Annotated in this window: 47 protein-coding genes (1 of these 47 only partly in view); 26 read left to right on the top strand and 21 right to left on the bottom strand. The window is 64.4% G+C overall.

Annotation, left to right across the window (positions count from 1 at the left end):
• Positions 1 to 295: IS1 family transposase (locus ASR47_RS11695; RefSeq protein WP_150127766.1), on the bottom strand; the 295-nt coding region annotated here is incomplete at its 3' end.
• A 226-nt stretch (positions 296 to 521) separates the two neighbouring features.
• Here ASR47_RS11695 and ccoN point away from each other — a divergent pair.
• From ccoN to ASR47_RS11665, 6 genes are read left to right on the top strand one after another with little or no spacing between them, the layout of a single operon-like run.
• On the top strand, positions 522 to 1,949 hold the full coding sequence (gene ccoN, locus ASR47_RS11690; RefSeq protein WP_065307944.1) for a cytochrome-c oxidase, cbb3-type subunit I: 1,428 nt from the start codon (positions 522 to 524) through the stop codon (positions 1,947 to 1,949).
• 15 nt (positions 1,950 to 1,964) lie between these two features.
• Positions 1,965 to 2,579: a cytochrome-c oxidase, cbb3-type subunit II gene (gene ccoO, locus ASR47_RS11685; RefSeq protein WP_065307943.1), complete on the top strand. Its 615-nt coding sequence runs from the start codon at positions 1,965 to 1,967 to the stop codon at positions 2,577 to 2,579.
• A gap of 1 nt (position 2,580) precedes the next feature.
• On the top strand, positions 2,581 to 2,781 hold the full coding sequence (locus ASR47_RS11680) for a cbb3-type cytochrome oxidase subunit 3 (protein ID WP_065307942.1): 201 nt from the start codon (positions 2,581 to 2,583) through the stop codon (positions 2,779 to 2,781).
• Positions 2,774 to 3,700, top strand: a complete 927-nt coding sequence (gene ccoP / locus ASR47_RS11675) for a cytochrome-c oxidase, cbb3-type subunit III (RefSeq protein ID WP_065307941.1) — start codon at positions 2,774 to 2,776, stop codon at positions 3,698 to 3,700. Before ASR47_RS11680 ends, ccoP begins: the two co-directional genes overlap by 8 nt.
• A gap of 4 nt (positions 3,701 to 3,704) precedes the next feature.
• Positions 3,705 to 5,096, top strand: a complete 1,392-nt coding sequence (gene ccoG, locus ASR47_RS11670) for a cytochrome c oxidase accessory protein CcoG (protein WP_150127765.1) — start codon at positions 3,705 to 3,707, stop codon at positions 5,094 to 5,096.
• Positions 5,097 to 5,112: 16 nt separating this feature from the next.
• Positions 5,113 to 5,637 carry a FixH family protein gene (locus tag ASR47_RS11665; protein WP_065307940.1) on the top strand — a complete coding sequence of 175 codons (525 nt, stop codon included), beginning with the start codon at positions 5,113 to 5,115 and terminating at the stop codon, positions 5,635 to 5,637.
• Here ASR47_RS11665 and fnr read toward each other — a convergent pair whose 3' ends face one another.
• Positions 5,638 to 6,396, bottom strand: a complete 759-nt coding sequence (gene fnr, locus ASR47_RS11660; protein WP_065307939.1) for a fumarate/nitrate reduction transcriptional regulator Fnr — start codon at positions 6,394 to 6,396, stop codon at positions 5,638 to 5,640.
• Between the two features lie 213 nt (positions 6,397 to 6,609).
• Here fnr and ASR47_RS11655 point away from each other — a divergent pair, with 213 nt between their 5' ends.
• Positions 6,610 to 9,678, top strand: coding sequence for a HAMP domain-containing sensor histidine kinase (locus ASR47_RS11655; RefSeq protein ID WP_065307962.1), 3,069 nt, complete (start codon positions 6,610 to 6,612; stop codon positions 9,676 to 9,678).
• A gap of 4 nt (positions 9,679 to 9,682) precedes the next feature.
• Here the strand turns inward: ASR47_RS11655 and ASR47_RS11650 are convergent, their stop codons facing one another.
• Genes ASR47_RS11650 through modA form a run of 4 tightly spaced genes read right to left on the bottom strand, consistent with a single transcriptional unit; the run spans position 9,683 to position 12,626 of the window.
• The gene (locus ASR47_RS11650; RefSeq protein ID WP_065307961.1) at positions 9,683 to 10,450 is read right to left on the bottom strand and encodes a TOBE domain-containing protein; all 768 of its coding nucleotides are present in this window, start codon (positions 10,448 to 10,450) and stop codon (positions 9,683 to 9,685) included.
• A gap of 31 nt (positions 10,451 to 10,481) precedes the next feature.
• Positions 10,482 to 11,180, bottom strand: coding sequence for a sulfate/molybdate ABC transporter ATP-binding protein (locus tag ASR47_RS11645; RefSeq protein ID WP_065307938.1), 699 nt, complete (start codon positions 11,178 to 11,180; stop codon positions 10,482 to 10,484).
• Positions 11,181 to 11,183: 3 nt separating this feature from the next.
• Entirely contained in the window at positions 11,184 to 11,855 is a 672-nt protein-coding gene (modB, locus tag ASR47_RS11640; protein ID WP_065307937.1) for a molybdate ABC transporter permease subunit, read from the bottom strand.
• Between the two features lie 12 nt (positions 11,856 to 11,867).
• Entirely contained in the window at positions 11,868 to 12,626 is a 759-nt protein-coding gene (gene modA, locus ASR47_RS11635) for a molybdate ABC transporter substrate-binding protein (protein WP_065307936.1), read from the bottom strand.
• Between the two features lie 139 nt (positions 12,627 to 12,765).
• Here modA and ASR47_RS11630 point away from each other — a divergent pair, with 139 nt between their 5' ends.
• The 3 genes from ASR47_RS11630 (at position 12,766) to ASR47_RS11620 (ending at position 16,865) form a co-directional block, all read left to right on the top strand.
• Entirely contained in the window at positions 12,766 to 13,998 is a 1,233-nt protein-coding gene (locus tag ASR47_RS11630) for a putative DNA modification/repair radical SAM protein (protein WP_065307935.1), read from the top strand.
• Entirely contained in the window at positions 13,995 to 15,458 is a 1,464-nt protein-coding gene (locus ASR47_RS11625) for a UdgX family uracil-DNA binding protein (RefSeq protein WP_065307934.1), read from the top strand. The genes ASR47_RS11630 and ASR47_RS11625 overlap by 4 nt, the downstream gene beginning before the upstream one ends.
• Positions 15,459 to 15,578: 120 nt before the next feature.
• On the top strand, positions 15,579 to 16,865 hold the full coding sequence (locus tag ASR47_RS11620; RefSeq protein WP_065307933.1) for an ATP-binding protein: 1,287 nt from the start codon (positions 15,579 to 15,581) through the stop codon (positions 16,863 to 16,865).
• A gap of 30 nt (positions 16,866 to 16,895) precedes the next feature.
• On the opposite strand, the gene ASR47_RS11615 is transcribed toward ASR47_RS11620, so the two are convergent.
• The 3 genes from ASR47_RS11615 to ASR47_RS11605 form a co-directional block, all read right to left on the bottom strand.
• A complete protein-coding gene (locus ASR47_RS11615) occupies positions 16,896 to 17,909 on the bottom strand; it encodes a bile acid:sodium symporter family protein (protein ID WP_065307932.1) in 1,014 nt (337 codons plus the stop codon).
• 100 nt (positions 17,910 to 18,009) lie between these two features.
• Positions 18,010 to 19,305 carry an L-rhamnose catabolism isomerase gene (rhaI, locus tag ASR47_RS11610; protein ID WP_065307931.1) on the bottom strand — a complete coding sequence of 432 codons (1,296 nt, stop codon included), beginning with the start codon at positions 19,303 to 19,305 and terminating at the stop codon, positions 18,010 to 18,012.
• 69 nt (positions 19,306 to 19,374) lie between these two features.
• Entirely contained in the window at positions 19,375 to 21,483 is a 2,109-nt protein-coding gene (locus tag ASR47_RS11605) for a bifunctional rhamnulose-1-phosphate aldolase/short-chain dehydrogenase (RefSeq protein WP_082988875.1), read from the bottom strand.
• Positions 21,484 to 21,814: 331 nt separating this feature from the next.
• Here ASR47_RS11605 and ASR47_RS11600 point away from each other — a divergent pair, with 331 nt between their 5' ends.
• The 7 genes from ASR47_RS11600 (at position 21,815) to ASR47_RS11570 (ending at position 29,073) form a co-directional block, all read left to right on the top strand.
• On the top strand, positions 21,815 to 22,645 hold the full coding sequence (locus tag ASR47_RS11600; protein WP_065307930.1) for a DeoR/GlpR family DNA-binding transcription regulator: 831 nt from the start codon (positions 21,815 to 21,817) through the stop codon (positions 22,643 to 22,645).
• An 87-nt stretch (positions 22,646 to 22,732) separates the two neighbouring features.
• Positions 22,733 to 23,719, top strand: a complete 987-nt coding sequence (rhaS, locus tag ASR47_RS11595) for a rhamnose ABC transporter substrate-binding protein (RefSeq protein WP_425402731.1) — start codon at positions 22,733 to 22,735, stop codon at positions 23,717 to 23,719.
• A 119-nt stretch (positions 23,720 to 23,838) separates the two neighbouring features.
• Positions 23,839 to 25,389, top strand: coding sequence for a sugar ABC transporter ATP-binding protein (locus ASR47_RS11590; protein WP_245714333.1), 1,551 nt, complete (start codon positions 23,839 to 23,841; stop codon positions 25,387 to 25,389).
• Entirely contained in the window at positions 25,377 to 26,372 is a 996-nt protein-coding gene (locus tag ASR47_RS11585) for an ABC transporter permease (RefSeq protein ID WP_065307928.1), read from the top strand. Before ASR47_RS11590 ends, ASR47_RS11585 begins: the two co-directional genes overlap by 13 nt.
• Positions 26,369 to 27,394 carry an ABC transporter permease gene (locus ASR47_RS11580; RefSeq protein WP_150127763.1) on the top strand — a complete coding sequence of 342 codons (1,026 nt, stop codon included), beginning with the start codon at positions 26,369 to 26,371 and terminating at the stop codon, positions 27,392 to 27,394. The genes ASR47_RS11585 and ASR47_RS11580 overlap by 4 nt, the downstream gene beginning before the upstream one ends.
• Before the next feature lies 1 nt (position 27,395).
• The gene (gene rhaM / locus ASR47_RS11575) at positions 27,396 to 27,710 is read left to right on the top strand and encodes an L-rhamnose mutarotase (protein WP_065307927.1); all 315 of its coding nucleotides are present in this window, start codon (positions 27,396 to 27,398) and stop codon (positions 27,708 to 27,710) included.
• Positions 27,703 to 29,073 carry an FGGY-family carbohydrate kinase gene (locus ASR47_RS11570; protein WP_245714332.1) on the top strand — a complete coding sequence of 457 codons (1,371 nt, stop codon included), beginning with the start codon at positions 27,703 to 27,705 and terminating at the stop codon, positions 29,071 to 29,073. The genes rhaM and ASR47_RS11570 overlap by 8 nt, the downstream gene beginning before the upstream one ends.
• A gap of 81 nt (positions 29,074 to 29,154) precedes the next feature.
• On the opposite strand, the gene ASR47_RS11565 is transcribed toward ASR47_RS11570, so the two are convergent.
• The 4 genes from ASR47_RS11565 to ASR47_RS11550 all read right to left on the bottom strand — a co-directional run bounded on the left by ASR47_RS11565 (position 29,155) and on the right by ASR47_RS11550 (position 33,036).
• Positions 29,155 to 29,517: a BON domain-containing protein gene (locus ASR47_RS11565; RefSeq protein WP_065307926.1), complete on the bottom strand. Its 363-nt coding sequence runs from the start codon at positions 29,515 to 29,517 to the stop codon at positions 29,155 to 29,157.
• A 257-nt stretch (positions 29,518 to 29,774) separates the two neighbouring features.
• Positions 29,775 to 31,148, bottom strand: coding sequence for a sigma 54-interacting transcriptional regulator (locus ASR47_RS11560; protein WP_065307925.1), 1,374 nt, complete (start codon positions 31,146 to 31,148; stop codon positions 29,775 to 29,777).
• Entirely contained in the window at positions 31,145 to 31,687 is a 543-nt protein-coding gene (locus ASR47_RS11555; RefSeq protein WP_065307924.1) for a hypothetical protein, read from the bottom strand. The genes ASR47_RS11560 and ASR47_RS11555 overlap by 4 nt, the downstream gene beginning before the upstream one ends.
• The gene (locus ASR47_RS11550) at positions 31,684 to 33,036 is read right to left on the bottom strand and encodes an ATP-binding protein (protein ID WP_245714331.1); all 1,353 of its coding nucleotides are present in this window, start codon (positions 33,034 to 33,036) and stop codon (positions 31,684 to 31,686) included. The genes ASR47_RS11555 and ASR47_RS11550 overlap by 4 nt, the downstream gene beginning before the upstream one ends.
• Positions 33,037 to 33,342: 306 nt before the next feature.
• On the opposite strand from ASR47_RS11550, the gene ASR47_RS11545 reads away from it, so the two are divergent.
• A complete protein-coding gene (locus ASR47_RS11545; protein ID WP_065307922.1) occupies positions 33,343 to 36,234 on the top strand; it encodes an insulinase family protein in 2,892 nt (963 codons plus the stop codon).
• A gap of 259 nt (positions 36,235 to 36,493) precedes the next feature.
• Here ASR47_RS11545 and ASR47_RS11540 read toward each other — a convergent pair whose 3' ends face one another.
• Complete coding sequence (locus ASR47_RS11540) at positions 36,494 to 37,396, bottom strand: LysR substrate-binding domain-containing protein (protein WP_065307921.1); 903 nt, start codon at positions 37,394 to 37,396, stop codon at positions 36,494 to 36,496.
• Between the two features lie 100 nt (positions 37,397 to 37,496).
• Here ASR47_RS11540 and ASR47_RS11535 point away from each other — a divergent pair, with 100 nt between their 5' ends.
• The gene (locus tag ASR47_RS11535; protein ID WP_065307920.1) at positions 37,497 to 38,759 is read left to right on the top strand and encodes an MFS transporter; all 1,263 of its coding nucleotides are present in this window, start codon (positions 37,497 to 37,499) and stop codon (positions 38,757 to 38,759) included.
• Here ASR47_RS11535 and ASR47_RS11530 read toward each other — a convergent pair.
• Positions 38,756 to 39,424, bottom strand: coding sequence for a helix-turn-helix transcriptional regulator (locus tag ASR47_RS11530; RefSeq protein WP_065307919.1), 669 nt, complete (start codon positions 39,422 to 39,424; stop codon positions 38,756 to 38,758). The two genes, ASR47_RS11535 and ASR47_RS11530, sit on opposite strands and share 4 nt — an antisense overlap.
• 111 nt (positions 39,425 to 39,535) lie before the next feature.
• On the opposite strand from ASR47_RS11530, the gene ASR47_RS11525 reads away from it, so the two are divergent.
• Genes ASR47_RS11525 through ASR47_RS11505 form a run of 5 tightly spaced genes read left to right on the top strand, consistent with a single transcriptional unit; the run spans position 39,536 to position 46,216 of the window.
• Positions 39,536 to 40,018 carry a DUF2165 family protein gene (locus tag ASR47_RS11525; protein ID WP_065307918.1) on the top strand — a complete coding sequence of 161 codons (483 nt, stop codon included), beginning with the start codon at positions 39,536 to 39,538 and terminating at the stop codon, positions 40,016 to 40,018.
• A gap of 30 nt (positions 40,019 to 40,048) precedes the next feature.
• Positions 40,049 to 41,134, top strand: a complete 1,086-nt coding sequence (locus ASR47_RS11520; protein ID WP_065307917.1) for an efflux RND transporter periplasmic adaptor subunit — start codon at positions 40,049 to 40,051, stop codon at positions 41,132 to 41,134.
• Positions 41,131 to 44,226 carry a MexW/MexI family multidrug efflux RND transporter permease subunit gene (locus ASR47_RS11515; protein ID WP_065307916.1) on the top strand — a complete coding sequence of 1,032 codons (3,096 nt, stop codon included), beginning with the start codon at positions 41,131 to 41,133 and terminating at the stop codon, positions 44,224 to 44,226. Before ASR47_RS11520 ends, ASR47_RS11515 begins: the two co-directional genes overlap by 4 nt.
• On the top strand, positions 44,223 to 45,623 hold the full coding sequence (locus ASR47_RS11510; protein WP_065307915.1) for an efflux transporter outer membrane subunit: 1,401 nt from the start codon (positions 44,223 to 44,225) through the stop codon (positions 45,621 to 45,623). The genes ASR47_RS11515 and ASR47_RS11510 overlap by 4 nt, the downstream gene beginning before the upstream one ends.
• A gap of 17 nt (positions 45,624 to 45,640) precedes the next feature.
• Complete coding sequence (locus tag ASR47_RS11505) at positions 45,641 to 46,216, top strand: DUF1349 domain-containing protein (protein WP_065307914.1); 576 nt, start codon at positions 45,641 to 45,643, stop codon at positions 46,214 to 46,216.
• Between the two features lie 9 nt (positions 46,217 to 46,225).
• Here ASR47_RS11505 and ASR47_RS11500 read toward each other — a convergent pair whose 3' ends face one another.
• From ASR47_RS11500 to ASR47_RS11480, 5 genes are all read right to left on the bottom strand, one after another.
• Complete coding sequence (locus ASR47_RS11500; RefSeq protein ID WP_065307913.1) at positions 46,226 to 47,248, bottom strand: threonine ammonia-lyase; 1,023 nt, start codon at positions 47,246 to 47,248, stop codon at positions 46,226 to 46,228.
• A 264-nt stretch (positions 47,249 to 47,512) separates the two neighbouring features.
• Entirely contained in the window at positions 47,513 to 48,421 is a 909-nt protein-coding gene (locus ASR47_RS11495; RefSeq protein ID WP_217270556.1) for a ZIP family metal transporter, read from the bottom strand.
• A 21-nt stretch (positions 48,422 to 48,442) separates the two neighbouring features.
• Positions 48,443 to 49,351, bottom strand: a complete 909-nt coding sequence (locus ASR47_RS11490) for a manganese catalase family protein (protein ID WP_065307912.1) — start codon at positions 49,349 to 49,351, stop codon at positions 48,443 to 48,445.
• 29 nt (positions 49,352 to 49,380) lie between these two features.
• Positions 49,381 to 49,737, bottom strand: a complete 357-nt coding sequence (locus tag ASR47_RS11485) for a hypothetical protein (RefSeq protein ID WP_065307911.1) — start codon at positions 49,735 to 49,737, stop codon at positions 49,381 to 49,383.
• A 105-nt stretch (positions 49,738 to 49,842) separates the two neighbouring features.
• Positions 49,843 to 50,310 carry a hypothetical protein gene (locus tag ASR47_RS11480; protein WP_065307910.1) on the bottom strand — a complete coding sequence of 156 codons (468 nt, stop codon included), beginning with the start codon at positions 50,308 to 50,310 and terminating at the stop codon, positions 49,843 to 49,845.
• 88 nt (positions 50,311 to 50,398) lie between these two features.
• Between ASR47_RS11480 and ASR47_RS11475 the strand changes: the two genes are divergently transcribed.
• Together ASR47_RS11475 and ASR47_RS11470 are read left to right on the top strand one after the other, a co-directional pair.
• A complete protein-coding gene (locus tag ASR47_RS11475; protein ID WP_065307909.1) occupies positions 50,399 to 51,697 on the top strand; it encodes an SDR family oxidoreductase in 1,299 nt (432 codons plus the stop codon).
• Positions 51,685 to 52,149 carry a DUF2269 family protein gene (locus tag ASR47_RS11470; protein ID WP_065307908.1) on the top strand — a complete coding sequence of 155 codons (465 nt, stop codon included), beginning with the start codon at positions 51,685 to 51,687 and terminating at the stop codon, positions 52,147 to 52,149. Before ASR47_RS11475 ends, ASR47_RS11470 begins: the two co-directional genes overlap by 13 nt.
• Positions 52,150 to 52,159: 10 nt before the next feature.
• Here ASR47_RS11470 and ASR47_RS11465 read toward each other — a convergent pair whose 3' ends face one another.
• A protein-coding gene (locus tag ASR47_RS11465; RefSeq protein ID WP_150127762.1) for a hypothetical protein crosses the window boundary here: on the bottom strand, positions 52,160 to 52,161 show a 2-nt sliver of it. Its footprint extends 184 nt past the window's final position; a 2-nt sliver of its 186-nt coding sequence is all that appears in the window; its start codon lies off the right edge, out of view; its stop codon straddles the right edge of the window (only 2 of its three bases are visible, at positions 52,160 to 52,161).

Genomic DNA, 52,161 nt, shown 5'->3' with positions numbered 1-52,161 from the left:
CCAGCCAGCGTTCCTTGTGGTGCAGGTGCGCCAGCGGCGTGCCGCTCAAGGCGTTGAAGGTTTTGCGGCAGGGCACGCAGCGATAGCGCTGCAGGCCATGGACCTGGCCATGCCGGTGGAAATGTGTCGATAGACATGCCGGACAATGCAGTTGCGCCTGCGCTGTCTGCTCGATCAGGGTGACGGCCGCAACCTGTGGCGCGATGGTGCGCAATAAATCGCTGCTGGCAAGGCGCTGACGGTGCGACAGTTGCGGGAATTGCCTGGCGAAGGCCTGCCACTGGGCTGTATCCATGATCGGCTCCTTGAAAGGCAATACCTGACCAGTTAGACCGCAGAAATTTCACGGCGTTCCCACCGTTTTCGCTGACATAGCCTTTTTCACCCAGGTCAGCATTTGTTTTGCTGCCGCTGTGCTCGCCATCTTTCATCTGGGGAATTTTGATCCACATCAAAGTTTTTTAGACTCCAAACACTTAACCTCTGGCCACCATCATAAATAGACATTCCAGGGAGTCTTTGTGGATCAATCGCTGAACTATAACTACAAGATCGTGAAGCAATTCGCGGTCGCTACTGTGGTATGGGGCGTCATCGGCATGCTGGTCGGCGTGATTATCGCCGCCCAGCTGGCCTGGCCTGCCCTGAACCTCGACATACCGTGGCTCACCTACGGCCGTTTGCGTCCGCTGCACACGAATGCGGTCATTTTTGCGTTCGGCATCTGCGGCCTGTTCGCCACCTCGTACTACGTGGTGCAACGCACCTGCCAGGTACGCCTGTTTTCCGACAAGCTGGCCGCCTTTACCTTCTGGGGCTGGCAGGCGGTGATCCTGTGCGCGGTCGTCTCGCTGCCGATGGGCCTGACGCGCGGCAAGGAATACGCCGAACTCGAATGGCCAATCTCGATTTTGATCGCAGTGGTCTGGATCGCCTACGCCATCGTGTTTTTCGGCACGCTCATCAAGCGCAAGGTCAAGCATATCTACGTGGCCAACTGGTTCTTCGGCGCCTACATCCTGGCCGTGACCATTTTGCACGTCGTCAATGGCGCCGTCATGCCGGCCTCGTTCACCAAATCCTACTCGGCCTATGCCGGCGTGCAGGACGCCATGATTCAATGGTGGTACGGCCATAACGCGGTGGGCTTCATCCTGACCGCCGGCTACCTGGGCATGGTGTATTACTTCATCCCGAAACAGGCCGAGCGCCCCGTCTACTCGTACCGCCTGTCGATCGTCCACTTCTGGGCGCTGATCTTCACCTACATGTGGGCCGGCCCGCACCACCTGCACTACACGGCCCTGCCGGACTGGACGCAATCGATCGGCATGGTGTTCTCGCTGGTGCTGCTGGCGCCAAGCTGGGGCGGCATGATCAACGGCATCATGACCCTGTCGGGCGCCTGGCACAAGCTGCGCACCGACCCGATCCTGAAATTCATGATCGTCTCGCTGTCGTTCTACGGCATCGCCACCTTCGAAGGCCCGATGATGTCGATCAAGACCATCAACTCGCTGTCGCACTACACCGACTGGACCGTGGCCCACGTGCATGCGGGCGCCCTGGGCTGGGTCGGCTTCATCACCATGGGCTCGATCTACTACCTGCTGCCGCGCGTGGCTGGCCAGACCAAGATGTACAGCACGCGCCTGGTCGACCTGCATTTCTGGGTCGCCACCATCGGCATCGTGCTGTATATCGCCGCGATGTGGATTGCCGGCGTGATGCAGGGCCTGATGTGGCGCGCGGTCAACCCGGACGGTACCCTGACCTACACCTTTGTCGAAGGCGTCAAGGCGACCTATCCGTACTACGTGGTGCGCGTCGGCGGCGGCCTGCTGTACCTGGCTGGCATGTGCGTGATGGGCTACAACACCTACATGACCTTGCGCGGCACCAAGGTGCCGGTCGCACGCATCCCGGAACTGAACGCGGCGCACGCCTGATAGGAGCGAAAGCAAATGAAATTCTCACATGCATGGATTGAAAAAAACCCCTGGCTGCTGATCGGCCTGGTCACCCTGGTGATCAGCGTCGGCGGCGCCGTTGAAATCGTGCCGCTGTTCTTCCAGAAGAGCACCACCGAGCCGATCGCCGGCCTGAAGCCGTATTCGCCGCTGCGCCTGGCCGGCCGCGACATCTATGTGCGCGAAGGCTGCTACAACTGCCACTCGCAGATGGTGCGTCCGCTGCGCGCGGAAACCGAGCGCTATGGCCATTATTCGGTGGCCGGCGAGTTCGTCTACGACCGTCCGTTCCAGTGGGGTTCCAAACGTACCGGCCCCGACCTGGCAAGGGTCGGCGCGCGCTACAGCGACGAATGGCACCGCACCCACCTGAACAATCCGCGCGACGTGGTGCCCGAGTCGAACATGCCGTCCTACCCATGGCTGGCCAAGACCAGGCTGGTGCCCGACGAGATCGTGCCGAAGATGCGCGCTCTCAAACGCCTGGGCCAGCCGTACAGCGAAGAAGAAATCAAGGCCGGTCCGGCGCAGCTGCAGGACAAGACGGAAGAAGACGCCCTGGTGGCCTACCTGCAAGGCCTGGGCACATTAATCAAAACGAGGAATTAGCATGGCAATCGAGAATCTGTTCGACAGCGCCAGCAGCGTCATGACGGTGGTTTCCTTTACGACGTTCGTGGGCATCCTGTGGTGGACTTTCAGCCGCAGCAACAAGGACTTCGACGCGGCGGCCAATTTGCCGTTCGCCGACGAAGCGCTGGACTATCCGGCCGACGCCGGAGTGGCAAAAGAGGAGCGCAGCCATGTCTGACTTTACCAGTGGTTTCTGGAATATTTATATTGTCGTGCTGTCGCTGTTGGGCATCATCGGCTGCGGCGTGCTGCTGTACTCGCAGTCGAAGGTGACGGTACTGCCGGGCGCGCCGGCCGACGGCACCACCGGCCACGTGTGGGACGAAGACCTGAAGGAACTCAATACGCCGATGCCGCGCTGGTGGATGTGGCTGTTCTACATCACCATCGTGTTCGCGCTGGCGTATCTGTTCCTGTATCCGGGCCTGGGTACCTATGCGGGCAAGCTGGGCTGGAAATCGTCGGGCCAGTACGAGCAGGAGCTGAAAAAAGCGGAAGCCGACTACGGCCCCCTGTTCGACAAGTACCTGAAGCAGGACCTGAAAACCGTGGCCGCCGATCCGCAAGCGAACGCCATCGGCCAGCGCCTGTTCCTGACCTACTGCGCGCAGTGCCATGGTTCGGATGCACGCGGCAACAAGGGCTTTCCCAACCTGACCGACAAGGACTGGCTGTATGGCGGCGACCCCGACATCATCAAGACCACCATCATGCACGGCCGTAACGGCATCATGATCCCGATGGGCGCGGCCCTGGGTTCGGAACAGGATATCGAGAACGTGGCCCATTACGTGCTGAGCCTGTCGGGCTCGACCTCGGACCCGGTCAAATCGGTGCTGGGCAAATCGAAATTCGGCGCCTGCATGGCCTGCCATGGCGCCGACGCCAAGGGCAACGCGCAGCTCGGCGCGCCTAACCTGACCGACAAGATCTGGCTGTATGGCGGCAGCGCCGACACCATCATGGAAACCATCCGCAAGGGCCGCAACAACACCATGCCGGCCTTCGGCGACTTCCTTGGCGAGTCGAAAGTGCATGTGCTGTCGGCCTATATCTGGAGCCTGTCGAACCCCCAGCCAACGGTCCCTGTGAAGTAATGTAATGGAACCCCAAGTCATCAAGATGTATGCGGCCCGCGAGCAGATCTACCCTCGCGAGGCCAAAGGACGCTATGCGACATGGCGCTGGGTGTGCGTGTGGCTCACCCAGCTGGCGTTCTACGGCTTGCCGTGGCTCAACTGGAACGGCAGGCAAGCCCTGCTGTTCGACTTGACCACGCGCAAGTTCTACATTTTCGGCGTGGTGCTGTGGCCGCAGGATTTCATTTATCTGGCGGCTCTGCTGATCATCGCGGCATATCTGCTGTTCCTCGTCACCGCCATTGCCGGGCGGGTCTGGTGCGGCTTTTCCTGTCCGCAAACGGTGTATACCGAAATCTTCCTGTGGGTCGAACGCAAGATCGAAGGCACGCGCAGCGCGCGCATGGCGCTCGACCGCCAGGGTCCTTCCGTGCGCAAGACCGGCAAGAAAGTCGCCAAGCACCTGGCCTGGGGTGCGATCGCCCTGTGGACGGGCTTTACCTTTGTCGGCTACTTCACGCCGATCCAGGACCTGGTGCACGAAGTGCGGACCTTCAATTTCGGTCCGTGGGAGTGGTTCTGGATTCTGTTCTACAGCCTGGCCACCTACGGCAACGCGGGCTGGCTGCGCGAACAGGTGTGCAAATACATGTGCCCGTATGCGCGCTTCCAGAGCGCCATGTTCGACCAGGACACCCTGATCATCACCTACGATGACAAACGCGGCGAACCACGCGGCGCGCTGAACAAGAAAGCCGCCAAAGACGGCACGCAGGCCAGGCTGGGCGACTGCATCGACTGCACCCTGTGCGTGCAGGTGTGCCCGACCGGCATCGATATCCGCAATGGCCTGCAATACGAATGCATCGGCTGCGCCGCCTGCGTCGACGCCTGCAACAGCGTGATGGACAAGGTCGAGCGGCCGCGCGGGCTGATCCGCTACAGCACCGACCATGCGATGGAAAACAACTTCAATTCGCAGCAGATCCGCCGCCGCGCCATGCGCCCGCGCGTGCTGATCTACACGTCCATCCTGGCGCTGATCATCGTCGCCGTCTGTACCTCGCTGTTCCTGCGCACGCCATTGAAAATGGACGTGATCCGCGACCGCGGCTCGATGGGCCGCGAAGTGGAAGACGGCATGATTGAAAACGTGTACCGCCTGCAGATCATGAACACCTCGGAACAGTCGCAGCGTTTCAGGATCGCGGTGTCGGGCCTGCCCGGCCTGGCCTTGATCACGCGCGACGAAGTGACCCTGCAGCCGACCGAAACGCTGGGCTGGCCGGTACGTTTGCGCGTGCCGCACGGGGTGGGAGAAAAAGGCTCGAACAAGATCCAGATCGAGCTGCAGTCGCTTGACGATCCGTCATTGCATGTGCGCGAAAGCGCGGTATTTATCGTGCCGCGTTAAACAGGAAGGAGAAAAAGTGTCCAAATCAGCCAAATTGCAAGTCCCCGTCGCCCCCTGGTACAAGCACCGCTGGCCGTGGCTGCTGATGATCGGCCCCGGCCTGTCGGTAGTGGTCGGCAGCTTCATGGGCTATATCGCATTTACGCAGCCCGACGCGCTGGTGGTCGGCGACTATTACAAGCAAGGCAAGGCCATCAACCAGGACTTGCGCCGCGACACGGTGGCCAGCAACCTGGCGATGGATGCCAGCGTGGCGTATGACGTGGCGCAGTCGCGCATCACCGGTTCCGTGCACAGCTTCGGCAAGGCCTGGCAGCAGCCCTTGCAGCTGCACCTGGCGCATGCGACCCTGCCGGAAAAAGATATCCGCCTGATGGTGCAGCCCGATGCGCAAGGCAATTTTTCGGTCTCGCTGCCGATGCTCGAGCGCAGCCGCTGGCAGGTACTGGTGGAAGACGGCAAGCGCGAATGGCGCTTGTCGGGCATCTGGACCTGGCCGGCCCAGCGCAGCATCACGCTGCGCGCCGACAGCGAGCTGTGATTACTTGCAGATGTCGGTGCCGGCCGTAATGGCTTTCAATTTGGCAGGCTGCAGGATCTCGATCTCGCGGTTCGACACGCGCAGCCAGCCTTCCTTCTTGAATTTCGACAGCAAGCGGCTGATGCTCTCGATGGTCAGGCCCAGGTAGTTGCCGATTTCCTCGCGCGACATGCGCAGCTGGAAATTGCTGCCCGAATAGCCGCGCGCCTCATAGCGCGACGCCAGGTTGACGATAAAGGCGGCAAAGCGCTGGGTTGCCTGCATATTGCCCAGCAACAGCATCACGCTTTGCTCGCGCGTGATTTCCTGGCTCATCATGCGGTGGAAATGGCGCAGCAGGGTCGGCATATTGCCCAGCAATTGTTCCAGGCTGGAAAATGGAATTTCACACACTTCGCTGTCTTCCAGCGCCACCGCATTGCAATGATGGCGGTCAGCGCTGATGGCGTCCATGCCCAGCAGTTCGCCGGCCATCTGGAAGCCCGTCACCTGCTCCTCGCCACCAGGATTGATCTGGTAAGTCTTGAAGTGGCCCAGGCGGATCGCGTACAGGTTCTGGAAGGCGTCGCCGATACGGAACAGCGAGACGCCGCGCGCAATCTTGCGGCGGCGGCCGATGATCTGGTCAAGGCGATCCATATCGCCCATGTCGAGTCCCATGGGCAGGCACAACTGGTGCATGCTGCAGGTCGCGCAACGCGCACGCAACACTTCCACGTTCACGGTGGGCAGGGTTGGAGACAATAGCTCTGGTGTCATGTGCATTACCTTTTATAAAATACAACACCAAGTCTACTGTATCTGCGAGGGCAATGTACCAATTTCGGCGAAATACACCGAATAAACCACGTTCGGCCTTTATTTTCATGGCAGCGCCGCCACAAGCCCATGCTTGCCAAGTTAACGTATTGATAGGAGAATTCCTCACAGCATGGTTTGCCGCTTGTGCCGCATGCTAAGGATAAGGAAATGATGAAGCCTCTTGGCATTAAAGCAAAAGTTGCGCTGGCCACCAGCCTGACCTCGATCGCCATGATTGCCCTGGTCACCCTGGTGCAGGTGCAGCGCATGCGCGACGATTTCACCAAGGTTCTGTTGAGCCAGCAAACGGCGATGATCGAACGCACGGCCGATGAACTCGATGGCAAGCTCGGCATGCTGCTCGACGTGATCAGCGAAACGGCGCGCCGCCAGCCGGCGGCGCTGATGACGCAGCCGGACCAGTTGCGCCAGTACCATGAGCAGCGCGCCATGCTGTCTCTGTTCGACGACGTGCTGGTGCTCGATGCGAACGGCACGGTCGTCAGCGATGTGCCCGAAGTGCCGGGGCGCAGCGGCGTCGAGGTGGCCGACCGCGACTACTTTCAGACCGTCATGCGCACGCGCCAGCCGATGATCACCGAACCGATGCTGGGCAAGAAAAGCGGCATGCCCATCGTGCAGATGGTGGCGCCCGTGCTGGACGCCAATGGCGAGGTGACGGGCATCGTGATCGGCGTGCTGCGCCTGTACAAGGACAACCTGCTGGGCGACCTGCGCACGGCCAAGGTCGGCAAGAATGGTTTTTACTTCATCCTCACGCAAGGCAAGGTGCCGCTGTATGTGCTGCATCCCGATCCGGCCAAACTGCTGCAGCCGCGCGCCGATAATGCCAACCCCGCCACCACCGCGCTGATTGCGCGTGGCGGCGAAGGCAGCATGGTCAGCACCAACAGCCGCGGCATCAAGGCCGTCAACAGCTTCAAGCACCTGAAATCGGTGGACTGGCTGCTGGCCGCCTCGCTGCCGATCGACGACGCATTCGAGCCTTTCGACGGCGTGCTGTACCGGCTGATCCTGTGGAGCGCCTGCGCTTCGCTGCTGGCGGCGCTGGTGCTGGGCTGGGTCACGGTGCGCCTGCTGTCGCCGCTGGTGCGCCTGCGCGACACTCTGCTGGCCCTGCGCAGCAGCGGCCAGCGCTTCACGCCGCTGCCGGTCGAGCAGCGCGATGAAATCGGCGAACTGACGGCGGCCTTCAACAGCCTGATGAGCGAACGCGACCGGTTACAGCAGGAAGTGGAAGTGCGCGCCAGCGAACTCGAAGACGAACGCGACCGCGCCGAAGCGGCCAACCGCGCGAAAAGCGATTTTGTCGCCAACATGAGCCATGAAATCCGCACCCCGCTGAACGCCGTATTGGGCATGGTGTATTTGCTGGGCAACACCAAACTCAATACCGAGCAGCGCAAATACCTGACCATGGTGAGGGTGGCCGGCCAGTCGCTGCTGGGCATCCTCAACGACGTGCTCGATTTTTCCAAGATCGAGGCGAGGCGCATGGACCTGTCGCCGGTCGAATTCGACCTCGACGAGGTGATGAACACGCTGGCCACCACCATGACCATGAACGCCGGCGAAAAGGAGCTGGAACTGGCCATCGCGGTGGAACCGGACGTGCCGCGCCGCCTGGTGGGCGACGCCCAGCGGCTGCAGCAAGTCCTGGTCAATCTGGCCGGCAACGCCATCAAGTTTACCGAAAGCGGCGAAGTGGTGGTGGCCGTCAGCGTGGCCGAGCAGGCGCCGGGCCAGGCCTGGCTGCGCTTCGAAGTGCGCGATACCGGCATCGGCATGACGCCGCAGCAGCAGGAACAGCTTTTCACCGCCTTTTCGCAGGGTGACCAGAGCATCACGCGGCGCTTTGGCGGCACCGGCCTGGGCCTGGCCATCAGCAAGCACCTGATCCACATGATGGGCGGCGACATCGCCGTGGCCAGCAGCGAAGGCAGGGGCAGCCGCTTCTGGTTCAGCGTGCCATTCGAAGCGCTGGCGCAGGCGAACGAAGAACGCCGCAAGCCGGCCCTGGGCCAGTTGCGCCTGCTGGTGGCCGACGACAACCGCACCACGCGCGAACTGATCGTCAAACTGATCGAAGCGTGGGGCTGGGCCGCCGATGAAGTGGACTCCGGCTTTGCCGCCATCGAGCTGTACCGCGAACGCCTGGACAGCCAGCAGCCGTACGACGTGGTGCTGGCCGACTGGCATATGCCGGTGATGGATGGCCTGGCCACGGCCAAGGCGATACGCCAGGCGGCCAGCGGACAGCGCCAGCCCATCGTGGTGATGGTCAACGCGTTTGCCCGCAACCACCTGGAAGAAATCTCCAGCGCGGCCGAAGCGGACGTGGTGCTGATGAAGCCGATCACGGGATCGAGCCTGTTCGACGCGCTGCACCAGGCCTTGAGCGCCAAGCAGGATGGCGAACAGCACATCGCGCTGCAGCAGAGCGGCAACGAGCTGGCCGGCGTGCACTTCCTGCTGGTCGAAGACAACCACCTGAACCAGGCCGTGGCGCGCGGCATCCTCGAACACATGGGCGCCACCCTGGACGTGGTCGGCGACGGCCTGCAGGCGGTCGAGCGCCTGCGCATGGAATCCTTGCGCTACGACATCGTGCTGATGGATATGCAGATGCCGGTGATGGACGGCTTCAGCGCCACCCACATCATCCGCACCGAACTGCGCCTGCAGCTGCCCGTGATCGCCATGACGGCCGGCGTGCTGGCCTCCGAACGCGAGCGCTGCATGACGGCCGGCATCACCGACTTTATCGCCAAGCCGGTGGTGGTCGAAGAGATGATGGCCGTGATCAGCCGCCACCTGCCGAAACGCACACCGGTGCAGGCGCAAGCCGCCGCGCCGCTCGACGACGAGGTGTTTTCCATGGCCGCGCTGATGCGCGTGATGGGCAAGGACGCCAAGGGCAGGGGCGTGTTGCGGCGCATGGTGGAAGACGCGCTGAACAAGGGCATGACGCCCTTGCGCGAGGCCGAAGCGGCGCTGCAGGCGGGCCACCACAGCACCGTCGCGCGCATCCTGCACGGCCTGCGCGGCTCGGTGGGGACGCTGGGCACCAAGCGCCTGATACGCGCCTCATTCGCCACCGAGCAGGCGATCGACGAAGGCCGCTACGAAGAAGTGCCGGCGCTGCTGGCGCGGACGGTGCGCGAACTCGAGCAGGTGCTGGTGGCGGCGGCGCACTGGCTGTCGCGGCTGGAGGATTGATTGTTTATGCCGGCACGCCCAAAATCACGCTCGACGCCTTGAACATCGCCGTCACACGGCTTCCGACGGCGATTGCCATCTCGCTGGCGCTCTGATTGGTGATGATGGCGGCAATCGTGCCGCCACCGGGCAACGCCAGCACCACCTCCGTATTGACGGTGCCCGTCTGCACCCGCGTGACGGCGCCGGCCAGCTGGTTGCGCGCCGAGAAGCGCGCGCCGTCACTGTCCGCCACCAAAATGATCGACGAGGCCTTGATCAGGGCGAACGCCTCCACACCGGGCCCCAGGCCCAGGCTGTCGCTGCTGCCCTGCGTGACGATGGCGACGATCCGCTGGCCACCGGGCAGCATCAACGTCACTTCGTCGTTGACCGCGCCCGCCTTGAGCTCGGCCACCTTGCCGAGGAATTGATTGCGTGCCGTGGTTTTCATGGCCATTCTCCGTATCAGTAAAAGGTCGTCGGCGATGCCTTCGGCCTGGCTGCCCAGCTGACGCAGGTAGCGCGCGTGCTCGACTTCGATGATGCGAAAGTTGTCGACCAGCTGGCGCCCGCGCTGCGTCAGCCGCGTGCCGCCGCCGCCCTTGCCGCCGGCCAGCCGCTCCACCAGCGGCTCGCCGGCCAGATTGTTCATCGCGTCGATCGCATCCCAGGCCGCCTTGTAGCTCATTTTGACCGCCTTGGCCGCCTGCGTGATCGAGCCGCATGCGGCGATCGCGGCCAGCAATTCCACCCTGCCGGCGCCGCCTAACTGCTCGCCGCCGACCGTCATCCAGACCGAGCCTTGCAGGCCAATTGCCACCTTATCCAATGTTCACCTCGCGTAGTGTGGATTGCCGCGCATCGATGCGCCCGTCGCGCAGGGTCAGCACATGGTCGCCGAGAATGCGCGCGTCTTCCGGGTCGTGCGTGATCAAGATCATCGGCACGCCCAGGCGCTCTTGCCATTGGCGCAGTTCCTCGCGCATGGTGACCCGCAAGGCCGGGTCAAGCGCGGCGAACGGTTCGTCCAGCAGCAGCGCGGACGGTTCGGCCACCAGCGCCCTTGCCAGCGCCACGCGTTGGCGCTGGCCTCCGGACAACTGGTCGGGATATTGATGCGCCAGTTCCTGCAGGCCAAACGCATCGAGCCAATGCTCGACTTTGGCCAGTTTTTCGCGCGCGCGCGGATTGAACCAGCCGCGCGCCAGGCCAAAGCCCACGTTCTGGCGCACCGTCAGGTGCGGGAACAGCGCATAGTCCTGGAACAGATAGGCCACATTGCGCTGCTGCGGCGCCAGATTGATGCCGGCGGCGGCGTCGAACAAGGTGCGCCCATTGATGCGGATATGGCCGGCGTCCGGTGTCAGCAGGCCGGCGATGGCCTTCAAGGTCATGCTCTTGCCGGCGCCGGACGGCCCGTACAGGGCGATGCGCTCGCTGCCGGAGGTGCATTGCACCTGCAAGTCAAAGCGGCGTTTGCCGGAGCGCAAGGTGGCGCGGATGTCGAGGTCGAGTTGCATGGTTTATTTGTGCGCGATGCGGCCGGGCGCCAGCTTGCCGGCAGCCAGCAGCACCACGATGCAGACAAACGACGTGATCAGCACCAGGGTGTTGGCGGTGTCGTCCTGGCCCGCCTGCACCGCCTCGTACACGGCCACCGACAGGGTCTGGGTCTTGCCGGGGATGCTGCCGGCCACCATCAGGGTGGCGCCGAACTCGCCGAGCGCGCGCACAAACCCCAGCAGCACGCCGGCCAAAATACCGCGCCAGGCCAGCGGCAGGGTGACGCGAAAAAAGATGGCGACTTCGGCGATGCCGAGCACCCGCGCCGCCTGTTCCAGCTGGCCGTCGACCGCCTCGAACGCCGCGCGCGCCGGCTTGAACACCAGCGGAAAGGCGACGATGGTGGCGGCGATCACGGCGCCCTGCCAGGTAAAAATCAGGTTGATGCCGAAGTGTTCCTGCAGCCAGACACCGAGGGTGCCGCGCCTGCCCAGCAGCACCAGCAGATAGTAGCCCAGCACCGTGGGCGGCATCACCATCGGCAGGGTCAACAGGGCATCGAGCAGCTCGCGCCCGGGAAAGCGCGTGCGCGCCAGCAGATAGCCGGTGCCGATGCCGAGCAACAAATTGAGCGCCGTGGCCCATGCCGCCACTTTCAGCGACAGGGCCAGCGCGGTCCAGGCGATATCCATGCGCGTGCCGGGTTATGGTTTCTTGAATCCGTACTTGGCCAGGATCGCCTGCGCCGGCTTTGTTCGCAAATAGCCGACAAATCGCTTCGCTTCAAGCGCGTTGGCGCTGTCCTTGATGGTGGCGATCGGGTACAGCACCGGCGCGTCCAGTGGCACCTCGAACACCACCTTGACCTTGTCTTGCATGATGGCCGCGTCGGTGGCATAGACAAAGCCCGCATCGACTTCGCCGCGCGCCACGTAGTCGAGCGACTGGCGCACATTCTGCGTGCCGATGGCTTTCGCCTGCACGCCGTCCCACAGCTTCGCCTTTTTCAGGGCGCCTTGCGCATAGCGGCCGACCGGCACGCTGGCCGGGTTGGCGAGCGCCACGCGGGTGACGCTTTTGCGCGTCAGGTCATGCAAGTTTTTGATCGCCAGCTTGCTGTCCGACGGCACGATCAGCACCAGGCTGTTGCTGACGAAATCGTGGCGCTCGGCTGGCAGGACCAGGCCCTGTTTTTGCGCCGTGTCCATGGTCTCCTGGTCGGCCGAGGCAAACACATCGACCGGCGCGCCCTTGACGATCTGCTGCAGCAGCACGCCCGAGGCGGCAAAGTTCAAGGAGACCTTGCTGCCTGGATACTGCGCCTCGTAGCTTTGCGCCGCATCCTTGAAGGCGTTCGTCAGGCTCGCTGCGGCCGAGACCACCACTTCGCCGGCCATGGCGGAGGTGGCGACGGTGGTCAACAGGGCGGCGCCCAGCATGCGGGCGAGAGAGGTCAGGCGCATGGTCGTATCCTTGTAAATGCACAATCAACAGAAGCGTAATATACACTGATATATAGCGCTCTTCCATCGCACAGATCAAGCGCTTGCCAGCCACAAAGCCTGATATACTGTATAAATACACAGTATTTCGGAGCGCCCCATGGAATTGACGGACAAGCTGGAAATCCTGGCCGACGCGGCCAAGTACGACGCGTCCTGCGCCAGCAGCGGCGCGCCCAGGCGCGACTCGATCGGCAAGGACGGCTTTGGCGCGACGTCCGGCATGGGCATCTGCCACAGCTATACGCCGGACGGGCGCTGCGTGTCGCTGCTGAAAATCCTGCTGACGAATTACTGCCAGTACGACTGCCAGTACTGCGTCAACCGGCGCACCTCGAACGTGCCGCGCGCCCGCTTCACAGTGGCCGAAGTGGTCAAACTGACGGCCGACTTTTACCTGCGCAACTACATCGACGGCCTGTTCCTCAGTTCCGGCATCATCCAGTCGGCCGATTACACGATGGAGCAGCTGGTGCAGGTGGCGCGCGAGCTGCGCGAAGTGCACCAGTTCCGCGGCTATATCCATCTGAAAACCATCCCCGACGCCGACCCGGCCCTGATCGCCGCCGCCGGCCGCTATGCCGACCGCCTCAGCGTCAATATCGAGCTGCCGACGCAGGACAGCGTGCAGAAGCTGGCACCCGAAAAAAGCGTGCACACCATCAAGCTGGCGATGGGGTCTATCCGCCGCAAGCTCGATGAAAAAGCGGAAGAGCCCAGGTCGCCGCGTTTCGCGCCGGCCGGGCAAAGCACGCAGATGATCGTCGGCGCCGACGCCAGCGACGACCAGCAAATCCTCAACACGGCCGAAACCCTGTACGGCAGCTACAAACTCAAGCGCGTGTATTACTCGGCTTTCAGCCCCATCCCCGACAGCCCGAAAAGCGTGCCGCTGGCGCCGCCGCCGATGCTGCGCGAACACCGGCTGTACCAGGCCGATTTTCTGCTGCGCAGCTATGGCTTCCAGGCCAGCGAACTGCTGCCCGCCAGCGGCGGCAACCTGGCGCTCGATATCGATCCGAAGCTGGCCTGGGCGCTGGCGCACCGCGAGCATTTTCCGATGGACCTGAACCGTGCCGCGCCGCACATGATCGCGCGCGTGCCCGGCATCGGCCTGCGCAACGCCCAGCGCATCGTCGACCTGCGCCGCTTGCGGCAAGTGCGCTACGCCGACCTGTCGCGCCTGCGCTGCAGCATGAAAAAAATCGCGCCCTTCATCATCACGGCCGACTATTTTCCCGCACGCGACACCACCACCTCCGAAAACCTGCGCCGCGCCATGACCGAAGCGCCGCAGCAGATGAATTTGTGGCCGGAGCTGCAGGCGGCATGAACCAGGTGGTGCGCCTGGCGCAGTCGTTCGACGAGTGGCGCACGGCCGCGCGCGAGCTGATCGCGCGCGGCGTGGCGCCAGCCGATGTGCAATGGCAGTCGCTGCCTGGGGACGGCGACCTGTTTTCAATCGCGCCAGAGGCCACGGATGCCAGCGCGCCGCCGCTGCGCCTGCCCCGTTCCCTGGTGGAACTGCTGGAAAGCGCCGCCTGTTTCAATGTAGCTGACCGCTGGGCGTTTTTATACCAGGTGCTGTGGCGCTGGCAGCAGGGCCAGCACGACGTGATCTCGCCGGCCGATGCGGACGGCGCGCGCCTGCACGGCATGGCCAAGGCCGTGCGCCGCGAAGAACACGACATGCACGCCTATGTGCGTTTCAGGGAGCGCCAACAAGAGCAGGGCGCGCCGCGCTTTGTCGCCTGGTTCGAACCGGCCCATGAGGTGCTGCCGCAAGTGGCGCGCCACTTCGCGCGCCGCATGGGACCCATCAGCTGGATGATCGCCACGCCGACCGCCACCATGCTGTGGGACGGCACCACCTTGCAGGCCGGCCCGGCCCTGATGCGCGGCCCTACCGAGCGCGGCCCGGCCGAGCGCGGCCCGGCCGATATCGACGACGCCGGCGAAGCGCTGTGGCTGACCTATTACCGCAGCATCTTCAACCCCGCGCGCCTGAACGCCGACCTGCTGCGCAGCCATATCCCCTCGCGCTTCTGGAAAAACCTGCCCGAAGGCGCCATCGTACCGGCCATGGTCAGTGGCGCGGCCAACGGCGAGCGCCGCACCGGCCAGACCGCCACCGTCGGCCAGCGCAGCGGCGCGGCCATGATCCCGATCTCCGCAGAACGCGCCCAACCCGTACGCGAAGCATCGACCACCCTCGACCAGTGCCGCCGCTGCGAACTGTGGAAAAGCGCCACCCAGGCGGTACCCGGCGTGGGTCCACAGCAAGCGTCCATCATGCTGGTCGGCGAACAACCGGGCGACCAGGAAGACCTGGCGGGACTGCCGTTTGTGGGCCCCGCCGGCGCGGTACTGGAACGCGCCATGCAGGACGCTGGTATCGCGCGCGACAGCATTTATGTCACCAACGCCGTCAAGCATTTCAAATGGGAACCACGCGGCAAGCGCCGCCTGCACAAGACCCCGGCCCAGCGCGAAATCGCCGCCTGCCATGACTGGCTGGAGCAGGAATTACACAACGTCAAACCGCAGGTGATCGTCGCCTTGGGCAGCACCGCCTTGAAGTCGATCCTGCAGGATGGCGCGGCCACCATGACGCCGCTGATCGGCACGCCGGTGCAGCATGACGGTCGCTGGGTGGTGACCGTGTATCACCCGTCGTATGTGCTGCGGGCGCCGGATGAGGAGAACAAGAGGCAGGCGTATCGGGTAATTGTCGAGGGGCTACGGCAGGCGCTGAGGCTGATCGTCGGCGTAGCATCGGTCATCGACGCTTGAACGAAAAATTTGTATTGACATTACGATGGACAGTGATAGCGTTCATTGAGCGCCGCGACAAAACCGGCGCGCTCAAACAGGACATGATGCGGGAACTGCCACCGGAAGGATAACCCTGGTATGAAAGAAGCCCAGAACATCGAATGGAAGCAGTCCTGGCGCGATGAGTACCTGAGATGGATCTGCGGCTTTGCCAATGCCGAGGGCGGTATGCTGGTCATCGGCAAGAACGACAGCGGCGAGGTGGTGGGTGTGGACAACGCGGCCAAGCTGCTGGTGGACATCCCCAACAAGGTACGCGATATTCTGGGCATTGTAGTAGCGGTCAATTTGCATACGCAGGCCGGGCGCGACTGGCTGGAGATCGTGGTCGATGGCTATCCGAGTCCGATCAGCTACAAGGGTGAATACCACCTGCGCAGCGGCAGCACCAAGCAGGAGCTGCGTGGCGCGGCGCTCGATCGTTTTCTTCTGCGCAAACTGGGCAGGCACTGGGATGGTGTACCAGTACCGCATGTGGCCATGACCGATCTGGCGCCGCGCGCCATGCTGGCGTTTCGCAAGCTGGCGGCGACCTTGCTGTTTCATGCCGATCCCGAGAAATTCACCACCGGCGCCTGCGTGAAGATCGGTTTCTTCCGTACCGACTCCGACTTGCTTTACCAGGACGTGATCGAGGGCGACCTGTTCACGCAGGTGGAAACAACACTCGCGCTGCTGCAGACCAAATACCTTCGCGCCGGAATTTCCTACCAGGGAGCGCAGCGCATGGAGCGCTTGCCGGTGCCCGAGGCGGCCTTGCGCGAGGCCGTAATCAATGCCATTGCGCACAAAGATTATGGCGCCGCGATTCCGACCCAGATCAGCGTGTACCATCACAAGCTGATCATCTGGAACGCCGGCCAGTTGCCGCCTGACTGGTCGCTGGCGCGCCTGATGACCAAGCACTCGTCGCAGCCGGCCAATCCGGACATTGCCCGCACCTTGTTCCTTGCCGGCTTGATCGAATCGTGGGGCCGAGGCATCGACCTGATACGCCGGTCATGCGTGGCCAAAGCAAGTCCGCTACCGATAGTCGATTGTGACAGCACGGCGTTCTGGGTAGAGTTTCCGTTTCCTGTGCTGGCATCGAAAAAATCATTGCCAGGGTACGCCGTCGGCAAAAGAACTTTGCTTGAAACGCCGGCTAAAACGCCGGTTAAAACGCCTGTTAAAACGCCGGTTAAAACGCCTGAAGCAATCCTGCAATATCTTGCGGATCACCCGGCCATGACGCTGGCCGAAGTGGCTACCCGGATGGGCAAGTCGCTCAGTGCCGTCCAGCGGGCCAGCGCAAAACTCGTCAAGGATGGCAAGCTGAAATATGTCGGGCCTCAGAAAGGCGGACGCTGGGAAGTGTCGACTTGACGTCGCACAGTCACCGTGCAGCACCTTTCTTTACAGCGTAGACACCGTCGCTTCCTTGCCCTCGTCCCGTCTTGCATAGCGCTGCGCAATCACCGCGCACACCATCAATTGAATCTGGTGGAACAGCATCAGCGGCAGAATCACCATGCCCAGGGAACGGGTCGAGAACAGCACCTTGGCCATCGGTACGCCGCTGGCCAGGCTTTTCTTGGAGGCGCAAAAGACGATGGCGATCTCGTCTTCCTTGGAAAAACCCAGGCGGCGGCTGACCAAGGTGGAGATGCCCAGCACCAGCGCCAGCAGCAACAGGCTGATCAGGCCCAGCGCGACCAGGGTTTCGACCGACAGGGTGTGCCAGATGCCTTCGTTGACCGCTTCGCTGAAGGCCGTGTAGACCACCAGCAAAATTGAGCCCTGGTCGACGTATTTCAGGGTGGCCTTGTGGCGGTCGACCCAGCGGCCGATCCAGCGGCGCAGGAACTGGCCGGCCAAAAACGGCAGCAGCAGTTGCATCACGATCGACAGCACGGCGTCGACCGACGACTTGCTTTCCGCGCCCTTGGCAATCAGCAGCCCGACGAGGATGGGCGCGAGGAAAATGCCGATAAAGTTCGAGGCCGAGGCACTGCAGATGGCGGCGGGCACGTTGCCGCGCGCCATGGCGGTCATGGCGATCGACGATTGCACGGTTGATGGCAGCGCGCACAGGAACAGGATGCCCATGTACAGGTCGGGCGTGAGAAAGGTCAGGGCCAGCGGACGCAGCGCCAGGCCCAGCAGCGGAAACAGAATAAAGGTGCTGGCCAGCACCAGCAGGTGCAAGCGCCAGTGCAGGGCGCCGGCCACCACGGCTTCGCGCGAGAGCTTGGCGCCGTGCAGGAAAAACAGCAGGCCGATGGCGACGGTGGTGACATGGCCGAACACCACGGCGGTCGTGCCCGAGCACGGCAGGAAGCTGGCCAGCGCCACGGTCACCAGCAGGGCGATCGTAAAATTATCGGGTTTCAGATTGCGCAGCAGGGCGCCGGGAGAGAAAGAAGACATGCGTAGGCCTGGTAGCGGCGCAGCGTAGCGCCAGTGCCAGGCATTCTACCTGCTTGCTTGGCGGCATGCCTGGAAGCTGCATGCCGCTTTCGTCGTTGTTTTAAACAATGCCGCTGCTGCTGGCCCCTGCTTTTGGTGGACGCGCCACGCCGCGCGCTTCGCGGTAGCCCGTGGTGCGATAGCAGGCCACCGGATCGATCGCCGCGCCCGAGCGCAGGCGCGCCATGGCCAAAATCGCGCTGACGTCGGTGCGGAAAGCCTGTTTCAAGGCTTGTGCGGAGGCGTGTACGTCGTTGCTTTCCTGCAGCTGGCGCAGGCCGGCGCGGTCGACCAGCGCGGACTGGATAAAGGCGCGCTGCACCTCGACGGCGCTGCTCATCAGGCTTTCGATCGGGTCGGTCACATTGTGCGACTGGTCCAGCATGTAGGCGGGGTTGAAGGTGCTGCCTTCGCGCTCGGCCGCGTCGGCCAGTTCATTGAAGACCAGGAACAGCTGGAACGGATTGATGCTGCCCGAATCGAGGTCGTCGTCGCCGTATTTGCTGTCGTTGAAATGGAAGCCGCCCAACTTGCCGAACTGCGCCAGGCGCGCCACGATCATCTCGATATTCGTGTTCGGCGCGTGGTGGCCCAGGTCGACCAGGCATTTGGCTTTCGGCCCCAGGGTGGTGGCGCAGGCAAAACTGGTGCCCCAGTCGGCAATCGTGGTGGCGTAAAAGGCCGGCTCGAACAGTTTGTGTTCAATGAAAATGTTCCAGTCGGCAGGCAGGGCGCCGTAGATGTCGCGCATGCTGTCCAGGTAGCGCTCCAGCGCGCCGCGCAGATTGTGCTGGCCCGGGAAGTTGGCGCCGTCGCCGACCCATACCGTCAGCGCTTTCGACCCCAGCGCGCGGCCCAGTTCGATACATTCGATATTGTGCTCGACCGCCTGCGCGCGCACGGCCGCGCTTTGCGAGGTCAGGCTGCCGTGCTTGTAGGTGTGCGCCTGGCCCAGTTGATCCTGGAAGGTGTTGGAGTTGACGGCGTCAAAGGCCAGGCCGTAGCCTTGCGCGATCTCGCGCAAGGCGGCCGTGTCGCTGACCTTGTCCCATGGGAAATGCGGCGAGACGGCGGGCGTGGCTTGCGTCAACTGGTTGATGACGGCGCAGTCTTCCAGTTTTTCAAAGATATTGCGCGGCTCGCCCACGCCGGGAAAGCGGGCAAAGCGGGTGCCGCCGGTGCCAGCGCCCCAGGTGGGCACGGCGACGGCAAAGGTCTGCGCCAGCGCCGTCAGTTGTTCAATGTCCTGGCCGCGCCGTTGCAGCACGCCGGCCAGCGCCGCGTAGTCGGCGTCCAGATTCGCTTGCAGCTTGGCATTGTGCTCGGCCACCAGGCCTTCGTTGATCATGGTATTCATGTTTTGTCTCCTTGTGCGCAGCGCGGCGCGTTGGCCGGCTGCTTTTTTATAGGACTGGATTATCGCGGATTATCGTGTAAAAGCGGCCGCATTGCCGGCATCGACATTGATGATATTGCCGGTGCTCTTGGCGGCTTTTTCGCTGGACAGGAAATACACGGCTTCGGCGATGTCTTCCGGCAGCACGCTGCGTTTGAGCATGCTGCGCTGGCGGTAGAATTCCTCGATATCGTCCGAATCGATCTTGTTCGAGGCGGCGCGCTCTTCCTTCCATTTGCCGTCCCAGATGCGCGAACCGCGGATCACGGCGTCGGGGTTGACCACATTGACACGGATGCCGTGCGGCGCGCCTTCGAGCGCCAGGCAGCGCGCCAGGTGGATTTCGGCCGCCTTGGCGGTGCAATAGGCCGAAGCGCCGCCGGAGGCCACCAGGCCATTCTTGCTGGCCACATACACCATGCTGCCGCCCAGCTGCTGCTGCTTCATGATGCGAAACGCCGCGCGGCTGACCAGGAAGTAGCCGGTGACCAGGATCGACTGGTTGCGTTCCCACATTGCCAGGGTCGTGTCTTCCACCGGCGCCGACGAGGCGATGCCTGCGTTGGAGACCAGCAGATCCACGCCGCCAAAGCGCAGCGCGGCCGCGTTCAAAATGGCTTCGACTTCATGTTCGGCCGTGATATTGGCGCGCACCGTGGCGATACTGTCACGCCCCGCCACCTTCAGCAGGGCCTGCTCGGCTTCTTCCAGGGCGCCGCCATCGATATCGGTCAGCATCACGCACGCGCCTTCCTGCAGCAGCTGGCGCGCCACGGCCTGGCCGATGCCGCCGGCGCCGCCCGTCACCAGGGCGATGCGGCCGGCCAGGCTTTTTGGTTTGGGCATGCGCTGCAGCTTGGCTTCTTCCAGCAGCCAGTACTCGATATCGAACGCTTCCTGCTCCGGCAGGCCGACATAGGTGTCGACGCCATTGGCGCCGCGCATCACGTTGATCGCATTGACATAGAACTCGCCGGCGATGCGCGCCGTTGCCTTGTCCTTGGCGAACGACAGCATGCCCACGCCCGGGATCAGGTAAATGATCGGGTTGGCGTCGCGCACGGCCGGGCTGTTGTCGTGCTTGCAGCGCGTGTAGTAGGCGATATAGTCCGCGCGGTAGGCGGCCAGCGCATCGTCGAGGCCGGCGACGAGCTTGTCGAAGTCCGGGTTGGCCGGATCGAAGTCGATCACGAACGGACGGATCTTGGTGCGCAGGAAATGGTCGGGGCAGGACGTGCCGAGCGCGGCCAGCGGCAGCAAATCATTGCTGCAAACAAAATCGAGCACATTGGCGCTGTCGTCGAAGTGGCCCAGCTTGTATTCGTCCTGGCTGATCTTGCCGCGCAGCAGAGGCATCAGGCGCTGCGCCAGCGCGGCGCGTTCTTCCGACGGCAGCGGGGAAACTTTGGCGCCGCCAAACGCCGGTTGTTTGGTATTCGCGGCCAGCCAGTCTTCGGCGCGCTTGATGATGGCCAGCGTGACTTCATAGCAGGACTTGGCCGTATCGCCCCAGGTAAACAGGCCGTGGCCTTCGAGAATGATGCCCTTCAGCCTGGGCTGCGACTGCGACAGCGCTTCCAGTTTCAGGCCCAGGTCATAGCCGGGGCGCTGCCATGGCAGCCAGCCCAGTTCGCCTTCGAAAATCTTTTGCGTCAGGGCCTTGCTGTTGGCGCAGGCGGCAATCGCGATCACCGCGTCCGGGTGCATATGGTCGACATGCTTGCGCGCGATATATGCGTGCAAAGGCGTGTCGATACTGGCCGCGCGCGGGTTCAGGTTGAAGGTGCAATGCGGCAGGTAGGCCACCATTTCGTCTTCCAGCGCCAGGCCACGGTAGCGGCCTTTCAAGGCGTTCAGCTTGTCCATGTAGAGCGTGGAAAAACCGTCGAGCTTGATGCTGCCCAGGTCGCCGCCGGAGCCTTTGACCCACAGTACTTCGGCCTGCTCGCCCGTCAGCGGATCGGTCATGGTGATCTTGGCCGAGGTGTTGCCGCCACCAAAGTTGGTGATGCGCATGTCGGAGCCGAGCAGGTTGGAGCGGTACAGCAGCAGTTCCGGTTCGCTCAAGGTTGCGGCGTGCGCGTCATCCCACAGCGAAGTCATGGGCGCGGGCGATTTGGTGTCCATCGTGGCGGTCATACAGTGTCTCCATTATTGGTTATGTGTGCCCAGTGCCATGACCGCATCTGTGTGCGGAGCAGTTGGCGGCAGCAGCGCTCAGTAGAAATCAGCGGCCTGATCGTGTCAATCAACAAGCAATCAAAACGGTGAGAGAAACGCAAATAATCATCATGTTGATCGAAGCGCCAATCAAGCATTTGCGCAATGGGCAAATAATCACGATGTTGATTGATTGATTGTTGACACACACCGCTCAACTGCTTAGGCTGGCTCACCGATAAAGAAGTCGTCCCTGGCCCGGCGCGCACCGCGCAGCCGCCGCCAAGGAGATGACTCAAGAGGAGACAACGTGATCAATCACAAACGCCGCAAGGGGCTGTTGAAGTTACTCGCCGAGCACAGCACGGCGAGCGTCGACCAGTTGGTCGGCTGGCTCAATTCGTCGCCGGCCACCGTGCGGCGCGATATCGCCTGGCTGGCCGAGCGCAATCTGCTGGTGCGCACCCGTGGCGGTGCGGAAAGCCTGCCGCAAAAAAAGCAGCGTACCTTTGCGCTGTCGGGCGAGACATTCCAGAACAATATCGACCGCTGCGCCGCGCAAAAACGCGCGATTGCCCGCCATGCCTGCGGCCTGTGCGCGGACGGCGACACCATCATCATCAATGGCGGCACCACCACCTACCGCATGGTGGAATTTTTGGTCGACAAGCGCCTGAAAATCCTCACCAACTCCTTCATGATGGCCGAGCGCCTCCTGATGACCAGCGAGAATGAAATTATCCTGCCCGGCGGCAAAGTCTATCGCGAGCAGAACGTGATACTCAGTCCGTTCGACAACGACATCAGCCAGCACCATTACGCCGGCAAAATGTTCATGGGCGTATACGGCCTGTCGATGCTGGGCCTGATGGAAGCGGACCCGATGCTGATCCAGGCCGAAAAGCGGCTGATCAGCCAGGCGGAGGAACTGATCGTGCTGGCCGACAGCAGCAAGTTCGCGCGCAAGGCGGGGCTGATCCTGTGCGGCCTGAACCGCGTGTCCTGCGTGATTACCGATACGGGCGCGTCGGATGCGGCGGTGCAGATGCTGGAACAGGCAGGCGTCAAGGTGCTGGCGGTGGCGCCCGAGCAGGCGCCGGAACCACAGCTGCAGGCCGAGCGCGACTGGCAGGCCCACTAAAGAATCTAACAAGAAGATGGCAGGGGGCATGGTGCCTACCGCCACATCAATAATAAAAGGAGACGTGGCATGAAGATGAACAAAATGATGGTGGCGCTTCTGAGCACCTGCATGATGGCTTGCCTGGCCACCGGCGCGCAGGCGGCGGAAAAAATGAAGATCGCGATGGTCGTGAAAAACCTGGGCAACGGCTTTTTCGACGCCGCCCACGAAGGCGCGAACGAGGCGGCCAAGCAGCTGGGCGACGTGGAAATCATCTACACGGGCCCGACCACGGCCACCGCCGAAGGCCAGATCGAAATCATCAGTTCCCTGATCAGCCAGAAGGTCAAGGCCATCGTCATTTCCGCCAACGACGCCAATGCGCTGGTGCCGATCACCAAGAAAGCCATGCAGCGCGGCATCAAGGTCATCTCCTTCGACAGCGGCATCGCCAGGGACGGCCGCCTGCTGCAACTGAACCCGTCGAGCCCGGCTCTGATCGGCCAGAAGCAGATCGAGATGGCGTCCGACGCCATCGGCGGCGCCGGCGAGATCGCCATCCTGTCGGCCACCGCGCAGGCGACCAACCAGAATATCTGGATAGCCGAAATGAAGAAAACGCTGGCCCAGCCCGCGTATTCGAAAATCAAACTGGTGTCGACCGTGTATGGCGACGACCAGTCCGACAAAAGCTACCGCGAAGCGATTGGTTTGCTGCGCAGCAACCCGAACCTGAAAGCCATCATCGCGCCAACCACGGTCGGCATCAATGCAGCCGGCAAGGCCGTGGTCGATGAAAAACTGGTCGGCAAAGTGTATGTGACGGGCCTGGGCCTGCCATCGGAAATGGCCGGCCACGTGAAGAGCGGCGCCGTGAAAAGCTTCGCGATCTGGAATCCGATCGACCTCGGCTACGCCGCCACCTATGCCGCGCATCAATTCGTGACCGGCAAGGCGACCGGCAAGGCCGGCGAATCGATTGCGGTCGGCCGCATGGGCAAGCTGACGGTCGACGCCGTGGGCGAAGCGGCGCTGGCGCCACCGTTCACCTATGACAAGGATAACGTCGAGAAATTCTCGAAGATCTTTTAAGTAGGTCGGATTAGGCGCGAAACGCCGTAATCCGACAACACCGGTAAAGCCAACAATGTTGTCGGGTTACGCGCTTGCGCGCTAACCCGACCTACGAAATCCTTAACTTGTGAATGGCTATGTCACAGAATCCCCCTATTGCGCAGAACGCGGCGCCGGTATTGCGCCTGCACGGCATCTGCAAACACTTCCATGGCGTCACCGCGCTGAAAGACGTGGCGCTGACGGTACGCGCCGGTGAAGTGATGGCGCTGATCGGCGAAAACGGCGCCGGCAAGTCGACCCTGGTCAAGACCCTGACGGGCATCTATCAACCGGACGCCGGCCATATCGAAGTGAACGGCCAGCGCGTGCTGTTTGCCAGCCCGCAAGACGCGATGGATGCCGGCATGACCGCCGTGCACCAGGAAACCGTGATGTTCGACGAACTGACGGTGGCCGAAAACATTTATATTGGCCGCCAGCCGCAGACCGGCTATCCGGCGCGCATCGACTGGGCGCTGATGGCCAGCCAGGCCGAGGCGATCTTCGCACGGCTGGAAGTGCAGCTGCCGGTGCTGGCCAAGGTCAAGGACCTGAGCGTGGCGCAGCGCCACTTCGTGGAGATCGCCCGCGCGCTGTCGCAGGACGCGCGCGTGGTGATCATGGACGAGCCAACGGCCTCGCTGTCGCAGCGCGAAATCCACGAGCTGTACCGCATCATCGGCCAGCTGCGCGCGGCTGGCACGGCCGTCATTTTCATCTCGCACAAATTCGACGAGATCTTTGCCGTCGCCGACAGCTACACGGTGCTGCGCGATGGCCATTTCGTGGCCGCCGGTTTGCTGGCCGAGATCAGCGAACCACAGTTGGTGTCGCTGATGGTGGGCCGCGCCATCCACCAGGTGTTTCCCAAGGTCGAGGTGCCACTGGGAGCGACATTGCTGGAAGTGTCGCAGTTCTGTCATCCGACCGAGTTTCGCGATATTCATTTTTCGGTGCAGCAAGGCGAGATCGTCGGCTTCTACGGCCTGGTGGGCGCCGGCCGTTCCGAGGTGATGCAGGCGCTGTTTGGCCTGACGCCAGGCGTGACGGGCACGGTCAAAATTGCCGGCCAGGAAGTGACCATCCGCAGCGCCAGCGACGCCATCCAACACGGCATCGCCTATGTGCCGGAAGACCGCCAGCACCAGGGCGCGCATCTGTCGCTGTCCATCGTGCAGAACATTACCTTGCCAATTCTGGACAGCATCGGTTTTTTCCTGCGCAGCAAGCGTTCGCGTGAGACCGCGATTGCGCGCCAGTTCAGCGAGCAGCTGGAGCTGAAAGCGCACCACTTTACGCAGATGGTGTCGGAACTGTCGGGCGGCAACCAGCAAAAAGTGGTGCTGGCCAAATGGCTGGCCACCAAACCCAAGGTCATCATTCTCGATGAGCCGACCAAGGGCATCGATATCGGCTCGAAAGCGGCCGTGCACCGCTTTATCAGCGAACTGGTGACGCAGGGCCTGTCGGTGATTTTGGTGTCGTCGGAATTGCCGGAAGTGCTGGGCATGGCCGACCGCGTGGTGGTGATGCACCAGGGCCATATCAATTGCGTTTTTTCGCGCGCCCAGGCGACGCCGGAAAACGTGGTCGCCGCCGCTTCCGGCAGCGCGCACTCGAACGAGGAACTCATATGCACTACCTGAAACAACGCGAAGTCCAGCTGGCGCTGCTGATCGTGCTGCTGGCCGTTGCCGTGGGCGTGCGCGCCCCGGTCTTTTTGACCGCCGGCAGCCTGGGCAACCTGCTCACCGACAGCACCTTGCTGATCATGCTGGCGCTGGCGCAGATGTTCGTCATCATCACGCGCGGCATCGATCTGTCGGTGGCCTCGAACCTGGCCTTGTCGGGCATGATGGCGGCCTTGCTGGCCGTTAAATATCCGGAGCTGCCGCTGCTGGTGGTGATGCTGGTGGCGGTGGCCATCGGCCTGCTGCTGGGCCTGGTGAACGGCTATCTGATCGGCTACCTGGACCTGCCGCCCATCGTGGTGACCCTGGGCACCATGAGCGTGTATCGCGGCCTGGTGTTCGTCTTGTCCGGCGGCGCCTGGGTCTCGTCGCACCAGATGCCGGCCGACTTTATCGCCTTTCCATTGAGTCATTTGTTTGGCGTCACGCACCTGGTGTGGATCGCGGCCACCGCCATCATCGCCACCTGGCTGCTGGCGCGCTATACCCGCTTCGGGCGCGACCTGTATGCGATCGGCAACCAGCCGCTGGCGGCGCGCTATGTCGGCATTTCGACCGCGCGCCGGCTGTTCTGGACCTACGGCCTGTCGGGCATGATGGCCGGCCTGTGCGGCTACCTGTGGGTGGCGCGCTATGCGGTCGCGTATTCTGAAATTGCCTACGGCTTTGAATTTACCGTGATCGCCGCCTGCGTGATCGGCGGCATCAGCATCGCTGGCGGCGCCGGCACCGTGGCCGGCGCCGTGCTCGGTGCGCTGTTCCTGTCCGTCATCAATAACGCCCTGCCCATCATCAAGGTCTCGCCGTTCTGGCAAAGCGCGCTGACGGGCATCGTGATCCTGACGGCCGTGCTGATCAATGCTCGCGGCAATAAAAAGGCCGGCCGCCAGATCCTGCCGCTGGCCATGCTACAACCCTCATCAAGGAGCGCCGCTTGAACGCGATCTCGACTTCCCCGCACCAGAGCGCCGCGCCTGGTTCGCGCTACACCATCCTCGACCGCAAGGCGCAGCGGCTGTCGCATTACCTGGCGCACTGGGAAGCGCTGCTGGCGCTGCTGCTGGTGGCCGTGTTTGTCGGCAACAGCATCTTTTTGCCGCATTTTTTCGATGTGTACAACCTGGCCGACAGCACCTTCAATTTCAGCGAAAAGGCGCTGATCGCGCTGCCGATGGCCTTGCTGATCATCTGTCGCGAAATCGATATTTCCGTCTCGGGCACCCTGGCGCTGTCATCGGTGGCCATGGGTTTCGCCCACCACCATGGCGTGCCGCCGGCAGGCCTGCTGTTCGTCGCGCTGGCCATGGGCGCCGTTTGCGGCAGCCTGAACGGCGTGCTGGTGACGCGCTTTGCCTTGCCGTCCATCGTCGTGACGATCGGCACGGTGGCGCTGTTTCGCGGCCTGGCCAGCGTGATCCTCGGCGACCAGGCCTACACCGGTTACCCGCAACTGCTGATCGACTGGGGCCAGGGCTATTTCTTCGACATCATTCCGCGCCCGTTCGTGATCCTGCTGGTATTCGCCGTGCTGTTTGCGGTGCTGCTGCATGCGACCAGCTGGGGCCGGCGCATCTTTGCCATCGGCAGCAATCCGATGGCGGCGCGCTTCTCGGGCGTGGCGGTCGACCGCTACCGCTTTGCGCTGTTTGTTGCCACCGGCACGATGGCGGGCCTGGCGGCCTGGTTGCTGACGGGACGCATCGGCAGCACGCGGCCCAATATCGCCATGGGCTGGGAACTGGAAGTGATCACCATGGTGATCCTCGGTGGCGTGAGCATTGCCGGCGGCAAGGGCAGCATCGGCGGCGTGCTGCTGGCCGTATTGCTGCTGGGCATGGTCACCTATGGCCTGGCGCTGCTCAATATTCCTGGCGTCATCATGACCATCGTGGTCGGCATCCTGCTGCTGATTACGATTGCCGTGCCGCGCCTGTTGAACCGCAAACAAACCAAAAAATAATATGGAACAAATCGCTTTCAGGATGCAGCTCAAAGCCGGCCATGCCGCCGAATATCAACGCCGCCACGATGCCATCTGGCCCGAGCTGGCGGCCTTGCTGCATGAATCCGGCGTGCGCGACTACAGCATCTTTCTCGATGCAGGCACAGGTGCGCTGTTTGCCGTGCTGCGCCGCACCGACGGCCACGCGATGGACGCGCTGCCGCAGCATCCGGTGATGCGCCGCTGGTGGGACCATATGGCCGACCTGATGGACACGCAGGCCGATGCCTCGCCCGTCGTGGTGCCGCTGGCGCCCGTATTTCATCTTGCATAAGGAGGGCCAGATTATCGACGCCACCGTTGTACTCGATATCGGCAAGACCAATGCCAAGCTGACCTTGCTCGATACCGCCGGCGCCATTCTGGCCGAACAGCGCTGCCCGAACAGCATCGTTGCCACCGGACTGTATCCGCACCACGATACGGAACGCCTGTGGGACTGGCTGCAGGGCACGCTGGCGAGCTTTGCCGGCCTGGCCCGCATCAGCGCCATCGTGCCCGTCACGCACGGCGCCACGGCGGCGCTGGTCGACGACGACGGGCTGGTGCTGCCCATCCTCGACTATGAATCGACGTTGCCGCAGGCGCTGGCGGCCGAGTACGAGAAGCTGCGGCCCGCCTTTGCCGACAGCCTGTCGCCACAACTGCCCTGCGGGCTGAACCTGGGCTTGCAGCTGTACTGGCTGGCCAAAACCTATCCGCAACAATTTGCCCGCGCGCGCCATATCTTGACCTACCCGCAATACTGGGCCTGGCGCTTGTGCGGCGTGGCGGCCAGCGAAGTGACCTCGCTCGGTTGCCATACTGATTTGTGGCAGCCGCAGCAGGGAACGTTTTCTTCGCTGGTGCATCACATGGAATGGACGCAGCTGTTTCCGCCGCTGCAATCGGCCTGGACGGCGCTGGGGCCAGTGCGCGGCAACCCCGCGCTGCGCGATTGCCAGGTGCTGTGCGGCATCCATGACAGCAATGCCTCGCTGCTGCGCTACCTGGAGGCGGACGCACACGAGCAGCCGCGCACGGTCCTGTCGACCGGCACCTGGGCGATTGCGGCCGCGTTTGGCGCGCCACTGGACCGGCTCGACGAAACGGCCGACATGCTGGCCAACGTGAATGCGCTGGGGCAACCGGTGGCCTGCATGCGCTTTATGGGCGGGCGCGAGTTTTCCGTGCTGGCGGGTGCGTCGCCGCAAGTGTGCGATGTGGCCGATATCGAAAGACTGGTGCACCACGGCACCGTGGCGCTGCCCTGTTTTGCCGAGTCCGGCGGGCCATTCGTCGGGCAGACCGGGCGCATCGTTGGCCGCGAACCTCGTACACCGCAGGAACACTATGCGCTGGCCACCTTGTACTGCGCGCTGATGAGCGACTATTGCCTGGAGGTTCTGGGTGCGCAGGGGCCGGTCACGGTGGAGGGCAGCTTTACCGACAACCCCCATTTCGCCTCCTTGCTGGCGGCCCTGCGGCCGGGCCGGGAAGTGGCCGTGTCGCAGGATGCCAGCGGCACCACTTGCGGCGGGTGGATGTTGCATCGGTGGGGCAGCGTCCCGGCCATGGTATCGACGGTAGTGCAGCCGCTTTCGTCAGAGGGATTGGCGAGGTACAAGGAACAATGGCGGGCGCTGCTGACACGATAAACTCAACGGGCAAAAAAATGCCCTGTCCGCAGACAGGGCAACCCGGAGTAAAGTACAGCGCGAGGCGTTACCGCGAGGGCGTTAGCCGGCGGCTTTGACTTTCAGCTCGTTCTTGATTTCTTTCACGCCGCTCACGGAAGCGACGATCTGCACGATGCGGTCGCCTGCTTCGGCGCTCGGCACGTCGCCCGACAGCACGACCACGCCTTGTTTCGTTGCCACGTTCACCGGCAGGGTAGCGGCTTGAGCATCGGCACCCAGGGCGGCCTTGGCCGACGAGGTGATGGTTTCATCAGGTACGGCAGCAGCGGCGTTGGCGGCAACCACGGTGTCAGCAGGAGCTTGTGCTTTTGGTGCGGAGTCAGCGGCATGCGAAGCGGTGATCGAGGCGCCCGACAGAACGATAGCGGCAACCAGGGTATTGAACAGTTTCGATGTTTGCATGGTAGTTCCTCTCAATAAAGTTAAAAGCTTCTTACTTGGTTAAAGCAACACTTTGGAGCGTTACATCTACCCATGTAGCAAAGGCCGTGCCAGCTTTTATAATCTCTTTGAAATCAACCACTTGGCTACCAATTTCCTTTTTTCGGGCTGGCACGGCCCGAAAACCCGCGCTTTTTGTCGCCGGATGGCGACACACTATGAGCACCATATCAATCATCAAACTTAAACCATTGATTTAAAAGGGTTTATTTTTGTCGCTATTCGGCGACAGGGTCGTTTTCGCCGCGGAACAGGGCCGGCGTGAGCTCGTATTTCTGCAGCAAACGGTAGAACTCGGTGCGGTTGCGGTCGGCCAGTCTGGCGGCGTCGGCCACGTTGCCGTCCGTCAGGCGCAGCAACTGAACCAGGTAGTCGCGCTCGAAGCGCTGCTTGGCTTCGTTATAGCTGAGCGCTTCGAGGGACGGCACGCGCAGCGCGCGCTGTACCAGGCTCAAGGGCACCAGGGGGGCGGTGGCCAGCGCGCACACTTGCTCGACCACATTGACCAGCTGGCGCACATTGCCGGGCCAGGGCGCGCTGACCAGTGCCGTCAGCGCATCGGGCGCAAAACCGTTCAATGGTTTCTGATATTTGTCGGCCAGCTTGTGCAGGAAGTGGTTGGCCAGCAGAGCAATATCTTCGCGGCGCTCGGCCAACGGCGGCAGGGTCAAGGTCACCACGTTCAGGCGGTAATACAGGTCTTCACGAAATTGCCCCTCTGCCATTGCCACATCCAGGTCGCGGTGAGTGGCCGACAGCAGGCGCACGTCGATCGCCCGCGTCTGGTCGGAGCCGACCGGGCGCACGGCCCGCTCCTGCAGCACGCGCAGCAATTTCACTTGCAGCGGCAGCGGCATGTCGCCGATCTCGTCCAAAAACAGGGTGCCGCCGTCGGCCGCCTGGAACAGGCCTTCGCGGTTGCCCACCGCCCCCGTGAAAGAACCCTTCACATGGCCGAACAGTTCCGATTCCAGCAGCTGCTCGGGAATCGCGCCGCAGTTGACGGCGATAAACGGCGCCTTGGCGCGGCGGCTGGCGTTGTGCAGCGCGCGCGCCAGCAATTCCTTGCCGGTGCCGCTGGGGCCGCGTATCAATATGCTGGCGTCGGAGCCGGCCACCAGCTTGGCTTCCGCCAGCAGTTCGGCCATCTGCGCGCTGCGGCTGATCAGCTCGGCGCGCCAGCTCTCGTCGTTTGAGGCTGCGGCCGGCATCACGGTCGACAGGTTGACGGCATACGCCACTTTTTCCATCAGCGCCTTGCCGTCGAACGGTTTCGTCAGATACGCAAAGGCGCCACGCGCGGTGGCGTCGACGGCGTCGGGGATGGTGCCGTGGGCCGTGAGCAATATCACCGGCAGGGCCGCGTGCTGGCGGCGGATATCGTCGAACAGAGCCAGGCCGTCGCGGCCCGGCAATTGCACATCGGTAATGACCAGCGCCGGCAGTTCGACCGCCAGGCGCGCCAGCGCCGCTTCCGCGCTGCCCACCGCCGTCACCCGGTAGTTGCCAGCCTGCAGGCGTATCGTCAGCAGGCGCAGCAGGTCGGGGTCGTCATCGACCAGCAAGATATGGGGATGGGTCAAGCCGTTCATTTCGGCGCTCCCGCGGCGGGGCGCACCGACAGGCTGCGCTCGATGTTTTTCAGCGCTTCGAGTTTTTCATTGAGCTGGTCGTTGCGGCGCTGGGCCTCGCGCAGCTGGCCGTTGAGTTTTTCCACCACCTCGTCCTGGCGCCGCAGGTCGGCATACTGGCCGGACAGGACCTGCGCCAGCGGCGCCAGCAGTTTCGCTTCGTCGCTGGACGCTTGCGTGATCGCATCGAGCAGGGTTTGCGCACGCGCCAGGTCGCCGGGCGTGCGCAGGGTGGCCTGCAGCATGGCGCGGCGGATGGTGTTGTGCGGCGCATGGTCGGCGCGCGCCAGTTCCAGCTGGGCCTTGACCAGTTCGGACGGCGTCATCAGGCGCAGGCTGGCCTGGTAGGCCAGCAGTTCGGTCAGCTTGGGATCGGCGACGACGACGATGCGCGGCGGCGTTTGCACCAGCACGGGCGGTTGTTTCGGCGCTGGCGCGGCGCAGCCGGCCAGCAGCAACACGCTGGCGGCCCATAACGGCGCGGAAAATTTGATCATCATAAAGGCAGTTCTATCCGAAAGTGAGCGCCGGCCGGGCGCGGTAAAAGAAGGACGCGGCCATCGTGGGCGGCAATATATTCGCGCACGATGGACAGGCCGATGCCATTGCCGTTGCGCGCGCCGGCCACTTGGCGCACGCCCTGGTAAAACGGCTCGAAAATGCGTTCGGCATCTTCGGGCGCGACACCGGCGCCCTGGTCGATGCAGTCGATGCGGGCGCAACCCTGGTCGCCCGACAGTTCAAAGCGCACGCTGCCGCCCTCGGGGCTGAAGCGCACGGCGTTCGACAGCAGGTTGGCCAGCACGGTGGCCAGCTTGTCGCGATCGACCTTGAGCACCAGCGAGTCGCCCCGGATGTCGATGGTCAGGCGGCGCGCCTGCCATTGCAATTGCTGCGCCGCCACCACATCGTGCAGCAACGCCAGCAGGTCGACCTTGCTGTGCGCCAGGTGCTGGGCGTCAAAAGCGGCGGTATTGTAGCGCAGCAAGTCTTCGATCTGGGTTTGCAAGGACGCCGTGTTCTGCTGCAGGATGCCGGCGATTTCGCGCTGGCCATCGCTGAGTTTGCCGGCCACCTCGTCTTCCAGCAGCGCCACGCCTTCGCGCAAGGCCGCCAGCGGGGTTTTCAATTCATGCGAGATATGGCGCAAAAAGCGTTCCTTGTCGGCGTCGAGGCTGGCCAGGCGCTGGCGCAGCCAGTCCAGCTGCTGGCCCAGCAAGCGCGTATCGGCCGGGCCGCCGACAACGATGGTCTGGTCGTAGCGCTTGTCGCCCAGGCGTTCAATGGCGCGCTCGATGCGGCGCAGCGGACGCGACAGCAAGAAGCCAAAGCAGGTGGCCAGCACGGCCGCCAGCACCACAGCGCCGATCACCAGCAGACCCAGCAGCCGGCGCTGGCGTTCCAGTTCGACCAGCAAATCGTCATTGCGGCTGCCGATCTCCGTCTTGCTGTCGCGCGCGACGGTGTCGTTGATCTGCGCCATGCGCACAAAGGCGCGCGACACCACGGCGTGGCCGTCGCGCTTGCGCTTCTTGCCAGCTTGCAATACTTCCCAGGCCGACTCGGCCTGCGCCGTCCATTCGTCGGCCAGCTGTGGCGCAAAATGGGGCGTGGCGCGGTTCAGCACGGCCAGCGCGCCGGCCGCCTCTTCGCGCGCGCTGGCGTAGCGTTCGCGAAACACCGGGTCGTCCAGCACCATGAACTGGCGCGCGCTGCGCTCCATCGCCAGCGTGCGTTCGGCCAGGCGCTGCGACTGCTCCGTCAGGACAATCGCCTGCGCCGCCGTGTCGCGGCCCAGCTGCGCCAGGCGTTCCAGGGTCAGCAAGGCTTGCACGGAGGTCGCTGTCATGATGCCGGCCGTCAGGATAAACGCGGCAAATAGCAGTTGGCGAAATGAAAGTCTGGACAAGGTGCGGCCTTCGGCAGGGGAGCGTGGGAAAAGGCGCATGGTACGCCAAGCGCATATCCGATGACGCCGCCTTGCCCGCTGCCCGGACTGCCGGCGGCGCGCTGCGAATAGTCCTAGTACAATAGGAATAAACCTAAAAAGCATCCTTACACCGGCGGCCAGCCCTGGCTTTTCGCCGTGTTGCCCCAAGATACGATGCAAGCCCCGAGTCAGTCCCAGTCACCTACAGCAGAGATCCCATACCGCATGAGCACATTTGAAAAAGTCAGCAGCAACTTCATTCCAGTCTTGCAGGCAACCATCGAGCAATACGTCGAGCCCGCATCGGGCATGCGCCATATCCATATGCATACCGAGCAGGCTGAAATGGTGTTCCTGGTGGCTTTTCCCACCGTGCCTGAAGTGAGCGACGGCCGCGCGCATATCTTGGAACACCTGGCCCTGTGCGGCTCGGCCCGCTACCCGGTGCGCGACCCCTTCTTCTCGATGCTGCGCCGCTCGACGGCCACCTTCATGAATGCGATGACCTACCCGGACCGCACCGTGTATCCGTTCGCCAGCACCGACCGCAAGGATTTCTTCAATCTGCTGGACGTCTATCTGGACGCGGCGTTCTTCCCGAATCTCGACTACCTGAACTTCCGCCAGGAAGGCTGGCGCCATGCCTTCGAAGGCGACAAGCTGGTGTATCAGGGCATCGTCTTCAATGAAATGAAGGGCGCCTTCAACAGCCCCATGCGTGCGCTCGACAGCGGCATCGCCAGTACCTTGCTCAAGGGCACCACGTACGAAGTCGAATCGGGCGGCGATCCGCTCGATATCCCGGAGCTGACGCATGAGATGCTGAAACAATTCCACGCCAGCCACTACCATCCTTCGCAAGCCGTGATCATGACCTCAGGCAATATCGAAGCGTCGGCCGTGCAACAGCAAGTCGCCGAGCGCGTGCTGTCGAAACTGAGCGGTTTTTCACCGCGCCGCCTGCCGCAACTGGCCCCCGCCTGGACCGCGCCACAGGAAAATATCGTGAAAATTCCGTCGCAGGAAGCGCGCGACGATGAATTCGGCCTGCAATTCGCATGGCTGCTGGGCGAATCGTCCGATCCGCTGGCGTTCTATCACGCCCACCTGCTGTCGGCCGGCTTGCTCGGTGAATCGTCGGCGCCGGTGATGCGCGCGATGGAATCGGCCGGTTACGGCCGCCCGTCGGACATGAACGGCCGCGACGCCGGCACGCGCCAGATGGTGTTCCATATCGGCATGGAAGGCCTGACGGAAGAGCAGATCGCCGATGCGCACACCCGCATCTGGGCCGCGCTGGAAGAAACGGCCGAAGAGGGCATTCCGGCCGCCGTGCTGCATGCGGCCCTGCGCGATATCAAATACGGCCAGCGCGAAATCAGCAGCGGCCGCATGCCTTACGGCCTCGGCCGCTTGCTGCACGCGCTGCCACTGGCCATGTATGACGGCGATGTGATGGATGCCTTCGACAATGCGGCCATCCTGGAAACGCTGGAACAGCAGATAGCCGATCCGGAGTTTTTCAAGCAGTTGGTGCGCGACCTGATCGCCAATCCGACCCGTTTGACCACCCGCGTGGTGCCCGACGCCGCTTTCTTCACGGAACGCGCCGCGCAGGAAGACGCCAAACTGGCAGCCTTGCAGGCCAGCTTGAGCGACGAGCAGCGCGCGCACATTGTTGCCGAGTCCGCCGCGCTCGACGCGCACCAGCAATTGCCGTCGAACTCGGAAGTGCTGCCGCGCATCCGCCCGGGCGACGTCAGCGCCCATCCGCGCCCGGCGCTGGCCATACCCGACGCCGTCAATGGCGCGGTGGCGTTTTCGATCGCCTCGAACGGCATCAGCTACGCCAACGTGCTGTACGACGTGTCGCACCTGCCCGAAGCATCGTGGCCGTGGCTGCGCCTGTACACCGACCTGGCGCCCGAACTCGGTGTCGGCGAGATGTCGTTCGACGACGCCAGCGCCTGGCGCCAGAGCATGGTGCCGTCGTTCCATATCGGCCTGGAAGCGATTCCCCGCCCGCAACAGACGATGCGCGTGGAACTGTCGTTCTCGGCCAGCGGCCTGCGCGAAGAACACGAGGCGATCGCCGCCGTGCTGTCGGCCTGGATCGCCAAGCCGCGCTTCGATGAAGAAGAGCGCCTGGCCTTCCTGATCGAAAGCCTGGTGCAGGACAAATTGAGTAGCCTGGCCGAGTCCGGCAGCCGCTACGCCATGCTGGCCTCGACCGCGCCGCTGTCGCCGACGCGCCGCTTCGACGACATCATCGGCGGCCCGGCCGCGCTGCCGTTCTACCGTCGCCTGCAGCAGCTGAGCAAGACCTCGGAAGGCCTGCAGGAAATCGCGCGCGAGCTCGATGCCCTGCACGCCCACATCATCGCCCAGCCGCCGACCGTGCTGTGCGCGGGCCTGGACCAGGACGGCGTGATCCTGGCCGGCCTGCTGGACCTGCCCAAGGTCGACACGGCCGCCGCCAGGGAAGAAGTGGTGGAAGAGGGCGCCGTGAACGCCCCGCCGGTGGTGCCGATGCCGCTGGCCAATACGGCGCTGCATGCGACCAGCCAGATCAACCATTGCTTCGTCTCCTGGACCGTGCCCGGCGTGCATAGCCCGGATGCGGCGGCCCTGGCCGTGGCGGCCGAGCTGATGACCAATCAGGTGCTGCATACGGCGCTGCGCGAAAAAGGCGGCGCCTATGGCGGCAGCGCCAGCTATGCGGCCGGCGCCGGCACGTTTACATTGAGTTCCTACCGCGATCCGCGCCTGGCCGGCACCTACGCCGACTTCGACCTGACATTGACGCAGATCCTCGACGGCGCGTTCTCGCAGGAACAAGTGGAAGAGGCCATCATCTGCGTGATCAAGGGCCTGGACAAGCCGCACTCGCCGTATGCCGAAGCGCTGACGGCCTGGAACATGCAGCAGCGCGGCACCACCGAAGCGGTGCGCCAGCAGTTCCGCACGGGCGTCTTGACCTGCACGCTGGAGCAGATCAAGGCCGTCACCCGTACCTGGCTGAAGGACGGCCAGCCTAGCCGCGCCGCGTTTGCGGGCAATACGACGCAAGACCTGGCGGGGCTGGAAGTGGTGGATTTGCTGGCGCTGGCCAGCTAAGCCAACCATGTTGCCGGATTACGCGTGGCCTGCGGCCTCGCGAATCCGACCTACCAGTCGACATCACCACTGCAAACTGTGGCCGTACATGAAGCCGAAATCGATCGGCTACTTGTAGAGGCTGCCGCCGGCCGCCACGGCGTTGGCCACTGGTCGACTTCCGCCCGGCTTTCCGCCGATAAACACAGCAGCACTTGCCTGCGCCCGGGTTGAAAAGGATTTTACACAGCAGCCTTAAGGCGCGGCGCATGCGCGGCGATCAATCGTCCTGCACGCCCTGCAAGGTCTCGGCCAGCAAGACGGCCAGCCGCTCGACGGGCGGCCTGGGCGTGTGTGCGGCGCGCAGCAGTTCCAGCGACAGCGACGGCAGCGCGGGCAGGCCGGCCGCCACCGCATCGAGCGCGCAGACCGAAGCTGGCAGGCCGTAGCTGGTGCGCACCGTCACGCCCAGGCCTGCGGCGGCCGCCGCCCACAGGCCGGCCAGGCTGGGGCTGGTAAATGCGATGCGCCAGGCGATGCCGGCGCGGTCGAGGGCATCGGTGGCGCAGCGCTGGAACAGACAAGGCCGGTCGAACGCGATCAGCGGCAGCGGCTCGCCCGACTGCGGCCGCCAGGGCAGGGTGGGCGAGGCGATCCAGCGCATCTCGGGCGTGGCGATCAGGGTGCGGCGCTGGGCCGGCCAGGCCGTCATGTCCTGCAAGGCATGGCAGCCCCACAGCAAGGCCAGGTCGAGCTGGTCCAGCTCCAGGCGTTCCAGCAGATCCGTATTGCGCGCCACGTGCGCTTCGATGCGCACCTTGGGGTGGGCGCGCGCAAAACGCCCCAGCACGGCCGGCAGCAGCGCTTCGCCAAAATCTTCCTGTAAACCCAGCCGTACCCAGCCTTCCAGTTCCACCCCGCGCAGGGCGACGGCGGCCTCGTCGTTCAGTTCGACCATGCGGCGCGCATAGGCCAGCAGCACGTCGCCGGCGTCGGTCAGCGCCAGTCCCCGGCCCGCCTTGCGAAACAGTGGCATGCCGGCCTGCTCTTCGAGTTTTTTCAGCTGCGCGCTGACGGCCGAGGTGGAACGGCCTACCTTGTCGGCCGCACGGGCAAAGCTGCCCAGCTCGATGCCGGCCACATAGCTGCGCAAAAAAGCGATATCGAAATTGAGTACGTTCATGACCATCCGGTTTTATCGAACGATCAGATAAAAATTATCTGATATTCAGAATCATCGTACTGCGCAACACTGTAGCGGTCAATCACAGCCTGATTCCATCATGAACGCTACCTGCCCTGCCATCACGCCTTCCGTCCCAACCTTCAATGCCGCCCACCGCTGGAAAGTGCTCGGTGTCGGCGTGGCCGCCAACGCCAGTTTTTCCGCCTGCGCCAACGGCATGCCGACCACCGCCATCTGGCTGCGCAGCGGCTATCACCTGAGCAATACCGAACTGGGGGTGGCGCTGGGCGCCATGGGCCTGGGCGTGGCTTTGTCGGAACTGCCGTGGGGCATGGCCACCGACCGCTGGGGCGACCGGCCCGTGCTGCTGACCGGCCTGCTCGGCACCCTGCTGGCCTTGTTGACCCTGATGCTGTGGATCACGCCGCAGGGAGCGGCCGTGCCGTCGCTGTTTGCGCTGTCGGCCGGCCTGGCCCTGGTCGGCGTGCTGGGCGGCAGCGTCAACGGCGCCAGCGGCCGCGCCGTCATGCGCTGGTTCGGCGCCGGCGAACGCGGTTTTGCCATGAGCATCCGCCAGACGGCCGTGCCGCTGGGCGGCGGCCTGGGCGCGCTGCTGCTGCCGACCCTGGCCGCCCGGTATGGCTTTGTGCCCGTCTTCGGTGTGCTGGGCCTTTTCTGCGCCGTGACGGCGCTGTTGACCTGGCGCTGGATGCACGAGCCGGCTTTCACGCCCGAGGCCGCCAGAGGCCCGCAAAACGCGTCCAGGGGCGTACCTGAGGGCAAGGCAGCATCGCCGGTGTCACCGTTATACAACCGCCAGGTGTGGCGCATGGTGGCCGGCATCGGCATCTTGTGCGTGCCGCAGTTTGCGATCCTGAGCTATGCCACCGTGTTCCTTCACGACCATGGCCACCTGGGCCTGGCGCAGATCACCTCCGTGATGGTGATGCTGCAGCTGGGCGCGATGGTGATGCGCATCTGGAGCGGGCGCCATACCGACCGTCACGCGAATCGCCCGGCCTACCTGCGCGGCTCGGTGCTGGTGGCGCTGGCCTCGTTTCTGCTGCTCGCTGGCGTGGCCGCGCTGGCGGCGCCGGGCTGGCTGCTGATGGCGGCCGTGATCCTGGCCGGCATCTGCGTATCGGCCTGGCATGGCGTGGCCTATACGGAACTGGCGACCCTGGCGGGCGCCGCCAGCGCCGGCACGGCGCTGGGCATGGCCAATACGGCCGTCTATCTGGGGCTGTTCGCCACGCCGGTCGCGCTGCCGCATTTGCTGGCGGCCAGCAGCTGGGGCCTGGTGTGGCTGGCGGCGGCTCTGGTGGCGCTGCTCGCCTGGCCGCTGTTTCCGCGCGCTTAAGCGGTCAATTTGATGCGGTACACGCAGCGCATCGCATTGGCCAGCACGTGCTGCTCGCGCACCACGCTGGCGATGGGGCCCACCACTTCCTGGAACAGCTGCAGCTCGGAGCGGCAAAAACCCTGGCAGGTGCGCGCCGCGGCGCAGATCGGGCAATGGTCCTCGATCAGCAGCCAGTCCTCGCCGTCCGCCTCCACCCGCGCCATATAGCCTTCTTCATCGCGGATCGCCGCCAGCTGCGCCAGCCGCGTGGGCAGGTCGGGCGCCGAGCACGCCAGCGCATAGGCGCTGCGGCTTTCCTCTTCGCGCTGCGTGATCAGCTGGTTCAAGCCTTCCTCGCCAAACAGCTGGCGCACCGAGCCGATCAGCTTGATCGTCAGCTGCGCATGCGTGTCGGGAAAGCGCGCGTGGCCCGCTTCCGTCAGCACCCAGTTCTGGCGTGGCCGCCCGGCGCCGCTTTGCGCCTCCATCCGGCCTTCGATCAGGCCCGCCGTCACCAGCTTTTGCACCTGCTGGCGCGCCGCCTCGCCTGTCATGGCCAGGGTCTTGGCCAGCGACGCCGTCGACACGGGCCCCTTGGTCTTGATGAAATACAGGATGCGCTCCGTCGTCTGCGGAGCCGCAGCGCTGTCGCCATTATCCAAACGTTTACTTGTGTAATTCATTTTGCTCCACTATGATGGGGCGAGTTAACCAACCAATTGCTTGCATAATAGGCTGATAGCACTGTGCTGTCGAGTGTCCCATGCCGGCAAGCTTCTTTGACGGGAACGACCATGCCGCGACACGATACCATTTTGCTGTTTCAAGCTGTGCTCGCTTCAGGCCTGGCTTGCTGGCTCAGCATTGCCGCCATCAACAATCTGCACGCCTTTCACGGTTCCGTCTGGGCCATCGGCAACACCATGCGCATGGACCCGCTGCGCATGGACCCGACCATGCAAACCCCGCTGCTGCGCCGCGCGCTGGCGTCATTGACCGTGCATCGCCTGGCGCTGCTGGTGGTGCTGGCGCTGCAGCTGGCTGCGGCGATGGCCGCCTGGAGCGGTGTCGCACTGTTCTTCCACGATGGCCTGGCGGCGGCGCTGCCCTGGCTCAATCTCGCCTTGTGCGCGATGGCGGCTTTCCTGCTGCTGATGCACCTGGGCGGCCTGTGGTTCGGCTACTGGATCGCCCAGGAAAGCCTGCAGACCACGCATTTGGTGCTGCTGCTGTTCACGCTGTCCCTGTTCTTCCTGTTTAACGCGCGCTGGCTGTAAGCGGCTGCGTCTCTATCGAAAGACCTCATCATGACAATCCGACTTGCCGGCGCTGGCGCGCTGGCCATCACGCTCGCGGTGGCGGGCATCCTCACGTACCCACGCCTCGACTCCCACGCCGCCGTCGCGGCGCCGTCGCCGGCCACCAAGGTGGCGCTGGCGCCCGTATTGGCCGGCACGCAAGCACGTTATTTCACCGGTGTCGGCGAACTGGAAGCGGCGCGCCAGGTGCAGCTGGCGGCCGAAACCGGCGGGCGCGTTACCGCCATCCGCTTTGCTTCTGGCCAGCAGGTCAACGCCGGAGAGGTGCTGGTGCAGCTCAATGACGCGCCCGAGCAGGCGTCGTTGCTGCGCCTGCGCGCCCAGCTGAACAACGCCGAGACCAGCTACCGGCGCACGGTGCAACTTGTACCAGGCAAGGCGGCCACGCAGGAGCAGCTCGACAGCGCGCTGGCGATCCGCGACGCGGCCCTGGGCGAAGTGCGCCAGACCGAGGCGCTGATCGCGCAAAAGACCATCCGCGCCCCGTTTGCCGGCCAGATGGGCATCCGCCGCGTGCATGCCGGCCAGTACCTGAACCCGGCCGACACGGTCGCCAGCCTGGTCGACACCAGATCCTTGCTGGTGAATTTTTCTCTCGATGAACAGGGCAGCGGCAAGCTCGCACCCGGGCAGGCGGTGCGGGTGACGGTCGACGCTTGTCCCGATCAGGTCTTTGCGGCGAAGATCAGCGCCATCGATCCCTTGATTTCACGCGCGCGCATGGTGCAGGTGCAGGCGGCGCTGAGCGAGGCAAGCGGTGCGCTGAAGGCCGGCATGTACGCCAATGTGAAGGTGGCGCGCGATGGCAAAGAGCGGCAACTGACGGTGCCGGAAACGGCCGTCACCTACAGCGCCTATGGCGACACGGTGTTTGTGGCGCAGCAGGCCGGCAAGCAGGCGCTGACCGTGAAACGGGTGGCGGTCACCCTGGGAGAGCGCGCCGACGGCAGGGTGGAAATCGTCAAGGGTCTGTCTGCCGGCCAGCAGGTGGTCGCCTCGGGCCAGTTGAAGCTCGCTGACGGCATGGCCGTGCAGGCGGTGGCCAATACCCTGGAACAGGACGCCGCGCGATGAACTTTACCGACCTGTTCGTGCGCCGCCCCGTGCTGGCGCTGGTGATCAGCAGCCTGATCGTGATGCTGGGCGTGCTCGCCATCAAGCAGCTGCCGGTGCGCCAGTACCCGATGCTGGAAACATCGACCATCACCATCGCCACCCGCTATCCGGGCGCCTCGGCCGACCTGATGCAGGGTTTTGTCACGCAGCCGATCGCGCAAGCCGTGTCGTCGGTGGAAGGCATCGATTACCTCACCTCCTCGTCGGTGCAGGGCGCCAGCCTGGTGACCGTGCGCATGGAGCTCAACGGCGATTCGACGCAGGCGCTGACAGAGGTGATGGCCAAGGTCAACCAGGTGCGCTACAAGCTGCCCGAAGGCGCGTTCGACCCCGTGATCGAACGCTCGGCGGGCGACGCCACGGCCGTGGCCTATGTCGGCTTTGCCAGCAAGACCGTCTCGGCGGCGCAGCTGACCGACTACCTGGCGCGCGTGGTGCAGCCGATGTTTGCCACCATCGAAGGCGTGGCGAAAGTCGACACCTTCGGCGGCCAGCAGCTGGCGATGCGCCTGTGGATCGATCCCGCCAAACTGGCGGCGCGCGGACTGACGGCGTCGGACGTGGCGACCGCCGTGCGGCGCAATAACTACCAGGCCGCGCCGGGCAAAATAAAGGGGCAATTTGTCGTCTCGAATATCAGCGTGAACACGGATTTGACCAGCGTGGCGCAGTTTCGCGAGATGGTGATTGCCAATGGCAAGGACGAGGGCGGCGCGCTGATACGGTTGAAGGATATCGGCACGGTGGAACTGGGCGCGGCCGCCAGTGAAACCAGCGCCAGCATGGACGGCGTGCCGGCCGTGCATCTGGGCCTGTTTCCCACGCCGGGCGGCAATCCCCTGGTGATCGTCGACGGCATCAGGAAGCTGCTGCCCGAGATCCAGAAAACCCTGCCGCCGGGCGTGAAGGTGGAACTGGCGTTCGAGACGGCGCGTTTTATCGAGGCCTCGATCGAGGAAGTGGCGCACACCCTGCTCGAAGCCCTGGCGATCGTGGTGCTGGTGATCTGGCTGTGCATGGGCTCGCTGCGCTCGGTGCTGATCCCCGTCGTCACCATTCCGCTGTCGATGCTGGGCGCGGCCGCCTTGATGCTGGCCTTCGGCTTCAGCATCAATTTGCTGACGCTGTTGGCGATGGTGCTGGCGGTGGGCCTGGTGGTCGACGACGCCATCGTGGTGGTGGAAAACGTGCACCGCCATATCGAGGAAGGCAAGACGCCGGTGGTGGCGGCCCTGGCCGGCGCGCGCGAAGTGGCCGGCCCGGTGGTGGCCATGACGATCACGCTGGCGGCGGTATATGCGCCGATCGGCATGATGGGTGGCTTGACGGGCGCGCTGTTCAAGGAGTTCGCGCTGACCCTGGCCGGCGCGGTGGTGGTGTCGGGCGTGGTGGCATTGACCCTGTCGCCGGTGATGAGCTCCTTCCTGCTGCAGCCAAAAACATCGGAAGGGCGCATGGCGCGCGCCGCCGAACACTTTTTTGGCGGCTTGACGGGCCGCTATGCACGGCTGCTGGCCTGGTCGCTGGGGCGCCGCTGGCTCAGTGGCGGCTTTGCCTTGCTGGTGATGGCCAGCCTGCCGTTGCTGTACCTGCTGCCGCAGCGCGAACTGGCGCCGTCGGAAGACCAGGCCAGCGTGCTCACAGCCATCAAGGCGCCGCAGCATGCCAGCCTCGAATACGTCGAGCGCTTCTCCCATCAACTTGAAGAGGTCTACCGGCGCACGCCGGAGACGGCTTCGACCTGGATCATCAACGGCAGCGACGGGCCGGCGTCGAGCATCGGCGGCATCAACCTGACCCCCTGGGGCGAGCGCGCGCGCAATGCGGCCGTGATCCAGGCCGAACTGCAACAGGCGGTGGGCGACATCGAAGGCACCAGCATTTTTGCGTTTCAGATGGCGCCCTTGCCCGGATCGAGCGGCGGCCTGCCGGTGCAACTGGTACTGCGCAGCGCCCAGGATTACGCCACCCTGTACCGCACCATGGAAGAGATCAAGCAGCGCGCCCGCGCCAGCGGCCTGTTCGCCGTCATCGACAGCGACCTCGATTACAACAACCCGGTAGTGAAGGTGCGCATCGACCGTTCCAAGGCGAACAGCCTGGGCGTGCGGATGCAGGATATCGGCGAGTCGCTGGCGGTGCTGGTGGGCGAAAACTACCTGAACCGCTTCGCCATGCAAGGGCGCGCCTACGACGTGATCGCGCAAAGCCCGCGCGCCCAGCGCTTGACGGCGCAGGCGCTGACGCAGCAATACGTGCGCGCCGACGATGGCGGCCTGGTGCCCTTGTCCGGCCTGGTAACGTTAACGCAGGAGGTCGAGCCGAACAGGCTGACCCAGTTCAACCAGCAAAACGCCGCCACCTTCCAGGGCGTGCCGGCGCCCGGCGTAACGCTCGGCGACGCGGTGGCCTTCCTCGACGGCGTGGCCAGCACGCTGCCGCCCGGCTTCAGCTACGACTGGCAGTCCGACGCGCGCCAGTTCGCCACCGAAGGCAATGCGCTGCTGATGGCGTTTCTCGCCGCCGTGGTCGTGATCTACCTGGTGCTGGCGGCCCAGTATGAAAGCCTGATGGATCCGTTGATCATCCTGATCACGGTGCCGCTGTCGATTTGCGGCGCCTTGATTCCGCTGGCGCTGGGCTGGGCCACCATCAATATCTACACGCAGATCGGCCTGGTGACCCTGATCGGCCTGATCAGCAAGCACGGCATCCTGATGGTGGAGTTTGCCAACGAATTGCAGGCGCACCAGCGGCTAGACCGCGCCACTGCGATTGCGCGCGCGGCGCAGATCCGCCTGCGCCCCATCCTGATGACGACGGCCGCCATGGTGGTCGGCCTGGTGCCGCTGCTGTTCGCTTCCGGCGCGGGCGCCAACAGCCGCTTTGGCTTGGGTGTGGTGATCGTCTCGGGCATGCTGGTCGGCACCCTGTTTACCCTGTTGGTGCTGCCGACCATGTACACCTTTTTGGCCCGCAATCACGCCGCCGGCCATGCCAGTGCGCGCGCCCAGGCGCTGGCGCAGGCCAGCGCAACACAAGGATCATGATGAACCAGAAAACCCTCGCCCTTACGTTCGCGTCACTGCTGCTGGCCGGCTGCGCCGTCAGCCCCGCCTACGTCACGCCGGACACGCCGGCCATCACCTTGGCCAGCGCGCAGCAGGCGCAATTCAAGGACGCCGGCAGCACCATCAGCGAGACGCCATGGTGGACCTTTTTTGACGATGCGCTTCTCACGCAACTGATCACCGCGGCGCTCGCGCACAACCGCGATATCGCCCAGGCGCAAGCGAATTTGCTGGCGGCGCGCGCCGTGTTCGACCAGCGCGAAACTGACCGCCTGCCCATCGTCACCGGCCAGGCCGGCTGGCAGCGCCAGGTGGAACAAACCGCGCCCGGGTCGCGCGCTGCGACGGCCGGCACGCGCATCGGTCTCGATGCGCAGTGGGAGCTGGACCTGTTCGGCCGCCTGGGCCATCTCAGCCGTTCGGCGCAGGCCCGCGCGGATGCTGCGCAAGCCGATCTGCGCCAGGCGCAGCTGGTGATCGCGGCCGAGGTGGCGCGCAATTACTACCAGGCGCTGGGCGACGGGCAAGGCCTGGCGCTGGCGCAAGCGCAGGTGGACAGCTGGCGCGAAACGGTGGCGCTGATCGAGGCGCGCCTGGCGGCCGGCGTCGGCTTGCCGGAAGAGCGGCAAAACGCGCTGGCCAACCTGGCGCGCAGCGAGGCGGCGCTGCCGCCCTTGCAGGCAAGCTTGCGCCAGGCCCAGTACCGGCTCGATGTGTTGCGCGGCCAGCCGCCGGGCGCCAGCGCGCTGGTATTGACCGCACCGGCTGCGGCGCCGCTGGCCAGCCAGCTGCCGCTCGGCGACGTGAACCAGATGATCAGGCAGCGGCCAGACGTGGTGCGCGCCGAACGCCTGCTGGCCGCCTCCAGCGAAGACGTGGGCGCGGCCACGGCCGAGCTGTATCCAAGGCTCAGCCTGGGTGGCTTTATCGGCTTTTTTGCGCTGCGCGGCGGCAGCGTGTTCGACGGCGGCGCGCGCGCCTTCGCGATCGCGCCCGGTATCAGCCACCCGGCATTTCATCTGGGCAGCGCCAGGGCGCGCGTGCGCGGCACGCAGGCGCTGGCGCAAGGCGCGCTGGCCGGCTATCAACAGGCCATGCTGCTGGCGCAGGAGGACGTGGAAAACGCCGTCACGCAACTGGCGGAAAATCAGACGCGGCTGGCGTCCTTGCTACAATCGGCACGCCACGGCGGCGCCGCGTTGCACATCGCCGGCACACGGTATCAAGCCGGCGCCGGCAGCTACCAGGCGGTGCTGGAAAACCAGCGCGCCCTGTACGACACAAGACGCGAGGCGCTGCAGTCGGAAACCGCGTCCTACACCAGTGCGATCGCGCTGTACCAGGCGCTGGGATGGGGACTATCCAATCAGTTATAAGCAAGCGAGGAGACACGATGTTTGAACAGGCGAGCTGGCTGAACCAGCCAACAGAATGGACGCTCGACGACGGCACCCTGCGCGTCACCAGCGACGACAAGACCGACTTCTGGCGCAAGACCAGCTACGGTTTCATCCGCGACAGCGGCCACTTTTTTGGCGTGGCCACCGACGGCGATTTCACGGCCCAGATGCATGTGGCCGGGCACTACGCCACCTTGTACGACCAGGCCGGGCTGATGGTGCGCATCGATGAGGAACACTGGATCAAATGCGGCGTCGAGTTTTCCGACGGCCAGCTGTGGCTGAGCACGGTGCTGACGGCAGGTCAATCCGACTGGGCCGTCAGCGCGGCGCCGGCCATGCCGAACGGCTTCTGGCTGCGCGTGACCGTCAGCGAGGGCGTGATCCGGGTGCAGTATTCGGTCGATGGCAAGCTGTGGCCGCTGCTGCGCCTGGCGCCGTTTCCTGCCAGCGCACGCTACCTGGTCGGGCCGATGTGCTGCACCCCGGAGCGCGGCGGGCTGGAAGTGGCGTTTTCACAGTTTTCGGCAGGTCCGGCGCAGCGCAAGGACCTGCATGATCTGACCTAAGCTGGCCTGTCAGCGGATTTGCTCGGGCGTGCGCAGGCGATCCCGGCGCGCGCCCCGGCACAGCAGTTCGGCAAAGCGCTCGGCATCGATATTCGAGCCGCACACCAGCAAGGCCACGCGCTTGCCCGCCAGCCGCTCGCGCAGCGGCCCGAACAGCGCTGCCGCCGCCACCGCCGCCGCCGGTTCGGCCACCAGCTTGGCATCGCGGAACAAGTACAGCATGGCCTCGCAGATCTGCTCGTCGTCGACCCGCACCACTTCGTCGACAAAGCGGCGGCACACATTAAAACTGTATTCCATCGCATACGGCGCACAAAGGCTGTCGGCAACGGTATCGACCCGCTCCAGCACCTGCGGCGTGCCCGAGGCGAAGCTGCGGTACAGCGCGTCGGCGCCGAAGGGCTCGACGCCGTACACGGCGCAGTGCGGATTGAGCTGTTTGACGGCGGCGGCGATGCCGGCGCACAGGCCGCCGCCGCCGACCGGCACCACCACCGCATCGAGACCGGGCACTTGCGCCATCAGCTCCAGTCCGACCGTGGCCGTGCCCTGCGCGGTCAGCGGGCCGTCGTAGGGATGCAGCATGGTGCGGCCCTCGTCGCGTGCAATCTCGCGGCCACGCGCAAACGCCTGGTGTATATCGGGCATCAGCAGCACGTCGGCGCCGAAGTTGCGGCAGGCGGCGATGCGTGCAGGGCTGGCGTGCGCCGGCATGACGACCCTGGCGCTGCATCCGGCCAGCCTTGCCGTGTAGGCCACGGCAATCGCATGGTTGCCGGCGCTGACGGCGACCACGCCGCGCTGGCGCGCCGGCGCATCGAGCGCCTCGATGCAGTTGAGTGCGCCACGCAATTTGAAGGTGCCGGTTTTTTGAAACAGCTCCAGCTTGAGCCAGACTTCGGTGGCAGGAAACTGTTCGTCGATGACGCCGGTTTGCCAGCGCCATACGGGCGTGTGCAGGATCTTGCCTTGCAGGCGTGCGGCGGTGTCGCGGATCTGGGCCAGCGAGGGATACGGATGGACGGCTGTCATGGGTGCTCCATGGTGACTATTCGGGGGAACGCGGGCAGTGACCGCGCGCGATGATGCGCTGTGGACCGGGGGCGCCGAGCACCGGCGCAGCCGCAGCTCAGCGACCCTGAATAATTCGAATAATGGAGCAGGACTGTCCGCCACCGGCGAGCGCGGCCCGGCCAGCGTCTGCGGCGACGTGGCGGTGATGCGTGACGGTGATGTTTGGCGGATTCATGCCGTCGATCATGCCAAACAACCCGGTCCATGGCAAGTACAATCTTTTCAACTCAGGGCCGTATCGAGCACCATCATCAACAGAAAACCGAACACCAGCGCGGTGCTGGCAAAACCGCCATTGCCGCTGCGGTGCGCTTCGGGGATGGCGTCGTGCACGATGACGAACAGCATGGCGCCGGCAGCCGCCGCCAGGCCCCACGGCAGCAGGGCGGACGACAGGCCGATCAGGGCCAGGCCGGCGAGCGCCGCGACCGGTTCGACCAGGCCCGAGGCGGCGCCCATGGCCACCGCCAGGCGCCGGCTGTAGCCCACGCTGCGCAGCGCCAGCGCCACCACCAGCCCTTCGGGCACGTCCTGGATGGCGATGCCGGCCGCCAGCGCGTTGGCGCGATCGAGTTCCACGCCCGCATAGCCGACACCGATCGCCAGGCCTTCGGGCAGGTTGTGCAAGGTGACGGCAAACACAAAAATCCACACGCGTTTCAGGCTGCCGGCATGCGCTGTCACCTCGGCCAGCGCGCCGCCCTGCACGCGCTCGCGCACCACCAGGTTGAGGGCGATAATGAGCAGCATGCCCAGGCCCATGGCAAAGGCCACCAGCAGGCTGGCCTCCATGGGGGTGGCCGCGCGCGGCCTGGCCGCCGCCAGCGCCGGCAGCACCAGCGAAAAGGCGGTGGCCGCCAGCATCACGCCGGCGCCAAAGCCGAGAAAGCAGTCGTAGCCGCGCTGTGAAAATTTATGCGACAGCAGCACCGGCAAGGTGCCCAGCGCGGTGGCGCCGGCCGCCATGGCGCCGCCGATCAGGGCCGGCACCAGCTGGGCGTTGCGCAGCGCCAGCTGGGTCGCCAGCGCGTACAGGAGCAGCAGCGCGCCGCCGCTGCACAGGGCAAAGCCCAGTGCATGGGGCCAGGACCAGTGCCTGGCCAGGGCCTGCAGCGCGCGCGGCGTGTTCACGCTGGTGCCAGGCGCACGGCGCTACAATGGCATGGATGGGGTGGCGCCATCGCTGCCGTTGGGCCGCATGCCCAGTTCGGCGCCCGTCAGCGGATCGGCCGACGGATTGGACGCCGTGCGCGCGGCCATCTGCTGCACCGTGGCCAGGTCGTCTTTCGGCAGTTTCACTTCCGCTTCGCCGGTGCCGCCGTCGACCGCCATCTGCTGGCGCGGATCGGACACATACTGCCATTTGCCGCCCTGGTTCCACGGTCCGCGTTCTTCGCCTGGTCCCTGCGACATGTTGAAGTACACATCGGTGTACTGCGGGTCACCCGGCAGTTTGCCTGGAGGGAAGTTCGGTTCGATCGAATACAGGGCTTTTTCAAACGACTTCTGGTGCGCCACTTCGCGCGTCATCAGAAAGCCCAGCGCTTCCTTCACGCCCGGGTCGTCCGTCAGGTTGATCAGCCGTTCGTAGACGATCTTGGCGCGCGCCTCGGCCGCGATATTCGAACGCAGGTCGGCCGTCGGCTCGCCGATGGTGTCGACATAGGCGGCCGTCCACGGCACGCCGGCCGAATTGACCAGCGGCGCGCCACCGCCATACAGCAGCTGGGTGACGTGGCTGTCATTGCCGGCGCCCGTGATGTTGCGATACAGCTCGCCTGCCAGGTCCACGCCTTCGGCCAGCCGGCCCTTGGCGCCCTTGTTGAGCATGACGACGATATTGCCGATCACTTCCAGGTGGCTCAGCTCTTCGGTGGCGATATCGAACAGCATGTCCTTGCGGCCCGGATCGTCCTCGGACAGGGCCTGCGTGAAATAGCGGCAGGCGGCCGCCAGCTCGCCCTGCGGGCCGCCGAATTGTTCCAGCATCAGGTTGGCCAGCCCGGGATTGGGCTGCTCCACCCTGACCGTATATTGCAGTCGCTTGTTGTGTGCAAACATGGTGTGCTCCTCGTCTGCAGCACGCGCACCTACTCGTGCTGATTGATTGATCTGTGGATGTCTTTCGATTCGTTGCGGCCGGGACGGTCGTCGGCCAGCTTGCCCGCTTCGCTCTGCGGCTGCTGGCCCGAGCCCTTGACGTTGGCATGGCTGTCCGGCTGGCCGAGGGTATGCATGTTTTGCTGCTCGACCGGGTCGGGCGCGCCCTGCGGCGTGATCACGTCGTTGGCCCAGTGGCCGCTGTTGGCAGTGCCGCTGGCCAGCTTGCCGCCGCCCTGGTTGGCGTACGGGTCGCCGGTGGCCTTGTCGGCGTCGGTCTTGTCCATGCGCGTATTGCGGCCCTGGTCGGTCGGGTGCTGTGGGGTGTTGCCGTGTTTTTCTTCCATGATGCCTCCTCGATTGATGATGTGACCTCATGCTAACGGCGCCGGCGCGCCGGCAAGATAGGCGCGCGGCGTGCCCGCGTGTAGGAAGAAAACCCGCCAGCGCTGTCAGCGCCGCCGCAGCCACCAGGCGCCCGCCGCCAGGCCCGCGCCAAAGGCGCCATACACCAGCAGCAGGGCGGGGCGCGACAGGCGCATTTCATAGCCGGGCTGCAGCCGGTGCGGCGTCAACTGGTAGTCGACGAAGCAGGCCACGGCGGTGGCGCCGGCGGCGGCGGCCAGCGTCGGCGCCACCTTTTTCCGGTCGAGGATGCGGCTCACATAGCGCTCGAACAGCACGCCCCAGAACATGCCGCTGGCATGGTGGATCGCATAGCCAAGCGCCGTGTGCCTGAACGAGGGTTCGTCGCGCAAGGCGGCGCGGTCGCCCCACAGCCAGTGGCTGATCGCATTGACGGCGGCAAACATGCTGCCCGTTTCACGCTTGCCGCAGGCGGCCAGCGCGGCGGCCGACAAAATCGAAGCGAGGCTGCCCGACAGGGCGCCATGGCGCAGGGCCAGAGGAAAGGCTTTCATGGTTTTTCTCCAGGGTTTAAGCGGGAACAAATTGAATGCCCGAACCGTCTGCCAGCATGGCGATCCAACCCTCCTCACGAGGCCAGCGATGCGCATACTGTTGACGGGAATGAGCGGTTTCATCGGTACCCATGTTTCGACCGCGCTGCTGGCCGAAGGTTTCCAGCTCGCCTGCACCGTGCGCCATGTGCCGGCCCAGGCCGACCCGCGATTGCGCCTGATCAAGGCGGACTTTGCGCGCGATACGGGCAAACACGTCTGGCTGCCGCGTCTGGACGGCATCGACGTCGTCATCAACTGCGTCGGCATCATCGCCGAACACGGCGCGCAAACCTTCGCCGCCCTGCACACGCAGGCGCCGTGCGCGCTGTTTGCCGCCTGCGCCGAGCGCGAGGTGCGGCTGGTGATACAGCTGTCGGCGCTGGGAGCGGACGACGGCGCCGTGTCGCCGTATCACCTGAGTAAAAAAAACGCCGATGATTTTCTGGCCAGCCTGCCGCTGGCGTCGGTGATTGTCCAGCCTTCGCTGGTGTATGGCGACGAGGGTGCCAGCGCGCGATTGCTGCGCATGCTGGCCAGCCTGCCCGTGTATCCGCGCTTCGGCCGGGCGCAGCAAGCGGTGCAACCAGTGCATGTGGACGACCTGACGGACCTGGTCGTGGCACTGGTGCGCGGCGCCGGCGCGGCCGGTGGGCGCGCCACGCGCCGCCTGCCGGTGGTGGGCCCCGAGCCGCTGCCGTTTGTCGCTTACCTGGCGGCGCTGCGCCAGGCGATGGGCCTGGGCCGCCTGCGCGTGCTGCCGCTGCCGCGCTGGCTGATGCCGGCCGTGCTGCCGCCGGCCAAACTGCTGGGTTTTGCCATGCCGGACCGCGACACGCTGCGCATGTTAGATCGCGGCAATGTGGCCGACGCCAGGCCCATGCAGCGCCTGCTGGGACGCGCGCCGCGGCCGGTGGCGCGCTTTGTCACCGATCCGCGCGGCGCCGCCGTGCAGGCCAGGCTGGACTGGCTGCTGCCGCTGCTGCGCCTGTCGATTGCTGTCGTGTGGATCGTCACGGCCATCGTTTCGGCCGGCGTGTATCCGGTCGCCGACAGCTACCGGCTGCTCGAGCGCAGCGGCATGCCGGCCAGCCTGGCGCCGCTGCTGCTGGCCGGGGCCTGCGTGCTCGACCTGCTGTTCGGCCTGGCGACCTTGATGCTGCGCCCGCCGTGGCGGCGCTGGCTGTGGCCTGCGCAAGCCGTGCTGATCGGTTTTTATACGGTGCTGATCGCGCTGCGCATGCCGGAATTCTTGTCGCATCCGTATGGGCCGCTGACAAAGAACCTGCCGATGCTGGCGGTGCTGTGGCTGCTGTATGAAATGGAGGAAAAACCATGGAATACCTGATCGTCAAATGGCTGCATATTGTCTCGTCGACCCTGCTGTTCGGCACCGGCATCGGCTCGGCCTTCTACATGCTGTTTACCAGCCTGAGCCGTGACGTGCGGGCGATCGCCGTCGTCAGCCGCCACGTGGTGCGGGCCGACTGGCTGTTTACGGCCACCACCGTCGTGTTCCAGCCCTTGAGCGGCTTTTACATGATCCACCTGGCCGGCTATCCGCTGGCCAGCGCGTGGATCGTCTGGTCCATCGTGCTGTACCTGGTGGCCGGCGCCTGCTGGCTGCCGGTGGTCTGGCTGCAGATGCGCATGCGCGACATGGCGCAGGCGAGCGCGCGCGACAACCTGGCGCTGCCGGCGCTGTACTGGCGCTACCTGCGCCTCTGGACGGCGCTGGGCGTGCCCGCGTTTTTCGCGCTGATCATCGTGTTTTACCTGATGACGGCCAAGCCCGTGTAGCTGCAAGTGCTT

The organism is Janthinobacterium psychrotolerans, assembly GCF_001677885.1.
GTDB lineage: Bacteria > Pseudomonadota > Gammaproteobacteria > Burkholderiales > Burkholderiaceae_D > Janthinobacterium > Janthinobacterium psychrotolerans.
This window is presented reverse-complemented; position numbering and strand designations above follow the sequence as displayed.

What these genes read in the sequence shown, in the direction of transcription:
- ASR47_RS11680 (WP_065307942.1), top strand. Translation starts at nt 2,581, where the DNA reads ATGGCAATCGAGAATCTGTTCGACAGCGCCAGCAGCGTCATGACGGTG.
- ASR47_RS11510 (WP_065307915.1), top strand. Translation starts at nt 44,223, where the DNA reads ATGATGAACCAGAAAACCCTCGCCCTTACGTTCGCGTCACTGCTGCTG.
- ASR47_RS11585 (WP_065307928.1), top strand. Translation starts at nt 25,377, where the DNA reads ATGCACTACCTGAAACAACGCGAAGTCCAGCTGGCGCTGCTGATCGTG.
- modA (WP_065307936.1), bottom strand. Translation starts at nt 12,626, where the DNA reads ATGCGCCTGACCTCTCTCGCCCGCATGCTGGGCGCCGCCCTGTTGACC.
- ASR47_RS11480 (WP_065307910.1), bottom strand. Translation starts at nt 50,310, where the DNA reads ATGAAAGCCTTTCCTCTGGCCCTGCGCCATGGCGCCCTGTCGGGCAGC.
- ASR47_RS11630 (WP_065307935.1), top strand. Translation starts at nt 12,766, where the DNA reads ATGGAATTGACGGACAAGCTGGAAATCCTGGCCGACGCGGCCAAGTAC.
- rhaS (WP_425402731.1), top strand. Translation starts at nt 22,733, where the DNA reads ATGGTGGCGCTTCTGAGCACCTGCATGATGGCTTGCCTGGCCACCGGC.
- ASR47_RS11550 (WP_245714331.1), bottom strand. Translation starts at nt 33,036, where the DNA reads ATGACAGCGACCTCCGTGCAAGCCTTGCTGACCCTGGAACGCCTGGCG.
- ASR47_RS11620 (WP_065307933.1), top strand. Translation starts at nt 15,579, where the DNA reads ATGAAAGAAGCCCAGAACATCGAATGGAAGCAGTCCTGGCGCGATGAG.
- ASR47_RS11655 (WP_065307962.1), top strand. Translation starts at nt 6,610, where the DNA reads ATGAAGCCTCTTGGCATTAAAGCAAAAGTTGCGCTGGCCACCAGCCTG.
- ASR47_RS11515 (WP_065307916.1), top strand. Translation starts at nt 41,131, where the DNA reads ATGAACTTTACCGACCTGTTCGTGCGCCGCCCCGTGCTGGCGCTGGTG.
- ASR47_RS11500 (WP_065307913.1), bottom strand. Translation starts at nt 47,248, where the DNA reads ATGACAGCCGTCCATCCGTATCCCTCGCTGGCCCAGATCCGCGACACC.
- ASR47_RS11520 (WP_065307917.1), top strand. Translation starts at nt 40,049, where the DNA reads ATGACAATCCGACTTGCCGGCGCTGGCGCGCTGGCCATCACGCTCGCG.
- ASR47_RS11565 (WP_065307926.1), bottom strand. Translation starts at nt 29,517, where the DNA reads ATGCAAACATCGAAACTGTTCAATACCCTGGTTGCCGCTATCGTTCTG.
- rhaM (WP_065307927.1), top strand. Translation starts at nt 27,396, where the DNA reads ATGGAACAAATCGCTTTCAGGATGCAGCTCAAAGCCGGCCATGCCGCC.
- ASR47_RS11505 (WP_065307914.1), top strand. Translation starts at nt 45,641, where the DNA reads ATGTTTGAACAGGCGAGCTGGCTGAACCAGCCAACAGAATGGACGCTC.
- modB (WP_065307937.1), bottom strand. Translation starts at nt 11,855, where the DNA reads ATGGATATCGCCTGGACCGCGCTGGCCCTGTCGCTGAAAGTGGCGGCA.
- ASR47_RS11490 (WP_065307912.1), bottom strand. Translation starts at nt 49,351, where the DNA reads ATGTTTGCACACAACAAGCGACTGCAATATACGGTCAGGGTGGAGCAG.
- ASR47_RS11645 (WP_065307938.1), bottom strand. Translation starts at nt 11,180, where the DNA reads ATGCAACTCGACCTCGACATCCGCGCCACCTTGCGCTCCGGCAAACGC.
- ASR47_RS11615 (WP_065307932.1), bottom strand. Translation starts at nt 17,909, where the DNA reads ATGTCTTCTTTCTCTCCCGGCGCCCTGCTGCGCAATCTGAAACCCGAT.
- ASR47_RS11475 (WP_065307909.1), top strand. Translation starts at nt 50,399, where the DNA reads ATGCGCATACTGTTGACGGGAATGAGCGGTTTCATCGGTACCCATGTT.
- fnr (WP_065307939.1), bottom strand. Translation starts at nt 6,396, where the DNA reads ATGACACCAGAGCTATTGTCTCCAACCCTGCCCACCGTGAACGTGGAA.
- rhaI (WP_065307931.1), bottom strand. Translation starts at nt 19,305, where the DNA reads ATGAATACCATGATCAACGAAGGCCTGGTGGCCGAGCACAATGCCAAG.
- ccoO (WP_065307943.1), top strand. Translation starts at nt 1,965, where the DNA reads ATGAAATTCTCACATGCATGGATTGAAAAAAACCCCTGGCTGCTGATC.
- ASR47_RS11555 (WP_065307924.1), bottom strand. Translation starts at nt 31,687, where the DNA reads ATGATGATCAAATTTTCCGCGCCGTTATGGGCCGCCAGCGTGTTGCTG.
- ASR47_RS11540 (WP_065307921.1), bottom strand. Translation starts at nt 37,396, where the DNA reads ATGAACGTACTCAATTTCGATATCGCTTTTTTGCGCAGCTATGTGGCC.
- ccoG (WP_150127765.1), top strand. Translation starts at nt 3,705, where the DNA reads ATGGAACCCCAAGTCATCAAGATGTATGCGGCCCGCGAGCAGATCTAC.
- ASR47_RS11625 (WP_065307934.1), top strand. Translation starts at nt 13,995, where the DNA reads ATGAACCAGGTGGTGCGCCTGGCGCAGTCGTTCGACGAGTGGCGCACG.
- ASR47_RS11525 (WP_065307918.1), top strand. Translation starts at nt 39,536, where the DNA reads ATGCCGCGACACGATACCATTTTGCTGTTTCAAGCTGTGCTCGCTTCA.
- ASR47_RS11650 (WP_065307961.1), bottom strand. Translation starts at nt 10,450, where the DNA reads ATGACGGTCGGCGGCGAGCAGTTAGGCGGCGCCGGCAGGGTGGAATTG.
- ASR47_RS11485 (WP_065307911.1), bottom strand. Translation starts at nt 49,737, where the DNA reads ATGGAAGAAAAACACGGCAACACCCCACAGCACCCGACCGACCAGGGC.
- ASR47_RS11605 (WP_082988875.1), bottom strand. Translation starts at nt 21,483, where the DNA reads ATGACCGCCACGATGGACACCAAATCGCCCGCGCCCATGACTTCGCTG.
- ASR47_RS11535 (WP_065307920.1), top strand. Translation starts at nt 37,497, where the DNA reads ATGAACGCTACCTGCCCTGCCATCACGCCTTCCGTCCCAACCTTCAAT.
- ASR47_RS11530 (WP_065307919.1), bottom strand. Translation starts at nt 39,424, where the DNA reads ATGAATTACACAAGTAAACGTTTGGATAATGGCGACAGCGCTGCGGCT.
- ASR47_RS11560 (WP_065307925.1), bottom strand. Translation starts at nt 31,148, where the DNA reads ATGAACGGCTTGACCCATCCCCATATCTTGCTGGTCGATGACGACCCC.
- ASR47_RS11470 (WP_065307908.1), top strand. Translation starts at nt 51,685, where the DNA reads ATGGAATACCTGATCGTCAAATGGCTGCATATTGTCTCGTCGACCCTG.
- ASR47_RS11545 (WP_065307922.1), top strand. Translation starts at nt 33,343, where the DNA reads ATGAGCACATTTGAAAAAGTCAGCAGCAACTTCATTCCAGTCTTGCAG.
- ASR47_RS11590 (WP_245714333.1), top strand. Translation starts at nt 23,839, where the DNA reads ATGTCACAGAATCCCCCTATTGCGCAGAACGCGGCGCCGGTATTGCGC.
- ccoP (WP_065307941.1), top strand. Translation starts at nt 2,774, where the DNA reads ATGTCTGACTTTACCAGTGGTTTCTGGAATATTTATATTGTCGTGCTG.